The sequence below is a fragment of the Dolichospermum sp. LEGE 00246 genome, from assembly GCF_015207865.1.
GTDB lineage: Bacteria > Cyanobacteriota > Cyanobacteriia > Cyanobacteriales > Nostocaceae > Dolichospermum > Dolichospermum heterosporum.
Map to the genome: position 1 here is coordinate 1 of NZ_JADEWA010000002.1, position 40,399 is coordinate 40,399.

At 38.9% G+C, this 40,399-nt stretch carries 41 protein-coding genes and 1 pseudogene; 22 read left to right on the forward strand and 20 right to left on the reverse strand.

Going from position 1 to position 40,399, the window contains the following annotated elements:
* Positions 1–210 precede the first annotated feature (210 nt).
* Positions 211–1,515 carry a hypothetical protein gene (locus IQ228_RS00225; RefSeq protein ID WP_193961903.1) on the forward strand — a complete coding sequence of 435 codons (1,305 nt, stop codon included), beginning with the start codon at positions 211–213 and terminating at the stop codon, positions 1,513–1,515.
* A gap of 116 nt (positions 1,516–1,631) precedes the next feature.
* Here the strand turns inward: IQ228_RS00225 and aspS are convergent, their stop codons facing one another.
* A complete protein-coding gene (gene aspS / locus IQ228_RS00230; protein WP_193961904.1) occupies positions 1,632–3,419 on the reverse strand; it encodes an aspartate--tRNA ligase in 1,788 nt (595 codons plus the stop codon).
* A gap of 374 nt (positions 3,420–3,793) precedes the next feature.
* Here aspS and IQ228_RS00235 point away from each other — a divergent pair, with 374 nt between their 5' ends.
* The 3 genes from IQ228_RS00235 to IQ228_RS00245 all read left to right on the forward strand — a co-directional run bounded on the left by IQ228_RS00235 (position 3,794) and on the right by IQ228_RS00245 (position 5,183).
* Complete coding sequence (locus IQ228_RS00235; RefSeq protein ID WP_027402219.1) at positions 3,794–4,036, forward strand: AbrB/MazE/SpoVT family DNA-binding domain-containing protein; 243 nt, start codon at positions 3,794–3,796, stop codon at positions 4,034–4,036.
* A complete protein-coding gene (locus tag IQ228_RS00240; protein ID WP_027402220.1) occupies positions 4,030–4,473 on the forward strand; it encodes a type II toxin-antitoxin system PemK/MazF family toxin in 444 nt (147 codons plus the stop codon). Before IQ228_RS00235 ends, IQ228_RS00240 begins: the two co-directional genes overlap by 7 nt.
* A 131-nt stretch (positions 4,474–4,604) precedes the next feature.
* Entirely contained in the window at positions 4,605–5,183 is a 579-nt protein-coding gene (locus IQ228_RS00245; RefSeq protein ID WP_027402221.1) for a Uma2 family endonuclease, read from the forward strand.
* An 83-nt stretch (positions 5,184–5,266) separates the two neighbouring features.
* Here IQ228_RS00245 and IQ228_RS00250 read toward each other — a convergent pair whose 3' ends face one another.
* The 3 genes from IQ228_RS00250 to IQ228_RS00260 form a co-directional block, all read right to left on the reverse strand.
* The gene (locus IQ228_RS00250; protein WP_035081659.1) at positions 5,267–5,452 is read right to left on the reverse strand and encodes a hypothetical protein; all 186 of its coding nucleotides are present in this window, start codon (positions 5,450–5,452) and stop codon (positions 5,267–5,269) included.
* 36 nt (positions 5,453–5,488) lie between these two features.
* Positions 5,489–5,626, reverse strand: a complete 138-nt coding sequence (locus IQ228_RS00255) for a hypothetical protein (RefSeq protein WP_160170618.1) — start codon at positions 5,624–5,626, stop codon at positions 5,489–5,491.
* A 248-nt stretch (positions 5,627–5,874) separates the two neighbouring features.
* Positions 5,875–6,360, reverse strand: a complete 486-nt coding sequence (locus tag IQ228_RS00260) for a pentapeptide repeat-containing protein (protein WP_051424293.1) — start codon at positions 6,358–6,360, stop codon at positions 5,875–5,877.
* A 207-nt stretch (positions 6,361–6,567) separates the two neighbouring features.
* On the opposite strand from IQ228_RS00260, the gene IQ228_RS00265 reads away from it, so the two are divergent.
* Positions 6,568–6,786, forward strand: a complete 219-nt coding sequence (locus IQ228_RS00265) for a hypothetical protein (RefSeq protein WP_027402223.1) — start codon at positions 6,568–6,570, stop codon at positions 6,784–6,786.
* Entirely contained in the window at positions 6,779–7,195 is a 417-nt protein-coding gene (locus IQ228_RS00270; protein ID WP_027402224.1) for a putative toxin-antitoxin system toxin component, PIN family, read from the forward strand. Before IQ228_RS00265 ends, IQ228_RS00270 begins: the two co-directional genes overlap by 8 nt.
* An 88-nt stretch (positions 7,196–7,283) precedes the next feature.
* Here IQ228_RS00270 and IQ228_RS00275 read toward each other — a convergent pair whose 3' ends face one another.
* The 3 genes from IQ228_RS00275 to IQ228_RS00285 all read right to left on the reverse strand — a co-directional run bounded on the left by IQ228_RS00275 (position 7,284) and on the right by IQ228_RS00285 (position 10,314).
* Positions 7,284–8,627, reverse strand: coding sequence for a TRAP transporter large permease subunit (locus IQ228_RS00275; RefSeq protein WP_027402225.1), 1,344 nt, complete (start codon positions 8,625–8,627; stop codon positions 7,284–7,286).
* Between the two features lie 8 nt (positions 8,628–8,635).
* Entirely contained in the window at positions 8,636–9,259 is a 624-nt protein-coding gene (locus tag IQ228_RS00280) for a TRAP transporter small permease subunit (protein WP_193961905.1), read from the reverse strand.
* A gap of 248 nt (positions 9,260–9,507) precedes the next feature.
* On the reverse strand, positions 9,508–10,314 hold the full coding sequence (locus tag IQ228_RS00285) for a Uma2 family endonuclease (protein WP_027402227.1): 807 nt from the start codon (positions 10,312–10,314) through the stop codon (positions 9,508–9,510).
* A gap of 262 nt (positions 10,315–10,576) precedes the next feature.
* On the opposite strand from IQ228_RS00285, the gene IQ228_RS00290 reads away from it, so the two are divergent.
* The 5 genes and pseudogenes from IQ228_RS00290 (at position 10,577) to IQ228_RS00310 (ending at position 15,596) form a co-directional block, all read left to right on the forward strand.
* Positions 10,577–11,716, forward strand: a complete 1,140-nt coding sequence (locus tag IQ228_RS00290; protein ID WP_193961906.1) for a TRAP transporter substrate-binding protein — start codon at positions 10,577–10,579, stop codon at positions 11,714–11,716.
* A gap of 215 nt (positions 11,717–11,931) precedes the next feature.
* A complete protein-coding gene (locus IQ228_RS00295) occupies positions 11,932–12,327 on the forward strand; it encodes a hypothetical protein (protein WP_193961907.1) in 396 nt (131 codons plus the stop codon).
* Positions 12,320–14,467 (forward strand): SUMF1/EgtB/PvdO family nonheme iron enzyme, encoded by a 2,148-nt coding sequence (locus tag IQ228_RS00300; RefSeq protein ID WP_193961908.1) that lies wholly within the window; start codon positions 12,320–12,322, stop codon positions 14,465–14,467. The genes IQ228_RS00295 and IQ228_RS00300 overlap by 8 nt, the downstream gene beginning before the upstream one ends.
* A gap of 317 nt (positions 14,468–14,784) precedes the next feature.
* Positions 14,785–15,270 (forward strand): annotated as a pseudogene (locus tag IQ228_RS00305) (DUF4351 domain-containing protein); the annotation flags it as partial.
* Positions 15,271–15,338: 68 nt separating this feature from the next.
* The gene (locus IQ228_RS00310) at positions 15,339–15,596 is read left to right on the forward strand and encodes a DUF4351 domain-containing protein (RefSeq protein ID WP_027402232.1); all 258 of its coding nucleotides are present in this window, start codon (positions 15,339–15,341) and stop codon (positions 15,594–15,596) included.
* A 134-nt stretch (positions 15,597–15,730) separates the two neighbouring features.
* On the opposite strand, the gene priA is transcribed toward IQ228_RS00310, so the two are convergent.
* Positions 15,731–18,199: a primosomal protein N' gene (priA, locus tag IQ228_RS00315; RefSeq protein ID WP_193961909.1), complete on the reverse strand. Its 2,469-nt coding sequence runs from the start codon at positions 18,197–18,199 to the stop codon at positions 15,731–15,733.
* Between the two features lie 1,106 nt (positions 18,200–19,305).
* On the opposite strand from priA, the gene IQ228_RS00320 reads away from it, so the two are divergent.
* The 5 genes from IQ228_RS00320 to IQ228_RS00340 all read left to right on the forward strand — a co-directional run bounded on the left by IQ228_RS00320 (position 19,306) and on the right by IQ228_RS00340 (position 24,286).
* Positions 19,306–20,475: an RpoD/SigA family RNA polymerase sigma factor gene (locus IQ228_RS00320; RefSeq protein WP_039200267.1), complete on the forward strand. Its 1,170-nt coding sequence runs from the start codon at positions 19,306–19,308 to the stop codon at positions 20,473–20,475.
* A gap of 86 nt (positions 20,476–20,561) precedes the next feature.
* Positions 20,562–21,047: a GNAT family N-acetyltransferase gene (locus IQ228_RS00325; protein ID WP_027402235.1), complete on the forward strand. Its 486-nt coding sequence runs from the start codon at positions 20,562–20,564 to the stop codon at positions 21,045–21,047.
* A 263-nt stretch (positions 21,048–21,310) separates the two neighbouring features.
* On the forward strand, positions 21,311–21,649 hold the full coding sequence (petJ, locus tag IQ228_RS00330) for a cytochrome c6 PetJ (RefSeq protein WP_027402236.1): 339 nt from the start codon (positions 21,311–21,313) through the stop codon (positions 21,647–21,649).
* 361 nt (positions 21,650–22,010) lie between these two features.
* Positions 22,011–23,624, forward strand: coding sequence for an energy transducer TonB (locus IQ228_RS00335; RefSeq protein WP_193961910.1), 1,614 nt, complete (start codon positions 22,011–22,013; stop codon positions 23,622–23,624).
* 98 nt (positions 23,625–23,722) lie between these two features.
* Positions 23,723–24,286 (forward strand): hypothetical protein, encoded by a 564-nt coding sequence (locus IQ228_RS00340; RefSeq protein WP_027402238.1) that lies wholly within the window; start codon positions 23,723–23,725, stop codon positions 24,284–24,286.
* Between the two features lie 57 nt (positions 24,287–24,343).
* Here IQ228_RS00340 and IQ228_RS00345 read toward each other — a convergent pair whose 3' ends face one another.
* The 12 genes from IQ228_RS00345 to IQ228_RS00400 form a co-directional block, all read right to left on the reverse strand.
* Entirely contained in the window at positions 24,344–25,447 is a 1,104-nt protein-coding gene (locus IQ228_RS00345; protein WP_027402239.1) for a fatty acid desaturase, read from the reverse strand.
* 156 nt (positions 25,448–25,603) lie between these two features.
* The gene (gene fabD / locus IQ228_RS00350; RefSeq protein ID WP_027402240.1) at positions 25,604–26,485 is read right to left on the reverse strand and encodes an ACP S-malonyltransferase; all 882 of its coding nucleotides are present in this window, start codon (positions 26,483–26,485) and stop codon (positions 25,604–25,606) included.
* A gap of 112 nt (positions 26,486–26,597) precedes the next feature.
* Positions 26,598–27,599, reverse strand: coding sequence for a beta-ketoacyl-ACP synthase III (locus tag IQ228_RS00355; protein WP_027402241.1), 1,002 nt, complete (start codon positions 27,597–27,599; stop codon positions 26,598–26,600).
* Between the two features lie 197 nt (positions 27,600–27,796).
* A complete protein-coding gene (locus tag IQ228_RS00360) occupies positions 27,797–27,937 on the reverse strand; it encodes a hypothetical protein (protein ID WP_160170619.1) in 141 nt (46 codons plus the stop codon).
* On the reverse strand, positions 27,924–28,949 hold the full coding sequence (gene plsX, locus IQ228_RS00365; protein ID WP_193961911.1) for a phosphate acyltransferase PlsX: 1,026 nt from the start codon (positions 28,947–28,949) through the stop codon (positions 27,924–27,926). Before plsX ends, IQ228_RS00360 begins: the two co-directional genes overlap by 14 nt.
* A gap of 261 nt (positions 28,950–29,210) precedes the next feature.
* The gene (locus IQ228_RS00370) at positions 29,211–29,990 is read right to left on the reverse strand and encodes a DUF4351 domain-containing protein (protein WP_228043611.1); all 780 of its coding nucleotides are present in this window, start codon (positions 29,988–29,990) and stop codon (positions 29,211–29,213) included.
* Positions 29,991–30,022: 32 nt separating this feature from the next.
* On the reverse strand, positions 30,023–30,415 hold the full coding sequence (locus IQ228_RS00375) for a hypothetical protein (RefSeq protein WP_193961912.1): 393 nt from the start codon (positions 30,413–30,415) through the stop codon (positions 30,023–30,025).
* A 75-nt stretch (positions 30,416–30,490) separates the two neighbouring features.
* The gene (locus IQ228_RS00380) at positions 30,491–30,976 is read right to left on the reverse strand and encodes a DNA-binding transcriptional regulator (RefSeq protein WP_027402247.1); all 486 of its coding nucleotides are present in this window, start codon (positions 30,974–30,976) and stop codon (positions 30,491–30,493) included.
* A 44-nt stretch (positions 30,977–31,020) separates the two neighbouring features.
* Complete coding sequence (locus IQ228_RS00385) at positions 31,021–31,947, reverse strand: hypothetical protein (protein WP_193961913.1); 927 nt, start codon at positions 31,945–31,947, stop codon at positions 31,021–31,023.
* Positions 31,947–32,627 carry a restriction endonuclease subunit S gene (locus tag IQ228_RS00390; RefSeq protein ID WP_193961914.1) on the reverse strand — a complete coding sequence of 227 codons (681 nt, stop codon included), beginning with the start codon at positions 32,625–32,627 and terminating at the stop codon, positions 31,947–31,949. Before IQ228_RS00390 ends, IQ228_RS00385 begins: the two co-directional genes overlap by 1 nt.
* Before the next feature lie 4 nt (positions 32,628–32,631).
* The gene (locus tag IQ228_RS00395) at positions 32,632–34,659 is read right to left on the reverse strand and encodes an N-6 DNA methylase (RefSeq protein ID WP_027402250.1); all 2,028 of its coding nucleotides are present in this window, start codon (positions 34,657–34,659) and stop codon (positions 32,632–32,634) included.
* 118 nt (positions 34,660–34,777) lie between these two features.
* The gene (locus IQ228_RS00400; RefSeq protein WP_027402251.1) at positions 34,778–36,250 is read right to left on the reverse strand and encodes a leucyl aminopeptidase; all 1,473 of its coding nucleotides are present in this window, start codon (positions 36,248–36,250) and stop codon (positions 34,778–34,780) included.
* Between the two features lie 175 nt (positions 36,251–36,425).
* Here IQ228_RS00400 and IQ228_RS00405 point away from each other — a divergent pair, with 175 nt between their 5' ends.
* From IQ228_RS00405 to IQ228_RS00430, 6 genes are all read left to right on the forward strand, one after another.
* Positions 36,426–36,926 carry a thioesterase family protein gene (locus tag IQ228_RS00405; protein WP_027402252.1) on the forward strand — a complete coding sequence of 167 codons (501 nt, stop codon included), beginning with the start codon at positions 36,426–36,428 and terminating at the stop codon, positions 36,924–36,926.
* A gap of 53 nt (positions 36,927–36,979) precedes the next feature.
* The gene (locus tag IQ228_RS00410) at positions 36,980–37,588 is read left to right on the forward strand and encodes a hypothetical protein (RefSeq protein ID WP_193961915.1); all 609 of its coding nucleotides are present in this window, start codon (positions 36,980–36,982) and stop codon (positions 37,586–37,588) included.
* A 333-nt stretch (positions 37,589–37,921) separates the two neighbouring features.
* Positions 37,922–38,671 carry a cobalt-precorrin-6A reductase gene (locus IQ228_RS00415; RefSeq protein ID WP_027402254.1) on the forward strand — a complete coding sequence of 250 codons (750 nt, stop codon included), beginning with the start codon at positions 37,922–37,924 and terminating at the stop codon, positions 38,669–38,671.
* A gap of 29 nt (positions 38,672–38,700) precedes the next feature.
* On the forward strand, positions 38,701–39,393 hold the full coding sequence (locus IQ228_RS00420) for a Uma2 family endonuclease (RefSeq protein WP_193961919.1): 693 nt from the start codon (positions 38,701–38,703) through the stop codon (positions 39,391–39,393).
* Positions 39,394–39,552: 159 nt separating this feature from the next.
* Entirely contained in the window at positions 39,553–39,915 is a 363-nt protein-coding gene (locus IQ228_RS00425) for an alfin (RefSeq protein WP_193961916.1), read from the forward strand.
* A gap of 130 nt (positions 39,916–40,045) precedes the next feature.
* Positions 40,046–40,399 (forward strand): Dam family site-specific DNA-(adenine-N6)-methyltransferase (locus IQ228_RS00430; protein ID WP_193961917.1); only part of this gene is annotated, 354 nt, incomplete at its 3' end.

The following is a 40,399-nucleotide window of genomic DNA, read 5'->3' on the forward strand; positions in this document are numbered from 1 at the left end:
GTTAAAAATCTTACTCAAAACCAATAAATGTAAGAATTGTATTGAGTTCATGAATACAGTAACTTTGAAAAAATCTGACATTTTTCCATACGAATTCACCTTATTTCTGATTTAATATGTCATTTTGACGCAACAAATTTACTCTGATTAGACAAGAGACAATATTATTGGATGCAGAAAGATTAAAACTAGTTAAATGGGAAAATAAAGGTGAAAAAATTTAATCATAAGGATGAGCTAATTCCTTCTAAACCAGAGAAGCCTATGGATAGAAGTTCCCATGGGCAGGTGACAAATGATTTACTGCTTGCAAGCGTTTTTTCGCCGAGCGAAAGAATAAATGGATTTGAACAGAATGATTTAGGAGACATCTGGTGGCAAACATTCTTTGGTATTCCTGCCGACAAAAATCCTAGTCAGTTTGACGACAATACCGATCCAAATGGGGCGGCAGGTTCTAGTGAAAAAGCCAGTTTAACTCGGATTGGTTCCATCCAATTTCTGGCAGGTGCAGTTGCAGAGACGGATGAACTGCCATTCACGGCAACTGCCGAGCGGACAATTAAGGTAGCGGGTGGATCTGTCTTCTTTTTGCCGATTTTGAATGCGGTAAGTCCTGATGTGCTTCGTGATGCGAAGGGAGACCCGATTCGTAATTCGGATGGAACTTTAGTGGGAGGTATTGGTACAGGTGGACCAACAGAAGGTGAGGTTAAAATAGAACTCGATACTCTTCTTGCTGGCATTGTGGATCTCAGTGCCTCTATAGATGGCGTTAAGATTCCTAACCTATTTGAATACAGACAGCAATCTGATCAGCCTTTTTCCTACACTTTACCTGAAGATAACATTTCAGACATCCCTGGAGGAGGAACTTTTGGTGGCGTGCTTGCTGACGGGTATTGGGTGGGGATAGGCAACCTTTCTCCTGAAGATCATGTGATTAAATTCGGGGGGTCTCTTGAGTTTGATGCCGACAACCCAGGACCTGACTTTGTGTTGGATATCACTTACAACATTTCTTTCGATCTTAATGAGATAAAGGGTACAAATCGCAAAGATACTCTTTTCGGCACTAATGAATGGGACGAAATCAAAGGACTCAACGGCAACGATTACATTGTTGGACGAGAAGGCAATGACGCTCTTTATGGTGGGAATGGTCGTGATACTCTGATTGGAGTTAATCCTTATGCTTGCAATCCAGGATTAGGAGAAATTGACATCTTTTACGGCGGAAAAGGTCGAGACACTTTTGTACTAGGAAATTCTAGACAAGCATACTATCAAGGAAAAGGTTTACAAGACTACGCTCTGATTAAAGATTTCAATACTCAAGATACCATTCAACTTCATGGAAATCGTCGCTCCTATGAGTTAAGCGAAACCTATTCCCTTGGAGGCAAGAGTGGTACTAGCATTTTTCTGAAAGATACTTCTGAACTCATTGGATTTGTTGAGGGAGTAACTGGCTTGTATTTAGCAAGTAATGACTTTAGCTTTGTATGTTATTGATAACCACCGATACAGATAGCAACGAAAACGGAAATAGGGGTTGAAAGTGCGCTTTTGCCTGAGAACTTAACCAAAATTAACCCCTCTGCAAAAAAAGCAGAGGGAATAATCAAACCTTAAACCTTCGGTTTAAAAGTTGAAGCAACGTGCAACTCCTTTAATTGTTTTGCGTCCACATTTGCAGGAGCATCTGTTAACAAACAACGAGCTTGTTGAGTCTTAGGAAAAGCAATCACATCACGAATTGATTCCTCTCCAGATAACAACATTACCAAACGATCTACACCGTAAGCAATACCACCATGAGGAGGAGTTCCATATTCAAAAGCTTCCAACAAAAAGCCAAATTTACTTTGTGCTTCTTCCGTTGATAAACCAATAGCTGAAAACACCTGTTCTTGAACTTCTCGCTGATAAATTCGCAGACTTCCCCCACCAACTTCAAACCCATTGAAGACTAAATCATAAGCTTGAGCGCGGGCTGTTTTTAAATCGCTGATATCATCAGGATGAGGTGCGGTAAAAGGATGATGTAATGCTTCTAAACGTTTTTCATCTGCATTCCATTCAAACATGGGAAATTCTGTCACCCACAGGAAGTTAATCTTATCTTTTTCAATTAACTTAAATTCCTTAGCTACAAATTGACGAATTCTGTCCAAAGTTTTATTCACAGTGGACCTATCAGCCGCCGCAAATAATAACAAATGTCCAGCTTTTGCACCTGTTCTTGTTAAGATTTCTTGCTTTTGTTCCGGTGTCAAATTATCTTTAATTGCGCCAATGGTGTCAATTTCGCCATTTTCCCGAACGCGAATATAAGCTAATCCTTTTGCACCAGCTTCTGCGGCTTCTCGGAAAATATCGCCACCTGGTTTAATGCGAACATTAGAAATGGCATCGTTACCGTTAGGAATGGGGAGAATTTTAACAATACCACCGTTAGCAACAGCTTCTCGAAAAACTTTAAAACCGGAATCTTTTAAAACATCGGAAACATCAACTAATTCTAAACCGTAGCGGGTGTCAGGCTTATCGCTTCCGTAACGGTTCATAGCTTCCGCGTAGGGAAGACGAGGAAAAGGACGAGGTAAATCAATTCCTTTCACGGTTTTAAAAATATGACAAACTAACTTTTCATTGAGTTCAATAATTTCATTTTCAGACATGAAACTCATTTCCATGTCTAATTGAGTAAACTCTGGTTGTCTGTCAGCACGTAAATCTTCATCCCGGAAACATCGCGCCACTTGATAGTATCTATCCATTCCCGATACCATCAATAATTGTTTGAAAAGTTGGGGAGATTGCGGTAAAGCGAACCATTCACCTTCATTAACGCGACTGGGAAGAATATAATCTCGCGCCCCTTCAGGAGTCGAACGAGTGAGAATTGGGGTTTCGATTTCGATAAAACCTTCTAAGTCTTCCAGGTAGCGCCGCATGGCTTTAATGACTTGATGACGCAATTGCATATTTTGCGCCATGCGTTCCCGTCGTAGGTCTAAATAACGATATTTTAACCGCAAGTCTTCTCTAACTGTTTCCGTGTCTGCGGTGGAAACTTGGAAAGGTAATTGTTTGCGGACGGCGTTGAGTAGTTCTATTTTATCAGCATAGATTTCCACTTCGCCAGTGGGAAGCCGGGGATTTAGGGATTCTGGAGGACGTTGGCTAACTGTACCGGTGATTGCTACAACGTATTCATTGCGGAGCGCGTTAGCCTGTTCGTAGGAGTCTGGGGTGCGCTGGGGGTCGCTGACGATTTGGACAATACCAGAGCGATCGCGCAAATCTAAGAATATCACACCACCGTGATCGCGGCGACGGTCTACCCATCCGTAAAAGGTAACAGTTTCACCAATATGTTCTTTCCGGAGTTCGCCGCAATAGTGAGTTCGCATAGTTGTTAGTTCTTTAGTTCCGGGCTAGGTTGGGTAAATGTCAAGGCTTTCCCATTATCTAGCATCAATTGTCATTGTAGTAGTTTTAGTTCTGGAAAAATCAGTTATTTTAGCTTTGGCTTCAGGACGTTGGGTTACTCTACCGGTGATTGCTACAACGTATTTATTTCGGAACTTGTGTGTAACCGTAGATCAGAGACGGGGGAAGTGATCAGGGCGATTTCCTTTCTACAGGTTAAAAAATTTATTGACACCCGCTAATTAAATATGTATACTCAAAGTATATACATTGACCTAAGTTGTGAAGAGTGTTTGACTGGAGAAAACCTCAAGTTTAGTCCTGTAGATTTCTAACAAAATATTGGGAGATAACTATGACAACAGTTGTGGCAAAATGGGGAAACAGTTTAGCGATTCGGATTCCCAGATCCGTAGCTGAACAAGCGCAAGTAACGGAAGGGATAGCGATAAATTTTAGTGTGGAAGGTAACAGGATTGTGATTACACCACAAAAAAGAAAAAAATATACCCTGGATGAGTTGCTTGAAGGTATGACTCCTGATAAATTTCATCCTGAATTTGAAACTGGAAACGCTGTGGGGAATGAAGATTGGTAGTTAATTCTTATTTTCCCAATCGAGGAGATATTGTTAAATTAGAATTTGGGAACACACAAAGATTTACTGCTGATTCGATTAAGCGTGCATTTTCCCTGCAAGCGTCAGGAATGTCTTTTGATGATATTGCTAAGACATTAAATAACGAATTACAACAACTTGGGCGTGAACAAATCGGCTATCGTCCTGTTCTTGTTATATCTCCAATTAAATATAATCGAATGGCTTCTTTAGTTCTAGTGTGTCCTATAACTAGCAATCCAAAAGGGCTGAGTTTTGAAGTTCCACTTGTTGAGGGAATGAAAACAAAAGGAGTTGTGTTAGCTGACCAAATTAAAACACTAGATTGGAGAGCTAGAAAGGTAAAATTTGTTGAGAGTGTTACCCAAGATTTAATAGAAGAAGTACAAGCGAAACTTGAAACATTAATTTTATAAATCGCGCCTACGCGGACTCACGGAATTTAACCCACGAAGGTGGGTTTCGTCTGTGTAGCTGCGGTTTCTAACCGCCATTTTAACAGATATAATGGAAAGTATTATTCAAGATTATTCAAGAGGTATGAATCATGACTGCTGTAACTTTACAAATACCACAATCATTAAAATTCACAGATGATGAATTTGTGGAAATAGTCGCTGCTAATAAAGATTTGCGTTTAGAATTATCACATCAAGGAGAATTAACTATTATGTCACCAACTGGAGGAGAAACAGGAAATCGTAATTTTGAAATTTGTCTTGATTTAGGGTATTGGAATCGCCAAAATAATTTAGGAAAAGCTTTCGATTCTTCCACAGGTTTTAAATTACCTAATGGTGCTACCCGTTCCCCAGATGTGTCTTGGATTAAAATAGAAAGATGGAATGTACTCACACCAGAACAAAGAAAAAAGTTTTTGCCTTTATGTCCCGATTTTGTGATTGAGTTAGTTTCTGAAAGTGATGATTTAGCAGATACTCAAGCAAAAATGCAGGAATTTATAGCCAATGGTTTACGTTTAGGGTGGTTAATTAATCCTAAAACCAAACAAGTAGAAATTTATCGTCAAAATCAAGAAATAGAAGTTTTACAATCTCCTATAAGTTTATCTGGAGAAGATGTATTACCAGGTTTTATTTTAGATTTACAGCCGATTTTTCTTTAAGTCTATATTTCAAGTTCCAGTTACTACACAGGCAAAACTCATCATTATGGGTTTCAAATCCATGCCTTCTTGGTATTCAGAAATTACCTCTTAAAAACTGACGACACCACCGTAATTATCGTGGCGCTGGCAATCAAACCGAAAGCCAAATTAACCAGTGACTGCGTAGCTTGCCTGTACACCTCAAATTTCTCATTTGATTTTGCCACATCAGTTTTTAATTCTTCGAGTGAATTTAAGATTTTTTGTTGAAACTCTTCTTCTGACATTTTATTTATCTCCTTAGTTAAGGATTTTGATATGGATTAAATAGTGTAAGCCCAACTAATAACTGAACCGCACAAATCTAAGAATATCACACCACCGTGATCGCGGCGACGGTCTACCCATCCGTAAAAGGTAACAGTTTCACCAATATGTTCTTTTCGGAGTTCGCCGCGCATAGTTGTTAGTTCTTTGGTTCCGGGCTAGGTTGGGTAAATGTCAAGGTTTTCCCATTATCTAGCATCAACAGTCATTGTAGTAGTTTTAGTTAAAGAAAAATCAGTTATTTTAGCTTTGGCGGTTGGAAACCGCCAATTTTAGATAATCTTCCAGCCGCAAGTAATGTAGTTGGAATATGGCTGAATCAGAAAACCCCACCCTATCTTAGAAAAGGCGAGGTTTTTTTGATGTCTGGGAATAAAATTTATTAGGGTCGGATGTTTACTCCTGCGCCCCTTGCATCAAAACCGTCAGGAAATTTAGTCTGACTATTGGCGATCGCCTCGGTTAAATCCGCCTCGGTTAAATCCGCCTCGGTTAAATCCGCCTCTCTTAAATCCGCCTTGTTTAAATACGCCTCGGTTAAATCCGCCCCGGTTAAATCCGCCCCTCTTAAATCCACCCAGCTTAAATACGCCCCGTCTAACTTCGCCCCTCTTAAATTTGCCCTGTTTAAATACGCTCCGCCTAAATCCGCCTTGTTTAAATCCGCCTCGGTTAAATCCGCCTCTCTTAAATCCGCCCCGATTAAATCCTTGTCACCAATAAGCGCCCGACTAAGATCAGATTGACTATACGCATAGGAAGGACTAGGATTGAGGAAGAGAACCCCACTGAATACTGAAAATGCTATAACCAAGACCAGCAGAAAACTCAGAGACTGTTGGACTTTAGACTTAATGTAACTTGCCATGATTTAACCCTTGGATGTTTGTAATTCTGTATAGAGAATATACAGGATAGATAAACTATATTATACATGGTGCATTTTAAACAGGGGCTTTTTTGATGATTAGGTAACTCCACTGCGAATCGCAGCCCCTTTGCTTTCCCAATCAGCCCTCTTGTATCTGTTAAATGCTATAATCAAACAAATGTAATTTACTTTTTCTATCAAAAAATGGAAACAATTGCCATTAAAGTTGATGCAGAAGTTGCCAAAGCCTATCAAGCAGCAGAACCGCAAAAACAGCAAAAAATTCAGACTATTGTTAACGATTTGCTCAAATTAATTATTCAAGATAAATCTCTAGATGACATTATCCAAGAAATGCAAGAACAAGCGAAAAATAGGGGATTAACTCCAGAAATTTTAAATGAGATTCTTCAGAATGGATGAATTACGTTTTGTTGTTGATACAAACATTTTAGTTAGTGCCGTTTTGATTAAGTCATCTATTCCAGATGTGGCATTCAAAAAAGCCAGAAGCTTAGGAATAATTTTATTTTCAGATGCGACTTTTCAAGAACTACAAGAAATCCTTAATTGGTCAAAATTCGATAAATATATTTCTGTGAGTGTTCGTACTCAATTCTTAGCTAAATTCAAACTTGAATCAGAAGAAACTGAAATAGTTCAGATGATTAAGGAGTGTAGAGATCCAAAAGATGACAAATTTCTTGAGGTTGCTATTAATGGTAATGCAACTCATATTATTACAGGAGATAAAGATTTATTAGAACTTCATCCCTTTCAAGGAGTTGATATTATTACCGCCACGCAATTTTTAGAAATTTTCTCAGTTTGATAATAAAATATGATCACAAAGGAATCTTTTAACCTGCGTAGGCAGGTTTTGCCTGTATAGACGCGATTCCCAACCGCCCAAAAATGCCTTAAACCCCAGTTGTTGCCGAAATATCAATTAACCAGCGAACTGTTTGCGGGAAAGCAATGACAATTAACAAGACAATGAACTGTAAAATGATAAAAGGAATCGCACTTTTATGAATATCTAATGTACTCACTTCTTTAGGGGCAACACTTTGTAAATAAAACAAAGAAAAGCCTACAGGTGGAGAAATAAATGCGGTTTGTAAATTCACTGCCATAACCACACCAAACCACACCATATCAATATTTAAAGCCTGTGCCGCTGGTACTAATAAAGGCATAGCAATAAAGCAAATTTCAATAAATTCTAAAAAAGCTCCTAAAATAAAAATCACGATATTACTAACAATTAAAAACCCCCAATATCCTCCGGGTAAACCTATTAATAAATTAGTAATCAGAGTTTTTCCACCTAAAGCATCAAACACCAAACTAAACATAGAAGAACAGAATAAAATCATCACCACCAAAGCCGTAATCACTGCGGTAGAATGGGCAGCATCACGAATTAATTGTGGTGTAAGACGTTTATTAAAAGCGGCGAGAATAGAAGCCCCAACAGCACCTACAGCCCCGGCTTCTGTGGGAGTTGCCACACCAAAGAATATACTTCCTAACACCGCAAAAATTAAAATAATCGGGGGTACAACAGCTTTAAAAACTTGTTTAATTAATTGATTACCTTGAGGAATTACCACATCATCAGGGATAAGTGGCACTTTTTCCGGTTGAAAAAAAGCTAGTCCTAAAATATAGAGAATATAGGAAGTAGATAACATTAATCCGGGAATTAATGCCCCTAAAAATAAATCTCCCACAGAAACACCAATTTGATCACTGAGAATCACTAAAACTAAACTGGGAGGAATTAACTGGGCTAAAGTACCAGAAGCAATAATTACTCCTGAAGCTAATTTTTTATCATAGCCATAGCGTAACATCAACGGTAATGATAACATCCCCATCACAATTACTGTGGCGGCTACAACTCCAGTTGTGGCTGCTAAAACAGTTCCTACTAAGACAACTGCTAAAGCTAATCCTCCCCGAACACGACTTAAAATAATGCCGATAGTTTCTAATAATTCTTCAGCTAATCCTGACTTTTCTAGAACTGCGCCCAAAAACACAAAGAAGGGAATAGCAAGTAAGGTAAAATTCGACATTGTGCCAAACCAACTATTAGGTAATAGGAGAAGACGCGCCGGATTAAAAGCCCCAACTGCTGTACCAATAAGTCCAAAAACAATGGCTGTGCCGGCGAAAGAAAAAGCGACAGGGAAGCCACTCATGAGAATAAAGAAAAAGCCGACAAACATTAAAACTGCTAACCATTCAAAACCCATATTTTCCCCTATTCAATATTGATATTTTCTGAAGTTTCTAAACGAATTTGTTCCGCTACTTGTTGATAGCCTAGTAATACTGCTAAATATTTAATTGCTTGAGAAATACTTTGTAAAAGCAGCAATAATAAGGCTATAGGAACCATTGTTTTAATTGGGGCGCGGGGTAAACCATTAGCATCAGAAGATATTTCCCAAGTTCCCCAACTACCATTACTTAATCTCCCCCAAGATTGTAAAACTGGATTGATTGTCACCCAAATGCCAAGTAGACAAAAGGGAATTAAAAATAAAACTGTTCCCACAAAGTCAACTAAGGCGCGTTTTTTTTCACTCATATTAGTATAGAGAAAATCAACCCGGACATTTTCTCCATGACGTAAAATATAAACGAAGCCGAATAAGAATGTGAGAGAAAATAAATACCATTGCAGTTCTAATAAGGCATTAGAAGACAATTGTACGCCAATAAAGCGACCCATATAACGGGCGACAACATTGAAAAAACCGACTCCAATTGTCAGCAAAACCAGCCAATTCGATAACCATCCCAATTTATCAGCACCATTGTCAATAAACTGGGAAAATCTTAATAGCTTACTGATGAAAGTAAATCTTTTTGAGTTACGCATACAACATAATAAATTAAAGGCAAGACCTGATAATACAGTCAGCCAGGGAATAAATTCCCTGTCTAATAGCTCAAGTCTGTTAAAACAGACTCAGAAATTTCCCCAGTGTTTTTATCTCGTTATCTCGTTCCCAGTCTCTGACTGGGAATGCCCTATGGAGGCTCTGCCTATTTTGTTATTGAAGGCAGAGCCTTCTGGAATTCATTCCCATACAGAGTATGGGAACGAGAAACGAGAAATTATTACTATTAATTAAGCAATTTTTCCACCTCCAAAATATCCAAATTTGTCAATTGTGCCACTTGTTCTACAGACATTCCATTGTGTAACAAATTAATGGCAACTTGTCTTAATTGCAATTCAGCTTGTTCTGCCCGTTGTTTTTCCTGTTCTGCCCGTTGTTTTTCTTGTTCTGTAATTTGTCTTTCAATTCCTACCATTTCTTGAGAAGTGGGGAACAACTCACCATCCAAAGTTGCCCAGCGTAACCAAGTGGCATCAACGCCTCTATAATTACCTTCCCAACGCACCAAAGCTAAATCTAAAACTTTGCTTACCAATTGATTTTTCTCATTTAGAGCAATCTGTTGATATGCACCACTATTCAGATCAAAACCTGCAAAATCATTGGGGTTAAACGGGTCATACCAAAAATATTCAGAAACCCGCATTTGATTTTGATAAATCAGTTTTTTCTGATTTTTATCATTGTTAGCTGTGGTTTCTGAAAGTAATTCAATTACCACGTCTGGGGGTTTTCCTTCTTCCCAAACTACCCAAGAAAGTCTTTCTGTTTTCGGCACACCTAAAACAGCAAAGAAATCTGGACCGCGAAAATCTTGATTTTTTAATTGTGCTAAACTGTAGTAGACAAACATATTGCCACCTACATATCCATCAGCCCTTTGATCTAACCAAGGCTGAATGGTATCAATTAAAATATCCATTTGTAATTTATGTCTTTGTGTCTCCATGGGGATACCATCATCACAAGGAAGTTCTGCCTGGGTGGGTGGCAGTTTAATGCTAGGTTCAGCCAAAACAGTTTCTAACATAGCCGTTAAATTTAGTTAGAAATTACTTAATATTTTTATACTAATCTGAAATGATCAGCAATTGGCAAAATTATAAGAAATAATAAGTTTTAAGTGTATCAGCACCATAGAATCAAACTGTACAAGGAAAAGTAAACAAGTCTAAAACCTTTTTTCCCCGTGCCTAATCTCAACGAAAAATTTTAAGATCAACCTACCATGTAGTGGCTAAAATTTTACAGGATTATGATATTGTAGGTAAATCTTACTAATATTCATTTTTATGAAACGTCGAGCTATTGTTAACAGATTATCTCAAAGTGCGATCGCAGCTACAGGAGTAGCAATTGTTGTTGGTTGTCAAAAGGCGCAAAATCAAGCAGTCAAAGGTCAAACCGACACCAGTAACCTACCGACAGTAAAATGGCAAATGGCTACAAGTTGGCCATTGTCCTTAGAAACTATTTTTGGCGGGGCGCAGGTTTTAGCGGAGCGAGTCAAAGTTCTCACTAACGGTAAATTTATCATCGAACCCCGTGCGGCTGGAGAAATAGCCCCCGGTTTAGAAGTTCTCAATGTGGTTTCCCAAGGTGCAGTCCAAGCCGGACATACTGCTGCTTATTACTACATTGGTAAAAGTCCGGCTTTAGGATTTGGTACATCAGTACCATTTGGACTCAATGCCCAACAACAAAACGCTTGGTTATATGAAGGCGGAGGTTTAACCAAACTGCGGGAAATTTACGCCAGTAAATTTAATGTGATTCAATTTCCTGCGGGAAATACGGGGACACAAATGGGGGGATGGTTTCGCAATGAAGTCAAAACACTTAATGATCTCAAGGGCTTAAAAATGCGGATTCCCGGTTTAGGGGGGCAAGTTATGGCTAAACTGGGAGTAACTGTACAGACTCTTCCTGGTGGGGAAATTTTCCAAGCGCTACAAACAGGTGCTATTGATGCGGCTGAGTGGGTGGGACCCTATGATGATGAAAAATTGGGTTTAAATAAAGTCGCTAAATTTTATTATTATCCAGGTTGGTGGGAACCAGGTCCAACTTTAGAAGTACAAGTTAATTTGGACGAATGGAAAAAGTTACCACCTCAATACCAAGCAGCTTTAGAAACCGCTGCATATCAGTCGAATACAACAATGTTAGCTCGTTATGATACCCGCAATAGTGAAGCATTAGAGAAACTATTAAAAACCGGGGTTCAACTGCGTGCTTATAGTCAAGAAATTTTGGAAGCAGCGGAAAAAGCCTCTTTTGCTTTATATGATGAATTTGCGGCTAAAGATGCTGATTTTAAAGCCGTTTATGAACAGTGGAAACCCTTTAGAGATCGGATGTATGCTTGGAATAATCTTAATGAAGGCAGTTTAACCCGTTATGCCTATGGGAAGTTGAAAGCGGGGAATTGAAAATTAAATCCTGGCGAATAGAATATGGCTTCGCCACGCTACGCGAACGCGGCTATACAAACGAAGTCCGCCTGCGCGGACTAAGGTTAAATTAAGATTTTTAACCTGCGAAGGCAGGTTTTGTTTGTGTAGATGCGGTTTCTAACCGCCCGTTTTTTGTTAAATTGACTGTATAGTTTAGTATTAAAAATATAATTAAGACTCTGGGGGTGAATATGACAGATAATTGCACAATTCAGTTTACTTTTGCTATTGATGACCCAGAATTAGATGATGAGAGACGGCTAAAAATAGCAAGTAAGCTGCTGCGGGAATTGCGGGATTCGGATGAAGTGGAAAAAGCAGACCGTGCTGAAGATTTTAACCCAGAAGCAGGAAGTAAGCCAGGTTTTGCAACTTTGATCGGAGTGCTGACAGCACAAGTCAGTATAAAAAATATTAAAACATTTTTAGCCTTTTTGGGCGATCGCTTGGGAGACAAACCCATAGAAATTACTGTCAAAGTCGGTGATAAAGAAGTCAGTATCAAAGCCAAAAGCCGCCAAGAACTGCTAGAAAGCGAAAAAATAGCCAAAGACCTATTAACCGCAATGGGTGGTGACAATGGCTAAAAAAATAGCCTTACTGATTGGAGTGAGTGAGTATGGTGCAGGTATCCCACCTTTATTATCTGCACTCAATGATGTCAAAGCTATGGAACGAGTTTTGCAAAACCCCAATTTGGGAAACTTTGCACAGGTAGAACGGCTGCTGAATCCTGATTCAGTAGCTATGAGAATAGCAATTCAAAAGCTATTTAGGAATGCAAGTAAAGAGGATTTATTATTATTCTTTTTTTCTGGACATGGGATTACTAATGATGACAATCATCTCTATTTAGCAACTCGCAACACAGCAAAAGATGACTTTGAAGCCACCGCTGTAGACGCAAATTTTATTCAAACACAATCAAAAAATTGTTATTCTAAACGGCAAATTTTAATTTTAGATGCTTGTTACAGTGGTGCTTTTTCTAATGGTTGGCATACAAAAAGTATTGGTATAGATATCAAAAAGCAGTTAGGCGCGGAAGGTCGAGTTGTGCTTACATCTTCTGGTGCAACTCAAACTTCCTTTGCACAAGAAGGGGCAACACTTTCCCTCTATACTCAATATTTAGTTGAGGGAATCGAGACAGGTGCAGCAGATACAGATAACGATGGCAATATTCATGTTCAGGAACTACACACTTACGCTAAAGCCAAAGTCCAAGCGGTGAAGCCTAACATGACACCAGATATCATTCTAGATAAGGAAGGATACAACATTTTATTGGCTTATGCTCCCAGAAATCCAGAAGTAGAGTATCGCAAATTGGTTGAACAATATGCCCAAAATGGTGAACTAAGTGAATTTGCTTTTTTAGTCTTAACGCCAAAACGGAAAACTCTGGGAATCACAGATACAAAAGCCGAGGAAATAGAAACGGAAGTTTTAGAACCTTTTCGTAAACGTTTAGCAAATTTGCAAAGTTACAAACAAGCTTTTGCTAAAGCTGTTGAGCAAAAATATCCTCTAGATGAACATATTTTAAATATACTTAAAGATTATCAACAAGATGTTTTAGGGTTGAGAGATGAGGATGTAGCATCAATTGAGTTAGAAATTACATCTTTTAAAGAGGCAAAATATCAAAAACAGCTTCAGATACAAAAGCAGCAAGAAGAGGAAGCATTGCAACTTCAGCAACAAGCAAAAGCATTATCACAATTACGATTGCAGCAAGAAGCAGAAAGATTGCACCGCCAGCGAGAGGCAGAAGCAGCCGAACAACTAAGATTGCAGCAAGAAGCAGAAAGATTGCAACGTCAGCGAGAAGCAGAAGTAGCCGAACAATTACGATTGCAGTTAAAAACTTTCCAGTTTGAAACTGCTCAGATAAATAAGAATGGTACAGGAATTAACCGCATTACCAAAAGTGCCGAGTATTTTACCCAAGATTTAGGAAATGGTGTATTTCTGGAAATGGTACATATTCCTGGAGGAACTTTTTTAATGGGTTCTCCAGAAAGTGACGAAAGCCCAATTTCTTCAGAAAGTCCACAGCATCAAGTTACCGTTCCCTCGTTTTTCATGGGTAAATATCCAGTCACTCAAAAACAATGGCGACTTGTAGCTGCTTTACCCAAGGTTAAGATTGATTTAGAATCTGATCCATCGAGGTTTGAAGGTGATGGTTCGACTTCGCTCACCAACAATCTGCCAGTTGAGCGTGTATCGTGGAATCATACTCAAGAATTTTGCGCCAGACTCTCCCTCAAGACAAATCAAACCTATCGCTTACCTAGTGAAGCCGAATGGGAATATGCTTGTCGTGGAGGAACTACTACACCCTTTTATTTTGGGGAAACAATTTCCACAGGGTTAGCAAATTATGATGGTAACTACACCTATGGTGGTGGTGCAAAAGGAGAATATCGAGGAAAAACCACAGAAGTAGGAAAATTTCCTGCTAACCCTTGCGGTTTATACGATATGTGTGGTAATGTATGGGAATGGTGCGAAGATGAGTGGCACAAAAATTATATAAATGCTCCCGCTGATGGTAGCGCCTGGCTAGATAAAAACAGTGAGTCTAGACTGCTGCGCGGTGGTTCGTGGCGCAACAATCCTGTCTATTGCCGTTCTGCTTATCGCTACGGCTACTACCTCGTCTACGACAGCTACAATATTGGTTTTCGGGTTGTATGTAGTGGTGCGGCGAGGACTTAGTAGCCCTTTGCACTCTTGCTCTTTTGCGCTTTGCGCTCTTTATTTTTCCCTTCCCTAGCGTAACGGAGTGGAGCGATAAAAAATATTTTTTTAGATTTTCGGATGCTTGATGAGTGCTTCGTCCATAATACAGAAAACTTTAGATTTAGTCAAGTAGATAATAGCATAGAATAGATCCCCGACTTCTTAAAGAAGTCGGGGATCTGGCAGCATCTAAGATATCTTTAAAGTAATTGATGATTGGTGATAAAATCTCTGGTTTTCATCCTGTTCATCCTTTAATCCTGGATATCCTGATTCTGACAATTTACCCAACAAAATCCTTACACACCGCAATTGTTGTTATTCATCAATTACCCCAAACTCAAGAAACACTATGGTTAAGACTTTTAGGTAGAGGTACAGTCCAAAAACGAGCAATTGATGAATTAGCTGCATTACCATTAAATCAACCTTACGTCAAAATCACCTTAGAACTACTCTACAACCTCCAGAAAAACTTAAAAATCAATCAAAGTTCACAAACAGAAGATCAGGAGTTGATTATGCGATTAGCACCACTTTACCAACAAGACCGAGAACTGGCAAAACAAGAAGGATTACATGAGGGATTACAACGAGGATTACAACAGGAACAATATCTAATTATCCGCCAACTAACCCGTCGAATTGGTGAAATTGATTCATCACTAATTCAAAAAGTCCAAGAATTACCTGTTGAAAAACTTGAAGAATTAGGAGAAGCTTTGTTAGATTTTACCTCAGTTACAGATTTAGAAACTTGGCTGAAATTGTATAACTAACTCTCTACAACCTCCAGAAAAACTTAAAAATCAATCAAAGTTCACAAACAGAAGATCAGGAGTTGATTATGCGATTAGCACCACTTTACCAACAAGACCGAGAACTGGCAAAACAAGAAGGATTACAAGAAGGATTACAAGAAGGACTAGAAAAAGAACAACGTCTAATTATCCGTCTCTTAAATCGCCGAATTGGGGAAATTGATTCATTATTAGTTCAAAAAGTTCAGCAATTATCTGTGGAGAAACTTGAGGAATTAGGAGAGGCTTTATTAGACTTTACTTCAATTACAGATTTAGAAACTTGGCTGAAAAATTACCAATAAATAGCCATAATAGCAGCGATCGCTCCGGTAGTATCCACTAATTTAAACAGCGATCGCTAAACAACCCAAATTTGCCATAATATTTGGATAACAACCCGTCAATCCTGATTCTGACAATAATTTATTTTCCCCGACTACATAATATTAATGGGATCTACATCAATTGTTAAACTCACGGAAGTGGGGATGAGCGATCGCACTTCTGGCCAATCTGGTAAATTAGGTAAAGCATCAGGAGCAAACTTGAGTAATATTTGCCAGCGATAACGGTTAGCTACTCGTAAAATACTAGCAGGTGCGGGTCCTAATATCTCAAACCCTTCCTTATCGTTTAAAAATGTAGCAATGATTTGGGCTGTATTTTGGACTTGAATCGGATCTAAACTACTTAACCGCAATAAAATTAATCTCCCATAGGGAGGATAATTCAGAGCTTGTCTTTGTGCTAACTCTGCATCACAAAAAGATTGATAATCATGTTTTTGTACCGCTTCAATAATCGGATGTTCTGGGGTATAGGTTTGGACAATTACCCTACCTGGATCATCCCCTCTTCCCGCCCTTCCTGCAACTTGAGTCAGAGTTTGAAATGTGCGTTCATTGGCGCGATAATCAGATAAATGCAATAATCCATCCGCAGCGACGACACCCACAAGGGTAACTTGGGGTAAATCTAACCCTTTAGTTAGCATTTGTGTTCCCACTAATAAATGCGCTTCACCGTTAGCAAATCTAGTTAGGAGTTCACGGTGCGAACCTTTCTTTGTAGTTGTATCGCTATCAAAGCGAATTATTTTCAAATTGGGAAATTGTTTAGTTAATTCCTGTGCTACCCGTTGAGTACCGCTACCGAAAAATTTCAAATAAGGGGAACTACATTCAGGACAATGGGGAGGATGTAAACGCCCATAATTACAATAATGACAGCGCAATAATTCTGGCGCTCCCGCTTCCACATGATGATAAGCTAGGGAAACATCACAATGGGGACATTCCAATACATAACCACAACTGCGACAAGACACAAAGGTACTATGTCCCCGCCGGTGAATAAATAATATTCCCTGTTGTTGTCTTTCTTCCAATTGTTGCAGTGCATTTTGCAACTTTCTACTAAAAATAGACCGATTTCCCTCTTTTAACTCTTGACGCATATCCACAATTTCCACAGGTGGTAATGGACGGGAGTTAATCCGTTCTGGTAATGATAAATATTGATGATTTCTACTTACCCAACTTTCTAAAGAAGGAGTTGCAGAACCTAAAATGAGGGGACAATGTTCTAATTCGGCTCGCCATTGAGCGACAGTGCGGGCGTGGTAAGTAGGAATGGGGGAATCTTGTTTAAAGCTGCTATCGTGTTCTTCGTCCAGGATAATTAAGCCTAGATTGGGCAAAGGGGCGAAAATGGCACTGCGAGTCCCAATGATGATTTGTGGCTCTCCTGTGAGCATTTGTCGCCAAGTGTCGTAACGTTCACCGTCGGAAAGGGCGCTGTGATAAACGTGGACTTTGTTTCCAAATCTGGCGCGGAATCTGTCTGTGAGTTGGGGGGTGAGTCCGATTTCGGGAACTAAAACAAGAGCGGATTTTCCTTGTGCGAGTAATGGTGATATGGCTTGTAAATATACTTCTGTTTTTCCTGAACCTGTCACCCCATGTAACAATACTTGAGTAAATCCAGTTAAGGAATTAATTGTTTCTAAGGCGTTATTTTGGGCTGGTGTTAAGGATTTAGCCCAATCTCCAGCTACTGTGGGTCCTTGTTCTTGGCGTAATATTTCTCTGTCTTCAATGACTATATAGCCTTTATCTACTAAGGCTTTCAGCGTAGACGTGCTAGTAGCGCAAAGTTGCAATAATTCACTTTGCCACATTTCCCCGCCTTGTCGGCGTAAAACTTCGACAATTTCTTTTTGACGGGTTGTTAAATCGTCATCATGATTATCCAGAAGTGTGACAGCTTTTTGTAATTTAGGTTGGGTGAGTCGTGGCGGTTCTAAATAGTTTTCTGCTAATCCCAAACGAATTAATTCCCGAATACCTCTATATGCAGCTTTAACTTTTTGTTGAATGTAGTGATAACTATAGTCTGCTGTTGGCGTTTTTTGTAAAAGTGTGATTACTTGCTGGGCTGTAGGGCTAATGTAAATAGAAAGATTTTCTCTACCCAAGGGAGTTAACCGCAGACGACGTTGTGATCTTCCTAATAATCCTGGTGGTAATGCGACGCGAATAACTTGAATTAGAGGTGTATAGTAATAAGCTGCAACTCGATTAAGTAATATCCAATAGCCAGCAGGAAAAAACCCTTCACTAACCACATCTTCAACTTCTCGAATTTTTTCTAAGGGAATATCTAGATTAGGTTGAGTTAATAAGCGAATAGCGATCGCACCTACCTGTGTTGCACCAAAAGGAACACTTAAAATATCCCCTGGTTTGATTTCTAACTGTTCCGGTATTTTATAGGTAAATAAATCTGAACATCCTGGACAATCTACAAGCACTTCAACCCATTGAGACAACTTTGTTTGAGATTGATATAATCCTTCTGGTTCAGATACGGTTATAACCGATGAATTTACGCCAATACTATACATAACTTCTCAATTTATAAACAAATATTTTATTTACAGACTTGGTTAATTCTATTCAATCTTACTTAACTATATCCTTTGGTTTTACCTGATGTAAATAGTATTTTACAATACTTCAATTACACATAATACTTGATAATCTGGAATTTATGTAATCTACCAGACAAATTATCTTCTAGTATCCGAGTAATAAATAGTTGAAAATTGATTTACATACTTGTGTCCTCAATCTACCAACCCTATCTTGAGAAATACATTCAGAGAATGGGTAATTATGAGTAATAGGCAATGAAGTCAGGATTCAACATATAGAATAAATCGGAGATAAAACTTTTAGACAAATTCTTGTCTAATAAGTATTCCAACTCTTAAATACCCATGCTATACCTGTACTATTAGCGAATTAAGTGTTGAATTATTATTTCTAACTTCTTACGTAATTGTGTTATTAATTAAAACTCATTTTGAACTACGAAATCAGGCATAGAGCTTTTCCACCCATTGATAGATATTAAATATTTTTTCAATATGCGATGCTTTTAAACGATAAATATTGTCCGGATTGTAAGTTTCTATTTTTGTATTTTGGATTATTTAGTAAATTTTCGTAGGAACAAATAAATCTAGTAACAACATGGCGATTTATCCAATTACTCTCATCGTCTACCCCGAACAAACATAGAAACTTTGCAAAAAATACACAAAAATTTAATATATAGCTTTCCTGGCTTATTCATGGAGGTGCTAAACAGACAACAGGCAACAAGCAATAGATTTTTTCACAGATCATTTAGGATGGATATATAGGAGTGTTTATCTACATTTTGGATATTTGTTAAAGTGATGATCAGGAGGGTTGACATATTTGCTAATTAAGAAAAGAACGAAGAATATGCCGATATATCTTCCAAAAAAGATAGTTTTTTGTGGGTGCTAAAACCAGTAATGATCATGGGTTGTATCTAGCCATAACCAAAAATAATGGACAAATACTGATTTACCTTCCAGATAAGGAATGATCAAAAAGGGAGTCTTTTGCTAGAGAAAAAGGGTGTATTTGTCCTGAAGGGAAAACTACCCAGTCTGAAACAGGCTGTTGTGATTAAATTATGTACCAAACAAAGCAACCATCCCTAAAGGAAACTATGAATCTTGCTGAATTGGGAACAATGGAAATACTAGAGAATATTACTGATCATGAAGAACCAACAATTGAGAGTTTAGATCAAGTAGTATATGAAGATACTGCAATTGTCGAAAACTTGGAATCAGAAGAACGCAATGGCGATGACATGGCCGCAGCCCGTCCTTCGGGATATAATAAAACCGAAAATGATGATGCTGTAGGCGCATTTTTTAAGGAAATGGCACGTTATCCACTACTCAAACCTGATGAAGAAGTGGAATTAGCCAGACGAGTCAGATTTTTGGAAGAAGTCAAAGAATTGCAAGCGGCTTTAGAATTGGAACTAGGAGCGTACCCTAGCAAGGTTCAGGTGGCTTCGCAATTGGAAATGACAGAAAAACAACTGGACAGCCGCTTGTATCAGGGTAGAGTCGCCAAGCGAAAAATGATTCGCTCCAATCTCCGGTTAGTTGTCTCTATTGCTAAACGATATTTAAATCGTGGTGTCCCTTTTCTCGATTTGATTCAGGAAGGAGCAATGGGTTTAAACCGCGCTTCTGAAAAATTTGATCCCGATAAAGGATATAAGTTTTCTACTTATGCTTATTGGTGGATTAGACAAGCAATTACGAGAGCGATCGCTAATGATGCCCGAACTATTCGCTTACCAATCCATATTGTTGAGAAACTTAATAAACTAAAAAAAGCACAACGGGAACTTAAACAAAAACTCTCTCGTAACCCAACGGAAGCCGAAATGGCTGAATCTTTGGAAATTACGGTTCACCAACTGCGTCAACTTCAACAACTTCGACGACAAGCACTTTCCCTTAACCACCGTGTCGGTAAAGAAGAAGACACAGAATTAATGGACTTGCTAGAAGATGAAGATAACCAGTCTCCCGAAGCAAAAATGAACGAAAACATGATGCGTCAGGAAATTTGGGAAGTTCTAGGAGACGTACTTACCCCCAGGGAAAAAGATGTCATTTCTCTCCGCTATGGACTCACCAGCAGCGAACCCTGCACCCTAGAAGAGGTAGGTAATATGTTTAACCTTTCCCGTGAACGAGTTCGCCAAATCCAAAGTAAAGCCATGCGAAAGTTACGTCGCCCCCACATAGCCAAACGGTTAAAAGGCTGGTTAGTATAAGTTGTTAGTCATTAGTCATTAGTCAGTTGTTTTACCAATGACCAATGACTAATGACCAATGACCAATGACCAATAACCAATGACTAATGACTAATTTAATCATCCGTTTTGCCCAACCCAGTGATGCTCATACCCTATTTGCATTAATTCAAGGACTTGCAAAATATGAAAAACTATCCGATGCTGTGATTGGTAATGCTGAAGCCCTCAAAGATCATTTATTTGGTTCACCAAAATATGTAGACGCAATCTTAGCTGAATCCCAAGGTCAAGCTGTAGGTTTTGCCATATTTTTTCATAATTATTCAACATTTCTCACCAAGCCAGGACTTTACCTCGAAGATATCTTTGTTTTGCCAGAATATCGCCGCCAAGGTATTGGTAAAGCACTTTTGGCAAAGGTAGCTCAAATAGCCTTAGAAAGGGATTGTGGGCGCTTAGAGTGGAGCGTTTTAGATTGGAATGTGTCAGCCCAAGCATTCTACAGGAACATGGGCGCGGATATTTTAGATGATTGGCGGATTTGTCGTGTCACTGAAAAGGGTATTTCAGGATTAGCCAATCAAAAATGAAGTTTAAAAGATCAAGAAGGAATCCGAAAAGTTTACCTTTCCTTTTATCCTTCATTATTAATTTCTTTTTGTTAATCGTAAATTTAAATTCACATAAATTTACCTCCAGCCTAAACCCTGAAGCTATCAATCAATTAATCGCCAATTTCCCATAATTGAGAACCAAGTTTGACAGCTTGTCTTTTGACTAATCCCACAAAATCAAATGAAAATTATAGAGGATATTTGCACGGATTCAGCCATTGTCGTAGAGAGAACACCAGATGAAAAAGATCGTCTCGATATTATTACTAGGCATAGCTACCTTCACCTTTGCCTTCAGTAGTCCCGCTTTGGCCGCGGACGCTGCTAATGGAGCCGAAATATTTAAGGCTAATTGCGCTCAGTGTCACCTTGGCGGCGGAAATTTAGTTAATCGAGCTAAAACCTTGAAGAAAGAGGCTTTGGTAAAGTACGATATGTACTCGGCTGAGAAAATTATTGCTCAAGTTACTAAAGGTCAAGGCGCAATGCCAGCTTTTGGTAATAAATTAAAACCAGATCAAATAGAAAATGTAGCTGCTTATGTCCTACAACAAGCTGATAATGGCTGGGAAAAGTAAAGTTACATCTAACTTGATGGCTTAACAATGTGCGGGGCTTTTCGCTTATTATTCCTATAGTTATAGCAGTATTCACTCTTTGTGAGATACAGTCAGCAACCCGCAAAGCATCTAGGGGCGGGAAAACCCCGCCCTAGATTGTATTGCATTGAGCATAAGTAATTGGACAAAAATATTTACAGTCATTGCGAGCGAAGGGAAGCAATCACAACCCTGGCGATTGCTTCATTTCATTTCACTTCGTTCCATATGGCTAACGCCACGCTGCGCTAACGCAATAACATTGTGTAATTAATTCTGTCTCACTACTTAATAACTGTTATGTTATTCATAACTAATCATCCATAACTAATCATAAAATATGAGTTTATCAGGCATTACTATAGAACAGCGCGAAAAAGAGGCTGAAGCCTTAAAGACTTTCCTGATCTTTAGTTTTATTGGCTCACTAGCATTACATATCGGACTATTGGCTTTAGCTATTAATAAGTTTTTCTTCAAAGTACCTGAAGTTACAAATGAACCAATTGAAGTAACAATTTTGGAAACTCTCCCTCAGAAAATAATCCAACCACCAGTAGAGATCAAATCCCTAGCAGAAATAAATCCTGGTGGTGGAAATGAAGGCGGCGAAGTTTCTATACCAACAAAAACAACCATTAGTAAAATCAAGTCTTCTGTTGCCCCTGTAAGCAAACAGCCCCAACCAAAAACCACTAATAACCTGATTAATAAACAATCCCCAATACTCACGCCTCCTAAAAGTGCAATCATCCCAAATTCTCTAAAAAATAACTCTATAGAAAATACAACTCCTGAACCGACAATCCCAACAGAAACCAAACCAATCCAAAAATTAGATGAAACTTCAAATACCCTAGCATCTACTGAACCTCAAGCGGAAACAAAACCTACGGAAATCCCATTATTAAAGTCAGAACTTCAACCTAATATTAGTTCTAATAATATCCCCAGCAACTCCACAACCTCTATACCAGTTTCGCAGAATAGAAATATTTTAAATAATTTAGGTAATCATCGCTGGAGAAATATTTTAGGTAAAGATTCCGGTAATGGTGTGGGAAACAATTCTGGTAATGGCGTGGGAAACAGTTCTGGTAATGGGGTGGGAAACAGTTCTGGTAATGGTGTAGGAAACAGTTCTGGTAATGGTGTGGGAAACACAGCCAAGTCAGAGAATACACCAGTAGCTACCGCACCCAATCCTCCCATCGAAAACAGTTCTAAATTGAATCGTGCGGATTGTCTAAAGTGTCAAATTAAGTATCCAGAGAGAGCCAGACGGCGGGGCGCAGAAGGAAATCCAGAAGTTGCTATTGATACTGATAATAAAGGTAATGTTACGAGAGTGCGGTTAATCCGTTCCAGTGGTGATAGTGAACTAGATGAAGCCGCTCAAAAAGCTGCTCAAGAGTGGAAATTAACGCCCACAGAAGCAGGAAGAGAAGGAGTAAGAGCCTCGGTTAACTTTGCTATTAAAGGATCACAGCGTCACCGTAAACTTCAAGAACGCCAAATAGAAAAACAGCGAGAAGCCATTAATAAAAAACCGGAACAAGAAGCTGCTGCTTCCACTTCGATAGAATCACGTCAACGCAATCGCAGAAAAACGAATGTTATTATTACCGATATTCCATCCGAAAATATAACTAGACAGAGACAAGAATCTGCACCCTCCAAAAGTAAACCAGTTTCACTACCCCGTCAGTCTATTGAACCTGAACAACCCAAGCAAACAGAAGAATCTCCAGCCCGTCGCCGTTCAGTTCAGCCCGTAAAATCTGACACGAGTAATCAATCGGACGAAGGTAGAACCGAAAGAATACAAAAAAGTCAGAGACGCTTAACAGAAGTCCTCCGTCGTCGTCAAAAGTCTGCTGATTCACCACCAGCAGAATCTCCCGCACCACTAGAACCTGCGACTACATCACCAACTGAGTCTAAAAGTCAATAGTGCTAAGATTAGCACCCGACAACAGATTTTTAGTGTGAAACTTGGGTAAGTCCTATGCCAAAAAGCGTTACTCTAGATGATAAAGTTCAAAGATAATTATGACACCGGAAGACATAGCGGGTACGTTAACAGAGTTATTCACTGCTGAAGTTGTAAAATCTATTGCCCCCGGTTCTTGGCAAGTAGAAACTGCTGATTTTCGGTTGTTGGTGCTGCTTTCAGAAGATAATACCTGGTTGCGGATATTATTGCCAATTATGCCTTTACAAGAAGCCGCAGCCTTTATGACACAGTTTCTAGAGGCTAATTTTGATGATACTCAGGAAACACGATATGCCGTTTATGATGATGTAATTTGGGGAGTATTTCAGCATAATAGTGGCACTTTGACTAATGGAGATTTTGCTAATGCGATCGCTCGTCTGATTTCATTATATCAAGCTGGTGTTAATGATGTTTTCAATAATTTGCTAGAAACTCGTATCCGCGAAATTATTAAAGCCGCAAAACAACAGGGACAATCTTTAGAAGCCACTATGCAAAATCTAGACCGTTTTTATGCCGAAGGATTATTAGGAGATATTGACCAAAATGCCCAGGGACGAGAACAAGTTTTAGCAGCTTGGCAAAGACAATTAGAACGTCTTTGGATGGAGATGTAATCGAGTTGACGGGGAAAGTCTCTACATTACTTCTCCATAGGTGCTGATTAAATTTGACTATAGATCGCTGAGATTTATCCCTAAGATTGGACAGGTTACAAATTTATTTCCAGACCAATCTGTGAAAGTATGATCATTTTTGTAATGTCTGGGTGTTTCCATCATTAATTCCCAGGCTTTTCCCGCATTTAATAAGTTAAATCTTTCAGGGTAATATGTTTGTAATAGTTCTTGCACCATTGGCGCATAATCTGAATTTATGCCGGGGAAAATGTGATGTTCTGTATGGTAAGAAAAGTTTAAATGTAAGACATCAAATAGTTTCGGAACTCGAATAGAGAGACTATTAATGAGAGGATCATTTACATTGGTCATGCGGCACAACATATGATTGGTATAGATATAAAATATCAGCCCCGCATAGCCTATCCAAATAGGCAAGAAGTAGCTAAGAAGTAGTTTAATGGGGTGGAACTCCAGGTAACTTAAGATGGTAGCATGAATGGCGATAATCATGAGTAATTCTACAGCGATCGCCCGTTGTTCTTTCCCACTAACTGTAAAAGCCACTACAGGATACTTAGACTTACCATTATTGAATAATAAAACTGAGGTCAAATTCCGAAATGTGTGAACGCCCCAAGCATGACTCATTCCTATAAACAATAAAATAGGATTTACCTCAGATGACGGCACAAAAGCATTCTGAATCCATTTACCCCAATTTTTAGGTTGATTATCTAAATAATTACGATCTGGATCTTTCAAAGAATTTGTTTTATTATGGTGTTCTCGATTGTGTACTGCTTTCCATAAAGTTGGCGGCATCCATAACATTGTGAATCCCAATAAGCTAATTATTTGTCTCAACCAAGGATTCGTAACTGTGCGGCTATGAAGCAAATCGTGGGTACTAAAGAGCAAAACAATCACACTATTAGCCATCACTAATGCTAATGGTAAATACAGCCAAAGAAAATACCAATTCCAGTCATCAAGATGATTGGCAATTCCCCAACCTAAAATCATAATTGCTAGATTAATTAAGAGAATCCAGAGTTTATTGATATCAGGTAAAAATGCTTCTGGCGGCAGTAAAGGACGCAACTTTTTAGCATACTCAGCTTGCGTCATCCAAGCTTTTTGTTCAAGTGTATTCATGAATATTTTTAGTTTTGTTTGCAGGTTGATTAAGACTTTGCGAAAATATTTCATCCGACGTAAAGTCTAAAGGTTGCAAATTTACAAAGGGCAACCAATGAGGAGAGAAAAATTCATCAATTCCAGACTTTTGTAGCAATTTGGTGTTTTCTTCACCTATTCAGGTAACTCAGCAGCATTACGAATATTTTGTAAAATTAAACTAGGTGTAGTTCGTTTAACTAACCCAGTTAATACGTTTCCAGGACCAATTTCTACAACTTTCTCAATGCCATCTTCTACTAATTGCAAACAAATTTCTCGCCAGCGGACAGAACCAGTCATTTGTTGAGAAAGACGCTGTTTTAAAGTTTCCGCTTCCATAGCTGGAACTGGATCTACATTAGATAAAACTGGAACATTTGCTGACTGAAAAATAACTGAATCGAGAACTTCTTGAAATTCCATTGCGGCTGCTTTCACTAAATGGGAATGAAATGCACCAGAAACCTTTAAAGGGATAGCCCGTTTAGCTTTAACTTGTGAAATGACAGTCTGTACAGCATCTGGAGTTCCAGAAATAACAACTTGGAGAGGACTGTTATCATTTGCTAAAACTACATCAGGTGTGGCGCTAATAACTTTTTCTAATTCTTCTCGGTCAAAGTTCATTAATGCTGCCATCATTCCCCCAGCAGCACTATCCATTAATTCTGCCCGTCGTTTTACCAAGTGTAATCCAGCCGACCATTCAAAGACACCAGCCACATAAAGGGCTATATATTCGCCTAAACTATGCCCTGTAACTACGTCTGGTTGCTGTCCTTTTTCCCGCAAAATATCAGCAATAATACTTTCGATTACATATAAACTAGGCTGGGTATAAAGTGTTCTTGATAAAGTGTCAATATCACTTTGACATATATCTATTACAGACCAACCCAAAATTGCCTCAGCTTGAATAAATTTTTCTTTGGCAGATGGTAGAGTTAACAAGTCTATTCCCATTCCCAATGCTTGAGAACCTTGTCCGGGAAACACCCATGCAGTTTTAGTCATTTGTTATTAGTCGGTGGTCAGTTGTCAGTTGTTAGTTGTCAGTTGCCAGTTGTCATTGATTATTAGTATTAATTTTCTACTTTTGACTTTTGACTTTTGACTTTTGAATTATCTATCTTCCCCATTGAAAAATGGCTGCCCCCCAGGAAAGACCTGCGCCAAAACCAGATGTGGCAATGATATCATTAGGTTTAATTTTCCCGGCTCGCACTGCTTCATCTAAAGCCAGGGGGATAGATGCAGCGGAGGTGTTACCATAGTCGGCGACATTGCTGATAATTTTATGTTCGGGAATCTCTAAGCGTTCAGCAACGGAATTGATAATCCTTTGATTTGCTTGATGTAATACTAACCAATCTATATTTTCAACTTTGAGATTAGCTGCAAATAGGGCTTTGTCTATCACTTCTGGAACTTTTTGCACAGCGAAGCGGTAGACTTCTTTACCGTTCATGGTAATGGGATGATATTTGCCTGTAGATACGTGAACATCTGGCGCTAATTCTGTGCTAGAGGCGTTATAGGCTAGGTTGAGACAATTGTTTTGAGAACCGTCGCTTTTGAGGCAAAATCCTAATAGGCGATCGCTTTTATTAGCCTGTAATACCACCGCCCCAGCCCCATCACCAAATAACACACAACTGCGTCTATCTTGCCAATCTACCCACCGAGAGAGGATATCAGCCCCAATTAAGAGTACATTTTGATAAACGCCTGTTCTGAGGTATTGGGCGGCTGTGACTAAACCAAAGACAAAGCCAGAACAGGCAGCAGTTAAGTCAAAGGCAACTGCTTTGGTAGCACCTAATTCACCTTGAACACGGCAAGCACTTCCAAACAGGTCATCAGGAGTGGATGTGGCTAATAAAATTAAATCTATGTCTGCTGCTGCGATGCCGGCGGCAGTAATAGCCTGTTGACCAGCCGCAGTGGCTAATGATGTCAGTGAATCGGGGGGCAATGCTAACCGTCTTTGACGAATTCCTGTTCTTGAGGCAATCCACTCATCTGATGTTTCTACCAGTTGAGTTAATTCTTGGTTATGTAAACAAGCTGCTGGGACTGCTGAACCACTACCTGTAATCGCTATACCACTGTTGAAAAAATTTGGCACTTCTTTTTTCCTCAATTGTCAAGTGTCATTTGTAAATTGTCAGTTGTCTTGTTTGTAAGCATTAATAACGAGTACCAATGACAATCCCAATTTTAGATTCGAGATCAAGAATTTCAGATTTATAAAAGTATTTATGAATCTAAAATCCCCAATCTAAAATTGGATGACAAATGACAAATAGCTGTTGTATCCTCATCTCAATAGAGAAAAGAATGGGCTAATACAGCACGGCGTAAAATAAAATAGCCATTGTCAATCCCCAAAAGCTGACGACCTATTACTTTTGACTTTTGACTTTTGACTTTTAACGAACGCCCGGCGGTACTAACTACTTTCATTTTGGAGAATTTGATATTGGGATTGGAGTCTTTCTAGTACCTGATTATCTACGGCTTCTTTAGCCATGCGAATGGCACTAAAAATAGATGGTGCTTGGGAACTACCATGACCAATAAAACAAATACCGCTGACACCCAGAAGCAAAGCTCCTCCGTGTTCAGCATGATCCATGCGTTGTTTAACGCGCTTCAGATTAGGTTTTAAAATCGCTGTACCGATTTGACCGTGTATCCCTTGGGGTAGTTCTTCTCGAAGAATTTGTAGAATTACGCCCCCAACTGCTTCGGCAAATTTTAATAAAATATTACCCACAAAGCCGTCGCAAACAATCACATCAAATTCACCAGATAATACATCCCGCCCTTCAGCATTACCAGTAAAATTAATTTGAGTATTTTTCCGTAACAATTGGTGGGCGCGGAGAGCTACTTCGTTACCTTTAGTATCTTCTTCGCCAATATTCAATAAACCTATCTTGGGATTGTCGGTTCCCAAAACATACTGACTGTAAATTGAACCCATAACTGCAAACTGCTCTAAAAATTTAGGGCGACAGTCTACATTAGCACCAACATCCAGAATCATTACTGGCTTGCCGGCTTTGATGGTGGGGAATACTGTGCCAATTGCTGGGCGGTCAATTCCCGGTAATCTGCCTAATCGCAGCAAAGCTGATGCCATAGCTGCCCCAGAGTGTCCAGCAGAAAATACAGCATCTGCCTGTTGATTTTTGACTAAATCCATCGCTATGTTGATGGAAGATTTCCGCTTGCGTCTAACTGCGTTGAGAGGATCTTCATCCATAGCGATCGCTTCCTCGGCAGGAACAATCTCCAAATCCGCCATAGTTGTCTTTGGCGGCATTATAGCCTCAATTTGTTGGGGATCTCCAACCAGTAATATTTTTACACCTAATTCCTCTCGCGCCCGCAGTGCGCCGGCGACGATTTCAGTGGGTGCATGATCTCCCCCCATTGCGTCAATTGCGATCCTTACACCAGTCGATCCCATTGCTCAGAGCTTATAGAAACCTTACAAATTTTATCAGATTGCAATACTTAAAAATTTAAAATTCTCAAAAAAGCATAAGAAAATCTACTTTTTCTAAAATCAAGAGAATTAGTATATTTAATTTCACTTAATTTCGCTTGTTAGTATTTACTTAGAATTACATGGGTAACATTAATGATTAAGTGATTTTACTAATGTCCCAAAGCAAATCAAAAATTAGATTCCCGACTTTTTCAAAAAATCGAGAATCTGGAAAAAACCTTATAAAATTCTGGGGAGGTGTGTATCTAACCAATTAACTAAATCAGATATTCCTGAAAAATCTAAAAACTCTTCTCCCAATATTTCTAATTGTTCAGTAGGTAATAAACGAATCCGTTCAACTATAAATGAATCCATTTCCCCAAACCGCCGATTTAATTGACGATTCAGAAAACGAAAAGCTTCTTTTTGTTCTCCTTTCTGTTCACCCTTTTGCAAAATATCCTGGTAAATTACAGATTCTTGCATAATATCCTCACTCAATAATTGACGAATTAGATTTTTCTCGAATCGCAAACCTGCTAAAATCTCTGTGTAAGCAGCAGTATTCTGTCTGGCTGGTACATCTGTAATTTTAGCAATTTCTGTGGCAACCTGGGATAATAATTCTGGTGCGGAATTTGTTTTTGTTAATGGTGCTAAGGGAAGTAATGCGGGGTTATTGAGAAACAAAGCCGAATCTTGCTCCCACATTCTGATGACTCGATAGCGATGATTTGTCATTTCATCAATATAAGCCTCGGTAAAAGCGATTTCATTAGTTGTTTCCTGCAAGAAAATCACCACTTGAGTTACAGGTAGATTATATTGTCTAACTAATCTGACAAAATAATCTAACATTCTTAACGGAATGGGAGTTTCTGATTTGGTTCTAGTTTGAAATTCTAAATGTAGGATTCTGTTGTTTGTTTGCAGCAATATAACGGAATCTGCACGAATTGGTTCAATGCTTAATTCGGTTTTTAAGACTTTGATCTTTTCGACTGTTTCCGGTAACAACCAGTTGGCAAAATCAAGAGGATGTTTTTCAGCTAGGATTTTACAAACAGTAAAAGCTGGGTTGGGTCATGGTCGTGCAGTCCAGGAACGACTAGCCAGAACCACATTCGACACTTGAATAAGCGTAGTGATCGCAGTTCTTCTGGGAAATTTTGATTTCTGTAACCTTGCCAGTGTCCCAGGTGTGCAAGTTGTTGTTTGGCACAGGTGGGGCAAAGGTCGCCTGCTTTTCCTTTGTCTATGGTGTATGTGGGGTCTTCAGAATTTAGGGGTTTGATGCCAGGAAATTGACCGTTTTGAGAATAGGGGCAGGGTTTTCCGTCCAGTTCTGCGGGGATGATACCTGTGCAAATTAGGCTGTCGGGGTAGATTTTGCCGTCGGGGGACAGGAAGAGGGCTTTGGGTTCGGTGTTTTTTATATTCATGCTTGACAGTTGCCAGAAGCAGATGCTATTCTGACAATATACCTGTTAACCATGTAAATGTCAAAGCTTAAATGACTAACTTCCTACCTCGTATTTGAATCCGATTGTTTTAGCAACCAAGTCTAAATGTTTCGACTTTGAGCGAGTCGGTTCATAAATTCCATTTTCCCATTCACTAACTGTTTGCTGACGTACACCTAGCTCTTGTGCAAATTCTGCCTGTGTTAAACCAATTTGGAGACGTAATGCCTTAATTGATTTGCTATTCCATACCACTTTCCCATCTACAATTTGCACTTCTTCGCTATTAGTAAATTGGCGAAAAGTAATACATTGCTGATCAAAATCAACATTTTCAACCCGATATCCTGCTTCTATCCAGGCTGAAGCTTGTAATGCGCCTTTGCTGCGATTACTCCACCATGCCCGTTTACTTTTTGCTGAATTGGGTAAGGACTCTTTTATTAAACGCTCGATTTCGGCAAATGATAAAATTATTTCATTTTGTTCACTGCTATACAAAAAGTCTAGGAGTGGCTGGTATTTACTACCCTCCTTCATGTTACCTCTTCCTCTACTAACATCTATTATCTTCTATCAATTAGTTAGTCTTCAGTTAGCCTACGACTTTCAAAGTTATTAATATATCCTGGCTGAATAATTAGCTCTTGAAACTCTTTACAAATCAATCTAATTAACTCTTCATTCTCTCCTGTTAGATAACGTCCGTGCATCAGCCTATTCCTTAATACACGGAGGTCATTAATTTTTCTCGTAATTGTATCTCGTGTGTTTTTATTAACAGTATTAACAAAAATTGATTGAGGTGAATTTGATAGCTTATAACCTCCTTCTAAGTCATCAATTATACTAATCATTTTTGATAAATCTGTAAAATCTGCATAATAAAGCCAGTGCATAAGTAGAGGATTATATTGCTGGTAGTTAGCTTCATTTTCATTATTCTTTAATGCCTCACTCTTACATTCTTTATATTTTCTAAGTCTATCTTCCCATTTATAGCCATATTTAATTTTATATTTTTCAAGATTTTGTTCAGCATCTTCTATATATCTATCAAGAGTATCTTCCCAGCGAGAACCATACTTTTTGAGCATTACAGATATAATAAATTCTCTAACTGCGTTTTCAAAATTCATTACTAAAGGGAATAATCTCTCACTTCTCTCATCCCCATAAGAGTTATAAACAAGTGTTAATTTAGGAAAGTACGTTTCTGCTGCCTGTGCTAAAACCTTCTCAAGTTCGACAGGTTCAACCGGAACTGCCATTTCAACGTCAAAAGTTATTAAAGTATGAGAATTGATATGGGATTGCCAATGTACATTTAGGAGAAACTCAAAATTTTGGGTAACTGCTGCTTGCAATTCATATTGATTATTTAATGGGTTTAGAGGTATTGAATCGTATTCGTCATATACAGCACCCAAGTCATCGAAAAGATCATACAAGGCTCTTTCTAATTCCTCCTGTGGCTGTTCAAAGACAGTTAAGTAGCAAGCATGGATCATTAAACTCCCCCTTGAAATAGCTTTCCAACAAGCTTCTGAGCTTCAGCACGGTGATCTTTAGCAGCTTTCGATAATTGCTCTGCCTCTTTTATTAATCGTTGTGCTTCAACAACAATCTGTTTTTGTTCATCACGAGAGGGGAGCATTATAGGCAAATTATTTAGAGCAGCAAGAGTCAACATAGGCTGAATGCTACCAGTTGAAAGGGAGTGAATAAGGGCTTGACCATCATCTGAATTGAGATATAACGTCAAGTAAGCAGGATCAATCTTGTCTGTTAAGCGCAATCTTGCAAGGTGTGTATCTATGTTGGCTGGTTCGTCAGATTCATAAACAGCAGCTATCCCTGGACGCATGATTAAACTAACCAGCACATCACCCTTATGAACTTGAGTTTTTTCTAGTTTGTTGTGTTCCTCTGGAGTGAGATAGCGCACATGATTCAGGTTGATACCTTCAGTCGAAATATTACGTACTGATATCAAAGGAATTTCCCCTCTATCTTTAATCCCGTTGATAAAATAACCACGCTGAGTAGTTCCTAAAGTACCCAATTTGACTACTGGAAAGGGGCTTTTCTCTAACTGAGCCATTGCACCTGTCACAACTTGCGAGTAAGGTTCAAAGTTCCAGACACCCTTTTGACGTAACTGCGAAAGATTAACTATAGTTTTTTCCATTTAACTACCTTCCTAATAACCCAGCTAAATCTGTAATTGCTTTCTTCACTTCTGGCGGTTCATTAACTTCATCTTCTGAGGCAGAAATACGACCAGATGCGTCATAGCCAATATCATCAATCCTAGCCATGTAAATCTTATCATCCTGCTCAATTTCTAGCTGACTTTCTGCTGTCAAAGCTATATCACGCTTTTCTAGAAGAACCACGCTAGTTTTCACAGCAGCACCATAGGGTCTGAATGTTTCTTGTGGTAAACTCACAATCGCTTTTAATCTTGCCCAACGTAAAATCCAGTCTCTTACATCCTGCATGGAACTATTTGCCAAAACACCATCAGGTAAAACAATTGCTAACTTTCCCCCTGGTGCTAAAAACTCAAGACAACGATTAAGAAAAGCGACTTCTTGAGGAATGCTTCTAACAACCTTGCCATTTTTCTTTGTCACCCCATCCCGTGAAGCAAAATCCTTCAAAATACTTTCATTTGTCAACTTAGAACCAAATGGAGGATTAGTTAAAATCATCGTTAACCCACCCAGATAAAAACCAGGACGTTCTGGAAGTCCTTCTGTAATTCCTCCTGTAATGCTACTCAATCTTTCCAGCGAATCCATAACCTTTAAATCGGCATATTGTGCGCCATTCATTAAAGTATTAACTCGCGCTACGTGCATGACATTTCGAGAATATTCAGCCCCAAATAAATGATTATCTCGAAACTTGATAAACTCTTCCGTTGGTTCTTCAGGATTTATCCCTTCAGCACTATCTCCATTATTTGCTATTGCTTTTGCATATTCCTGTTTACGCACATAATCCAAAACGTGAGTTAGCATTCGCGCTGAACCGCAAGCAGGATCACCAACATAATCATTTACTGTTGGTTGCAAAATTCCTACCATTAAATTAATTACTGGTGTAGGTGTGAAATATTGCCCCAAATCATCGCGGAAAGTCTTACTTAAAAAGTCCTCAAATACTCCACCTTTGACATCTGCTGAAGATTTCCGCAAACTCCAAGGCTGTAAACGCTTGACTATTTCCATTGTCGTGTGAGGCTTGAATTGCAACACATCAGCTTCATTAAATGCCAAACGCACACCCAAATCATCACCAAATTTTTTCGCTAGTGTGTCCCGTTCCCACTGCTTGGCTTTTTCAAAAGTTTCTCTGACTTGAACTAATAAACGTTCTGGGTCTGTTTCATTACTGACACTAAATACATAAGCCCGTGATTCTCCTGTTTGCTTTACCAAGTCAATTGTTGCTTGTTCGTCGTACCACTTAGCAAACAAAAATTTAACCATTGCATCAACGGCTTCTTGTGGCTGCAAACCCTCGTTATCTCTGAGAATAGAATGACATCCAGAACGGGTATCACCCAAAACCTCCCGAAATTTATCACGGGATAGAGGTGTAAGTCCAGTTTGAATACCATCTGGTTCACTAGGATTTAAAATTACAGTATAAGGACTATGGTTTGCAGCTTCACGGGCGCTTTCATATTTAGGTAAGTTACCAATTATTTCTAACTTACGTGGATAATCAAGGTCACGACGATAGATATCTGTTTGTTTCCCACTGGTTAATATTGCATAACGAGCAGATGGTGAAGCACTCATGTAAGAATTGAGTCGGTTAAGATGTTCTACCCAACCTTCCGCTTCAGTTCCACCAACTTTTTTATTTGGTTCCATAGCCTCTACCATAATAAAGGCTACATCCAAATTACCTACAGAGTCAGCATAACGGTCATCATAAACTACAACGTCTGCCCGTCCTTGATAGCGTCGTCCACCTTGATGAGTTCCTTCGGCAAAATCTGCATTTAGTTCTAACGCCATTGCTTCTAGTGGCACACCGTACTCTTCTACTAAAATCTGAATTGCCCATATTGTTACAGGGTCTTCTGCTGGACGGACATAAGAACCATCGGCTTTAAATAATTTCTGTAGATTTATATGCTGGCGATACTTTTCTGGTACGTCAGCCGGATTTTTATAAGGATTAGTGAAATCGGAGAAAGGCATGAAGTTATGGAATACAGGTTACACCTAGCCTAATGATAGGCTATTTTGAGCGATCGCACTTTGATCTATTTCCTATACAAAAACCGTAGGGGCGGGGTTTCCCCGCCCTGGTGTTTCCCTAACTCAAAACCCAGCTAACCAGTGTTCTCACACCAAAACCAGTTGCCCCAGCACCATTGTAGCCATGTTCCTTATCAGCCCAAACTGGTCCGGCAATATCTAAATGCGCCCAAGGGGTATCCTTAACAAACTGCTTGAGGAATAAAGCCGCAGTAATAGAACCGCCATAACGAGGTCCGGTATTTTTCATATCAGCAATACCCGATTTTAGCCCGTCAAAATATTTATCTTCCATCGGCATCCGCCAAATTTTCTCACCGGCACTGTCAGCGGCTGTTTGCAGTTGGCAAGCTACCGCGTCATCTGGTGTAAATAAACCGGCGATATCTTCGCCCAAAGCTACCACACAAGCACCTGTAAGGGTAGCTAAATCAACGATCGCATCCACACCCAATTTATCCGCATAAACCAAGGCATCAGCCAAGGTTAACCGCCCTTCAGCATCGGTGTTATTTACTTCGATTGTTTTGCCATTTGATGCAGTTAAGATGTCTCCAGGGTGCATAGCCTTACCGCTAATCATGTTTTCAGTAACGGCGGAGATAAAGTGAACTTCCACATCTGGTTTTAATTGTCCAATAGCCTTAGCCGCGCCTAAAGTTGCCGCTGCACCACCCATATCCATTTTCATGGTTTCGATCCCACTACCAGCGCCTTTAATGTTCAATCCACCGGAATCAAAAGTTACGCCTTTTCCGATAATTGCCAGTTTCCGCTTAGGTGTACCGGCTGGTTTATAGGTGAGGTGAATGAATTTTGGTGGTAAATCAGAAGCTTGGGCGACTCCTAAAAATGCCCCCATGCCTAGTTTCTCGCATTCTTCCTGTTCGAGAATTTCCAGTTCTAACCCGTATTCGTGAGCGATCGCTTGAGCAGTTTCTGCCATAGTAATAGATGTAACCGCATTAGCTGGGGCTGCGACTAACTGCCTAGCTAAAATTACACCGGAAACAATTTGATTAGCGCGGGTAATAGCCGCTTCTTGTCCAGCTAAACCAAGTAAATCAATGGTTTCAATATTGGGATTTTTATCTTCTGGCTCGGATTTAAAGCGAATATCTTGGTAAAGTGCCAATTCTATGCCCTCAGTCAATGCTTGGGCTGTGGTGGCTGGGTCATTATTCCACAGTGGTAAACTGATGCCCAAAGTCTTGGTTTTTTGCTTTTTGGCGGTTTTGGCTATAGTCGCGGCTACACGGCGTAAACTGTCTAGTTTTAGTGCGTCTGGTTTCCCTAAACCAACTACAATTACCTTCTTCACTGGGTAAGTCCCACCTAAACGAATAACAACGGTGCTATTTGCCTTACCTGTAAACTCTTCCTCGGTAATTACTTCTTTTAAAATTCCCGCAAATTTATCATTTAAGTTGACCAGATCACCGGTTAACTCCACCGCATCTTCAAATAGACCAAAGGCTAAAGTATCACCGGTCCAATCTAATAATCCTGTATTTGTAAGTTGAATCGTCATTTTTTTAATTTCTGTCTATCTTGCTTCATGTACCAGTATTGCTCAAATTTTCCGAATCATGGGCGTTTTACGCAACGTCTTGACAATCTGGTAAGATAAAAAATAGTTCACAAATATCCAATTTACAAAGTTTTATCGGTTTTTTAGCCATCCGTTGCTTGTAAAAATTATTCCTATGTCTAAAGAAATCAATCAGCCCCAATTACCACCCACCAGCGCCATTGACAGTGTGACTAATGTTGCATTTGAAAATTGGTTTGAATATCCAGTTCGGGCGCAACCTCACCACACTGATTACGCAGGTATAGTTTGGCATGGTACTTATTTAACATGGATGGAAGAAGCAAGGGTAGAATGCTTACGCTCTATAGGCATTGAATTTGCTGATTTAGTAGCTTTAGGTTGTGATTTACCTGTTGTAGAATTGTCAATTCGTTATCATCAGTCGGTGAAATTAGGAATGCCAGTCCTAGTAAGAACACGGATGGCTGAGGTAACGGGAGTGCGAATGAACTGGGACTACACCCTTGTTTCTCCTGATGGTCAGGATTTATATATTACTGCTCTGGTAACGTTAGTAGCTTTGGATCGAGAAAAAGGTAAAATTATGCGTCAGTTACCACCCGCGTTTCAAGATGCTTTGGCGAAAATTTCCGGTTCTCGGAAGATTAGGTAATGGAAACTGGGAACTATAATAAAAAAACTTTTCTAGCAACCCATAGTTTTAATATGTCTAAATCAGTAAAAATATCTGATCATTTAACACAAAAGGTTCAAGAAAAAGAGAAAGAGAAAGAGGAACAACTAATTAATGAACTTAGACTTTTATTAAAAACCTTGATTTATCAGGAAGAAGTTACAATTAAAGCCATCATAGATTGTCTTTATGATGTTGGTTCAACTAATTTGATAAATCATAAGCTGCATTTTGGAACTCTCAATAAGACTCTAAAATTTATGACTAAAATGTCGAAGCCAGTATTTAAAATCCTGGCTTGGCAATGGTTTAATAAAAATTGTCCTGAGTTAATTACTAAATGGCTGGAAAGTAAGGTGACATTTGCCAGAGTGGAAGAAACGAAGATAGAGGTGATGGTAGATAATGAAAATCTCAGTTTAGCTCCTATGTCTCAACTTCCAGAAGAAAATCAAGTTAATCAGGTAAAACATCTGCATTTTCAGGTGAAATTGTTAACAGGTATTTTAGTTGGAGTTTTAACTATCTTTTCCGGTAGTTTTATTTGGTTGAATTATTCATTAAAGTTATCGCATTTGCAAACTGTAGAAAAACTCCAAAATCAAGTTAAAATCTTAGAATCTAGTGTCAATAGACATTAGTAATTAAAAATGAGGCGTTGCTGATTAAGGATTAAGGGTATGAATTTTAGTCTCACGCAAAGGCGCAATCACGCTTCGTGATCTCGAAGAGTAGACGCACTGAGGTTTGATTTTTAAAGGTTCAATTTGGAGATTTCATACCTCGATTCAGCAACGCCATTTTCCGGTTTCCCCCCAAAGCATCGAGGGGATTAAGAGGGGTAATTTAACTTGTGTGTACACGATAGCCCCGCAAGCAAGGATGGGACTAGGATGTATTTCATTCAAGTGCAAACTGTATATACAACAGCTTCGTAGAAATCTAAAATCTAAAATCCAAAATCCAAAATTGATATGTTGCGGGTTTTAATTCTCGGTGGAATTGGTGATGCAGTGGAATTGGCTGCTAAGGTAGCAAATATTCCTGGTATTGAGGCGATCGCTTCTTTAGCCGGTCGAACTCGTAAACCTGCTAATCTTGTTGGTAATGTGCGGATTGGCGGTTTTGGTGGTGTCCCAGGATTGGTTGGTTATTTGCGAGAAATGCAAATTGATATATTAATTGATGCTACTCATCCTTTCGCTAATCAGATTTCTGAAAATGCCGCCGCAGCGACACAGGAAGTAGGTATTCCGCGATTAATGGTAATTCGTCCACCTTGGGAAAAATTAGGAGATGATTGCTGGTTAGAAGTAGAAAATAATCTCGCTGCTGCTACTGTGTTAGCAAATCAAGCTAAACGAGTATTTCTAACAATTGGTAGACAAGAAATTGCGACTTTTGCACATTTACAGGAAATTTGGTTTTTAATGCGGATGATTGATCCACCAAATACTGATGTTATCGTCCCACCTGGATTAATTTTATGCGATCGCGGTCCCTTTACTTTAGAAAACGAACAGGAAATTTTACTCAAATACAATATAGATACCATTGTTAGCAAAAATAGCGGTGGTAATGCCACCTATCCCAAAATTATCGCCGCTAGGAAACTCGGAATTAAGGTTGTGATGGTAAATCGTCCACCTGTACCCCCAGGAGAACAAGTTCCAGACGTAGATAGTGCGTGCAAATGGTTGTTTGACAAGTTGGATATTTTATAAAATTAAGGTAATTAATGGAGGGACGCAACATGGTGATTAAGAAACCAGATATTAACAATACTCCTCAAAATCTGATTTTACCTTTAGAAAGTGGCGATCGCCTATCCCGCCACGAATTTGAACGTCGTTATACAGAAAGTCTCCATGTTAAAAAAGCCGAACTAATCGAAGGAGTAGTTTACGTGGCATCACCCTTACGCTTTCAACGTCATGCAGAACCCCATGCAAAACTGGTAATTTGGTTAGGGAATTATCAAATTGCTACACCCGGTATCAAGTTAGGTATTGAACCCACAATTAGATTAGATCAAGATAACGAACCCCAGCCTGATGGAATTCTATTCATTGATCAAAGTTTAGGAGGAAAGTCCCGCATTACAGTAGATGACTATATTGAAGGTTCACCAGAATTAGTTGCCGAAATTGCTGCTAGTAGTGCAGCTTATGATTTGCATGATAAAAAAAAGGCCTATCGTCGCAACGGTATTCAAGAATATATTGTTTGGCAAAGTTTAGAAAAAAAACTAAATTGGTTTCAATTACATGAAAGTGAATATATCTCTCTTGAACCCGATGCTGATGGTGTCATAAAAAGTCAAGTTATGCCAGGTTTATGGTTAGCAGTACCAGCATTACTGGCAGGTGACATGATTCAGGTTTTAGCAGTTTTACAAGCCGGATTAAATTCACCTGAACATAGGGAATTTTTACAAAATAGATAATTGGTGATTGGGAATATAGCAGATTGTAAATTAATGAGGCTTCCGTGAGCGTCAACCGATAATATTCGATGGCAGAAAGTGTTAGTAAAAGCTTTACGATCTTGGGATATATGGAATACAAGTAACACTTACGAACGAGGAAATTATTTATTTTTTAATATGCCTTTATACTCAAATAATACTGAATGGCAATTAATTGATGTGAGTGACAATGAAACTGAATTTCATATTTTAGGTGTTTTACCTGGATTGATTCAACTACCTTACCCTCCATCACATAAATCAACAGCTACTCCTGTGATTAATTATCAACCTACTGTTGAAGAAAGATATGATTGGACACTTGAATTTGCTAGACGACTTGATGCTTGGTTAGCTGCTATTATTTTATATGCTGTTAGCTTATATCAACAAGAAGATAAACTTCAAGTTTTTAATATAATAAATTCGATGGACTCCATATCTGATGTATGTATTGATTGGGAATTTGATCAACATGAATGTCAATTAAACTGGGAATAATCCAATAATTCTCAAAAATCCAGATTTTTCTAAAAAATATAGTATAATCTGGATTCTAGACGAAAATATCAATTATATAGTACAATAGTATCAATAAGCTATTGTCACTTAATAATTTACAGGTCATAAAATGGTATCAGTTAATCCGTTAGTCAAACCCTTTGTAAAGTGGGCAGGAGGAAAAAGACAGCTTGTGCCGACAATTCTAGCCAATCACCTGCCTAAAAATTATAATCTTCAAACCTACTACGAGCCTTTTATTGGTGGTGGTGCGCTTTTGTTTAGTTTGCAACCTAAAAAAGCTGTCATTAATGACAGTAATGCTGAATTGATAAATTGTTACAAAATAATTAAAAATTCTTTAGATGAACTAATTGAGGATTTAAAAAATCACAAAAATAATGAATATTATTATTATGATATTAGAGACTGGGATCGAGAAAAGAATTTCAAGTCTAAAACAGAAGTTCAACGAGCATCCAGG

Bases quoted from the DNA above. Each gene is read 5' to 3' on its own strand.
- petJ (WP_027402236.1), top strand. From the start codon at position 21,311: ATGAAAAAGATCGTCTCGATATTATTACTAGGCATAGCTACCTTCACC.
- IQ228_RS00390 (WP_193961914.1), bottom strand. From the start codon at position 32,627: ATGGAAAAAACTATAGTTAATCTTTCGCAGTTACGTCAAAAGGGTGTC.
- IQ228_RS00405 (WP_027402252.1), top strand. From the start codon at position 36,426: ATGTCTAAAGAAATCAATCAGCCCCAATTACCACCCACCAGCGCCATT.
- priA (WP_193961909.1), bottom strand. From the start codon at position 18,199: ATGTATAGTATTGGCGTAAATTCATCGGTTATAACCGTATCTGAACCA.
- IQ228_RS00295 (WP_193961907.1), top strand. From the start codon at position 11,932: ATGACAGATAATTGCACAATTCAGTTTACTTTTGCTATTGATGACCCA.
- IQ228_RS00270 (WP_027402224.1), top strand. From the start codon at position 6,779: ATGGATGAATTACGTTTTGTTGTTGATACAAACATTTTAGTTAGTGCC.
- IQ228_RS00375 (WP_193961912.1), bottom strand. From the start codon at position 30,415: ATGAATATAAAAAACACCGAACCCAAAGCCCTCTTCCTGTCCCCCGAC.
- IQ228_RS00255 (WP_160170618.1), bottom strand. From the start codon at position 5,626: ATGCGCGGCGAACTCCGAAAAGAACATATTGGTGAAACTGTTACCTTT.
- IQ228_RS00260 (WP_051424293.1), bottom strand. From the start codon at position 6,360: ATGGCAAGTTACATTAAGTCTAAAGTCCAACAGTCTCTGAGTTTTCTG.
- IQ228_RS00235 (WP_027402219.1), top strand. From the start codon at position 3,794: ATGACAACAGTTGTGGCAAAATGGGGAAACAGTTTAGCGATTCGGATT.
- IQ228_RS00345 (WP_027402239.1), bottom strand. From the start codon at position 25,447: ATGAATACACTTGAACAAAAAGCTTGGATGACGCAAGCTGAGTATGCT.
- IQ228_RS00310 (WP_027402232.1), top strand. From the start codon at position 15,339: ATGCGATTAGCACCACTTTACCAACAAGACCGAGAACTGGCAAAACAA.
- IQ228_RS00380 (WP_027402247.1), bottom strand. From the start codon at position 30,976: ATGAAGGAGGGTAGTAAATACCAGCCACTCCTAGACTTTTTGTATAGC.
- IQ228_RS00400 (WP_027402251.1), bottom strand. From the start codon at position 36,250: ATGACGATTCAACTTACAAATACAGGATTATTAGATTGGACCGGTGAT.
- IQ228_RS00420 (WP_193961919.1), top strand. From the start codon at position 38,701: ATGGTGATTAAGAAACCAGATATTAACAATACTCCTCAAAATCTGATT.
- IQ228_RS00250 (WP_035081659.1), bottom strand. From the start codon at position 5,452: ATGTCAGAAGAAGAGTTTCAACAAAAAATCTTAAATTCACTCGAAGAA.
- IQ228_RS00415 (WP_027402254.1), top strand. From the start codon at position 37,922: ATGTTGCGGGTTTTAATTCTCGGTGGAATTGGTGATGCAGTGGAATTG.
- IQ228_RS00335 (WP_193961910.1), top strand. From the start codon at position 22,011: ATGAGTTTATCAGGCATTACTATAGAACAGCGCGAAAAAGAGGCTGAA.
- plsX (WP_193961911.1), bottom strand. From the start codon at position 28,949: ATGGGATCGACTGGTGTAAGGATCGCAATTGACGCAATGGGGGGAGAT.
- IQ228_RS00425 (WP_193961916.1), top strand. From the start codon at position 39,553: ATGCCTTTATACTCAAATAATACTGAATGGCAATTAATTGATGTGAGT.
- IQ228_RS00300 (WP_193961908.1), top strand. From the start codon at position 12,320: ATGGCTAAAAAAATAGCCTTACTGATTGGAGTGAGTGAGTATGGTGCA.
- fabD (WP_027402240.1), bottom strand. From the start codon at position 26,485: ATGACTAAAACTGCATGGGTGTTTCCCGGACAAGGTTCTCAAGCATTG.
- IQ228_RS00280 (WP_193961905.1), bottom strand. From the start codon at position 9,259: ATGCGTAACTCAAAAAGATTTACTTTCATCAGTAAGCTATTAAGATTT.
- IQ228_RS00275 (WP_027402225.1), bottom strand. From the start codon at position 8,627: ATGGGTTTTGAATGGTTAGCAGTTTTAATGTTTGTCGGCTTTTTCTTT.
- IQ228_RS00385 (WP_193961913.1), bottom strand. From the start codon at position 31,947: ATGATCCATGCTTGCTACTTAACTGTCTTTGAACAGCCACAGGAGGAA.
- IQ228_RS00395 (WP_027402250.1), bottom strand. From the start codon at position 34,659: ATGCCTTTCTCCGATTTCACTAATCCTTATAAAAATCCGGCTGACGTA.
- IQ228_RS00245 (WP_027402221.1), top strand. From the start codon at position 4,605: ATGACTGCTGTAACTTTACAAATACCACAATCATTAAAATTCACAGAT.
- IQ228_RS00265 (WP_027402223.1), top strand. From the start codon at position 6,568: ATGGAAACAATTGCCATTAAAGTTGATGCAGAAGTTGCCAAAGCCTAT.
- IQ228_RS00325 (WP_027402235.1), top strand. From the start codon at position 20,562: ATGACTAATTTAATCATCCGTTTTGCCCAACCCAGTGATGCTCATACC.
- IQ228_RS00360 (WP_160170619.1), bottom strand. From the start codon at position 27,937: ATGAAAGTAGTTAGTACCGCCGGGCGTTCGTTAAAAGTCAAAAGTCAA.
- IQ228_RS00410 (WP_193961915.1), top strand. From the start codon at position 36,980: ATGTCTAAATCAGTAAAAATATCTGATCATTTAACACAAAAGGTTCAA.
- IQ228_RS00290 (WP_193961906.1), top strand. From the start codon at position 10,577: ATGAAACGTCGAGCTATTGTTAACAGATTATCTCAAAGTGCGATCGCA.
- IQ228_RS00285 (WP_027402227.1), bottom strand. From the start codon at position 10,314: ATGTTAGAAACTGTTTTGGCTGAACCTAGCATTAAACTGCCACCCACC.
- IQ228_RS00340 (WP_027402238.1), top strand. From the start codon at position 23,723: ATGACACCGGAAGACATAGCGGGTACGTTAACAGAGTTATTCACTGCT.
- aspS (WP_193961904.1), bottom strand. From the start codon at position 3,419: ATGCGAACTCACTATTGCGGCGAACTCCGGAAAGAACATATTGGTGAA.
- IQ228_RS00320 (WP_039200267.1), top strand. From the start codon at position 19,306: ATGTACCAAACAAAGCAACCATCCCTAAAGGAAACTATGAATCTTGCT.